This window comes from Ruegeria sp. CDSA033, from assembly GCF_059612305.1.
The window spans coordinates 114,339-171,851 of the sequence record NZ_JBXWQI010000007.1 but is presented as its reverse complement, the minus strand read 5'-3'; the positions used below and the strand labels follow the sequence as shown (position 1 = coordinate 171,851).

The 57,513-nt window shown below is 58.3% G+C and carries 54 protein-coding genes (2 of these 54 running past the window's edge); 20 read left to right on the top strand and 34 right to left on the bottom strand.

All coding sequences use genetic code 11. The annotated features are described in order from the left end of the window. Positions 1-570, top strand: the 3' portion of a protein-coding gene (locus AC2FLA_RS11810; protein WP_058273208.1) for a CDP-alcohol phosphatidyltransferase family protein. It extends 126 nt beyond the left edge of the window; only the last 570 of its 696 coding nucleotides appear in the window; its start codon lies off the left edge, out of view; it ends in the stop codon at positions 568-570. Between the two features lie 4 nt (positions 571-574). On the opposite strand, the gene AC2FLA_RS11805 is transcribed toward AC2FLA_RS11810, so the two are convergent. The 8 genes from AC2FLA_RS11805 to AC2FLA_RS11770 form a co-directional block, all read right to left on the bottom strand. Next, entirely contained in the window at positions 575-1,042 is a 468-nt protein-coding gene (locus AC2FLA_RS11805; RefSeq protein WP_282152586.1) for a hypothetical protein, read from the bottom strand. A gap of 76 nt (positions 1,043-1,118) precedes the next feature. Then, positions 1,119-1,574 carry a methylated-DNA--[protein]-cysteine S-methyltransferase gene (locus AC2FLA_RS11800; protein ID WP_496722387.1) on the bottom strand — a complete coding sequence of 152 codons (456 nt, stop codon included), beginning with the start codon at positions 1,572-1,574 and terminating at the stop codon, positions 1,119-1,121. 82 nt (positions 1,575-1,656) lie between these two features. Further along, a complete protein-coding gene (ileS, locus tag AC2FLA_RS11795) occupies positions 1,657-4,569 on the bottom strand; it encodes an isoleucine--tRNA ligase (RefSeq protein ID WP_496722385.1) in 2,913 nt (970 codons plus the stop codon). A 163-nt stretch (positions 4,570-4,732) separates the two neighbouring features. Beyond that, complete coding sequence (locus tag AC2FLA_RS11790; protein WP_496722383.1) at positions 4,733-7,432, bottom strand: DUF2339 domain-containing protein; 2,700 nt, start codon at positions 7,430-7,432, stop codon at positions 4,733-4,735. A 282-nt stretch (positions 7,433-7,714) separates the two neighbouring features. Continuing rightward, a complete protein-coding gene (locus AC2FLA_RS11785; RefSeq protein ID WP_496722382.1) occupies positions 7,715-8,425 on the bottom strand; it encodes a VIT1/CCC1 transporter family protein in 711 nt (236 codons plus the stop codon). A 54-nt stretch (positions 8,426-8,479) separates the two neighbouring features. Continuing rightward, positions 8,480-9,469, bottom strand: coding sequence for a YcjF family protein (locus AC2FLA_RS11780; protein WP_496722380.1), 990 nt, complete (start codon positions 9,467-9,469; stop codon positions 8,480-8,482). Continuing rightward, positions 9,462-9,917, bottom strand: a complete 456-nt coding sequence (locus AC2FLA_RS11775; protein WP_496722378.1) for a GNAT family N-acetyltransferase — start codon at positions 9,915-9,917, stop codon at positions 9,462-9,464. The genes AC2FLA_RS11780 and AC2FLA_RS11775 overlap by 8 nt, the downstream gene beginning before the upstream one ends. Continuing rightward, positions 9,914-11,329 (bottom strand): YcjX family GTP-binding protein, encoded by a 1,416-nt coding sequence (locus AC2FLA_RS11770; RefSeq protein WP_496722416.1) that lies wholly within the window; start codon positions 11,327-11,329, stop codon positions 9,914-9,916. Before AC2FLA_RS11770 ends, AC2FLA_RS11775 begins: the two co-directional genes overlap by 4 nt. A 107-nt stretch (positions 11,330-11,436) precedes the next feature. Between AC2FLA_RS11770 and truA the strand changes: the two genes are divergently transcribed. Then, positions 11,437-12,204: a tRNA pseudouridine(38-40) synthase TruA gene (gene truA / locus AC2FLA_RS11765; RefSeq protein WP_496722376.1), complete on the top strand. Its 768-nt coding sequence runs from the start codon at positions 11,437-11,439 to the stop codon at positions 12,202-12,204. Here truA and AC2FLA_RS11760 read toward each other — a convergent pair. Genes AC2FLA_RS11760 through AC2FLA_RS11745 form a run of 4 tightly spaced genes read right to left on the bottom strand, consistent with a single transcriptional unit; the run spans position 12,201 to position 15,911 of the window. Continuing rightward, on the bottom strand, positions 12,201-13,154 hold the full coding sequence (locus AC2FLA_RS11760; RefSeq protein ID WP_496706801.1) for a nickel/cobalt transporter: 954 nt from the start codon (positions 13,152-13,154) through the stop codon (positions 12,201-12,203). The two genes, truA and AC2FLA_RS11760, sit on opposite strands and share 4 nt — an antisense overlap. After that, entirely contained in the window at positions 13,139-13,855 is a 717-nt protein-coding gene (locus AC2FLA_RS11755) for a DUF1007 family protein (RefSeq protein WP_496722374.1), read from the bottom strand. The genes AC2FLA_RS11760 and AC2FLA_RS11755 overlap by 16 nt, the downstream gene beginning before the upstream one ends. 5 nt (positions 13,856-13,860) lie before the next feature. Continuing rightward, entirely contained in the window at positions 13,861-14,664 is an 804-nt protein-coding gene (locus AC2FLA_RS11750; RefSeq protein WP_496722372.1) for a thioesterase family protein, read from the bottom strand. Between the two features lie 11 nt (positions 14,665-14,675). Beyond that, a complete protein-coding gene (locus tag AC2FLA_RS11745; RefSeq protein WP_496722371.1) occupies positions 14,676-15,911 on the bottom strand; it encodes an acyl-CoA dehydrogenase family protein in 1,236 nt (411 codons plus the stop codon). A gap of 127 nt (positions 15,912-16,038) precedes the next feature. On the opposite strand from AC2FLA_RS11745, the gene AC2FLA_RS11740 reads away from it, so the two are divergent. Continuing rightward, entirely contained in the window at positions 16,039-16,974 is a 936-nt protein-coding gene (locus tag AC2FLA_RS11740; protein ID WP_496722369.1) for a 2-hydroxyacid dehydrogenase, read from the top strand. 7 nt (positions 16,975-16,981) lie between these two features. Here AC2FLA_RS11740 and AC2FLA_RS11735 read toward each other — a convergent pair whose 3' ends face one another. Then, the gene (locus tag AC2FLA_RS11735) at positions 16,982-17,338 is read right to left on the bottom strand and encodes a hypothetical protein (RefSeq protein ID WP_496699689.1); all 357 of its coding nucleotides are present in this window, start codon (positions 17,336-17,338) and stop codon (positions 16,982-16,984) included. Positions 17,339-17,513: 175 nt separating this feature from the next. Between AC2FLA_RS11735 and AC2FLA_RS11730 the strand changes: the two genes are divergently transcribed. The 3 genes from AC2FLA_RS11730 to AC2FLA_RS11720 all read left to right on the top strand — a co-directional run bounded on the left by AC2FLA_RS11730 (position 17,514) and on the right by AC2FLA_RS11720 (position 19,800). After that, positions 17,514-18,347 (top strand): bifunctional allantoicase/(S)-ureidoglycine aminohydrolase, encoded by an 834-nt coding sequence (locus AC2FLA_RS11730; RefSeq protein WP_496722367.1) that lies wholly within the window; start codon positions 17,514-17,516, stop codon positions 18,345-18,347. A gap of 88 nt (positions 18,348-18,435) precedes the next feature. Next, complete coding sequence (locus tag AC2FLA_RS11725; RefSeq protein ID WP_108860986.1) at positions 18,436-18,759, top strand: hypothetical protein; 324 nt, start codon at positions 18,436-18,438, stop codon at positions 18,757-18,759. 54 nt (positions 18,760-18,813) lie between these two features. Continuing rightward, a complete protein-coding gene (locus AC2FLA_RS11720; RefSeq protein ID WP_496722366.1) occupies positions 18,814-19,800 on the top strand; it encodes a type I glyceraldehyde-3-phosphate dehydrogenase in 987 nt (328 codons plus the stop codon). Between the two features lie 94 nt (positions 19,801-19,894). Here the strand turns inward: AC2FLA_RS11720 and AC2FLA_RS11715 are convergent, their stop codons facing one another. Both AC2FLA_RS11715 and puuE read right to left on the bottom strand, forming a co-directional pair. Then, positions 19,895-20,383, bottom strand: coding sequence for an ureidoglycolate lyase (locus tag AC2FLA_RS11715; protein ID WP_496722364.1), 489 nt, complete (start codon positions 20,381-20,383; stop codon positions 19,895-19,897). Beyond that, positions 20,380-21,798 carry an allantoinase PuuE gene (gene puuE / locus AC2FLA_RS11710; RefSeq protein WP_496722414.1) on the bottom strand — a complete coding sequence of 473 codons (1,419 nt, stop codon included), beginning with the start codon at positions 21,796-21,798 and terminating at the stop codon, positions 20,380-20,382. Before puuE ends, AC2FLA_RS11715 begins: the two co-directional genes overlap by 4 nt. Positions 21,799-21,959: 161 nt before the next feature. Here puuE and uraH point away from each other — a divergent pair, with 161 nt between their 5' ends. Next, positions 21,960-22,316: a hydroxyisourate hydrolase gene (gene uraH, locus AC2FLA_RS11705; protein ID WP_496722362.1), complete on the top strand. Its 357-nt coding sequence runs from the start codon at positions 21,960-21,962 to the stop codon at positions 22,314-22,316. A 33-nt stretch (positions 22,317-22,349) separates the two neighbouring features. On the opposite strand, the gene AC2FLA_RS11700 is transcribed toward uraH, so the two are convergent. Next, on the bottom strand, positions 22,350-23,273 hold the full coding sequence (locus AC2FLA_RS11700) for a LysR family transcriptional regulator (RefSeq protein WP_496722360.1): 924 nt from the start codon (positions 23,271-23,273) through the stop codon (positions 22,350-22,352). 96 nt (positions 23,274-23,369) lie between these two features. On the opposite strand from AC2FLA_RS11700, the gene AC2FLA_RS11695 reads away from it, so the two are divergent. From AC2FLA_RS11695 to AC2FLA_RS11685, 3 genes are all read left to right on the top strand, one after another. Next, complete coding sequence (locus AC2FLA_RS11695) at positions 23,370-24,593, top strand: urate hydroxylase PuuD (protein WP_113791601.1); 1,224 nt, start codon at positions 23,370-23,372, stop codon at positions 24,591-24,593. A gap of 215 nt (positions 24,594-24,808) precedes the next feature. Then, positions 24,809-26,557 carry an autotransporter assembly complex protein TamA gene (locus tag AC2FLA_RS11690; RefSeq protein ID WP_282120693.1) on the top strand — a complete coding sequence of 583 codons (1,749 nt, stop codon included), beginning with the start codon at positions 24,809-24,811 and terminating at the stop codon, positions 26,555-26,557. Between the two features lie 38 nt (positions 26,558-26,595). Further along, entirely contained in the window at positions 26,596-30,633 is a 4,038-nt protein-coding gene (locus AC2FLA_RS11685) for a translocation/assembly module TamB domain-containing protein (protein WP_496722358.1), read from the top strand. Positions 30,634-30,645: 12 nt separating this feature from the next. On the opposite strand, the gene AC2FLA_RS11680 is transcribed toward AC2FLA_RS11685, so the two are convergent. The 7 genes from AC2FLA_RS11680 to ychF all read right to left on the bottom strand — a co-directional run bounded on the left by AC2FLA_RS11680 (position 30,646) and on the right by ychF (position 39,220). Continuing rightward, positions 30,646-31,167 carry a thioesterase family protein gene (locus AC2FLA_RS11680; protein ID WP_496722357.1) on the bottom strand — a complete coding sequence of 174 codons (522 nt, stop codon included), beginning with the start codon at positions 31,165-31,167 and terminating at the stop codon, positions 30,646-30,648. After that, a complete protein-coding gene (locus AC2FLA_RS11675; protein WP_496722355.1) occupies positions 31,151-31,957 on the bottom strand; it encodes a cyclase family protein in 807 nt (268 codons plus the stop codon). The genes AC2FLA_RS11680 and AC2FLA_RS11675 overlap by 17 nt, the downstream gene beginning before the upstream one ends. 111 nt (positions 31,958-32,068) lie before the next feature. Beyond that, entirely contained in the window at positions 32,069-34,852 is a 2,784-nt protein-coding gene (gene fdhF, locus AC2FLA_RS11670; RefSeq protein ID WP_496722353.1) for a formate dehydrogenase subunit alpha, read from the bottom strand. A gap of 13 nt (positions 34,853-34,865) precedes the next feature. Further along, positions 34,866-36,569, bottom strand: a complete 1,704-nt coding sequence (locus AC2FLA_RS11665; protein WP_496722351.1) for an NAD(P)H-dependent oxidoreductase subunit E — start codon at positions 36,567-36,569, stop codon at positions 34,866-34,868. 85 nt (positions 36,570-36,654) lie between these two features. Further along, positions 36,655-37,536 carry a LysR family transcriptional regulator gene (locus AC2FLA_RS11660; protein ID WP_496722349.1) on the bottom strand — a complete coding sequence of 294 codons (882 nt, stop codon included), beginning with the start codon at positions 37,534-37,536 and terminating at the stop codon, positions 36,655-36,657. Between the two features lie 69 nt (positions 37,537-37,605). Then, positions 37,606-38,115, bottom strand: coding sequence for a GNAT family N-acetyltransferase (locus AC2FLA_RS11655; RefSeq protein WP_496722347.1), 510 nt, complete (start codon positions 38,113-38,115; stop codon positions 37,606-37,608). Between the two features lie 7 nt (positions 38,116-38,122). After that, positions 38,123-39,220, bottom strand: coding sequence for a redox-regulated ATPase YchF (gene ychF, locus AC2FLA_RS11650; RefSeq protein ID WP_496722345.1), 1,098 nt, complete (start codon positions 39,218-39,220; stop codon positions 38,123-38,125). 198 nt (positions 39,221-39,418) lie between these two features. Between ychF and AC2FLA_RS11645 the strand changes: the two genes are divergently transcribed. From AC2FLA_RS11645 to hmuQ, 8 genes are all read left to right on the top strand, one after another. Then, positions 39,419-39,904, top strand: a complete 486-nt coding sequence (locus AC2FLA_RS11645; protein WP_496722343.1) for an acyloxyacyl hydrolase — start codon at positions 39,419-39,421, stop codon at positions 39,902-39,904. Between the two features lie 79 nt (positions 39,905-39,983). Continuing rightward, positions 39,984-40,775 (top strand): tryptophan synthase subunit alpha, encoded by a 792-nt coding sequence (gene trpA / locus AC2FLA_RS11640; protein WP_496722341.1) that lies wholly within the window; start codon positions 39,984-39,986, stop codon positions 40,773-40,775. Positions 40,776-40,928: 153 nt separating this feature from the next. Beyond that, the gene (locus tag AC2FLA_RS11635; RefSeq protein ID WP_496722339.1) at positions 40,929-42,095 is read left to right on the top strand and encodes an alpha-hydroxy acid oxidase; all 1,167 of its coding nucleotides are present in this window, start codon (positions 40,929-40,931) and stop codon (positions 42,093-42,095) included. Between the two features lie 267 nt (positions 42,096-42,362). Beyond that, positions 42,363-43,019, top strand: a complete 657-nt coding sequence (locus tag AC2FLA_RS11630; RefSeq protein ID WP_058279479.1) for a 50S ribosomal protein L25/general stress protein Ctc — start codon at positions 42,363-42,365, stop codon at positions 43,017-43,019. Positions 43,020-43,275: 256 nt separating this feature from the next. Continuing rightward, a complete protein-coding gene (gene pth / locus AC2FLA_RS11625; RefSeq protein WP_496722337.1) occupies positions 43,276-43,956 on the top strand; it encodes an aminoacyl-tRNA hydrolase in 681 nt (226 codons plus the stop codon). Positions 43,957-44,038: 82 nt separating this feature from the next. Next, entirely contained in the window at positions 44,039-45,202 is a 1,164-nt protein-coding gene (locus AC2FLA_RS11620) for a serine hydrolase domain-containing protein (RefSeq protein ID WP_496722335.1), read from the top strand. Between the two features lie 9 nt (positions 45,203-45,211). After that, positions 45,212-45,589, top strand: coding sequence for a DUF2237 family protein (locus AC2FLA_RS11615; protein WP_109312566.1), 378 nt, complete (start codon positions 45,212-45,214; stop codon positions 45,587-45,589). A gap of 85 nt (positions 45,590-45,674) precedes the next feature. Continuing rightward, on the top strand, positions 45,675-45,995 hold the full coding sequence (gene hmuQ / locus AC2FLA_RS11610) for a heme-degrading protein HmuQ (protein ID WP_496722333.1): 321 nt from the start codon (positions 45,675-45,677) through the stop codon (positions 45,993-45,995). Between the two features lie 31 nt (positions 45,996-46,026). On the opposite strand, the gene AC2FLA_RS11605 is transcribed toward hmuQ, so the two are convergent. From AC2FLA_RS11605 to AC2FLA_RS11570, 8 genes are all read right to left on the bottom strand, one after another. Beyond that, on the bottom strand, positions 46,027-46,650 hold the full coding sequence (locus tag AC2FLA_RS11605; RefSeq protein ID WP_496722331.1) for a class I SAM-dependent methyltransferase: 624 nt from the start codon (positions 46,648-46,650) through the stop codon (positions 46,027-46,029). A gap of 50 nt (positions 46,651-46,700) precedes the next feature. Then, positions 46,701-47,948 carry a tryptophan synthase subunit beta gene (trpB, locus tag AC2FLA_RS11600; RefSeq protein WP_496722329.1) on the bottom strand — a complete coding sequence of 416 codons (1,248 nt, stop codon included), beginning with the start codon at positions 47,946-47,948 and terminating at the stop codon, positions 46,701-46,703. Between the two features lie 67 nt (positions 47,949-48,015). Continuing rightward, complete coding sequence (locus tag AC2FLA_RS11595; RefSeq protein ID WP_496722328.1) at positions 48,016-48,351, bottom strand: hypothetical protein; 336 nt, start codon at positions 48,349-48,351, stop codon at positions 48,016-48,018. A gap of 46 nt (positions 48,352-48,397) precedes the next feature. After that, positions 48,398-49,039: a phosphoribosylanthranilate isomerase gene (locus tag AC2FLA_RS11590; protein WP_496722326.1), complete on the bottom strand. Its 642-nt coding sequence runs from the start codon at positions 49,037-49,039 to the stop codon at positions 48,398-48,400. Between the two features lie 9 nt (positions 49,040-49,048). Beyond that, a complete protein-coding gene (locus tag AC2FLA_RS11585) occupies positions 49,049-49,399 on the bottom strand; it encodes a lipopolysaccharide assembly protein LapA domain-containing protein (RefSeq protein WP_496722412.1) in 351 nt (116 codons plus the stop codon). Positions 49,400-49,406: 7 nt separating this feature from the next. Then, a complete protein-coding gene (ihfB, locus tag AC2FLA_RS11580; RefSeq protein ID WP_037310872.1) occupies positions 49,407-49,691 on the bottom strand; it encodes an integration host factor subunit beta in 285 nt (94 codons plus the stop codon). A gap of 271 nt (positions 49,692-49,962) precedes the next feature. Then, positions 49,963-51,639 (bottom strand): 30S ribosomal protein S1, encoded by a 1,677-nt coding sequence (gene rpsA, locus AC2FLA_RS11575; RefSeq protein ID WP_113791620.1) that lies wholly within the window; start codon positions 51,637-51,639, stop codon positions 49,963-49,965. Between the two features lie 248 nt (positions 51,640-51,887). Continuing rightward, on the bottom strand, positions 51,888-52,163 hold the full coding sequence (locus AC2FLA_RS11570; RefSeq protein WP_496722324.1) for a DUF6525 family protein: 276 nt from the start codon (positions 52,161-52,163) through the stop codon (positions 51,888-51,890). 213 nt (positions 52,164-52,376) lie between these two features. On the opposite strand from AC2FLA_RS11570, the gene AC2FLA_RS11565 reads away from it, so the two are divergent. After that, positions 52,377-53,852, top strand: a complete 1,476-nt coding sequence (locus AC2FLA_RS11565; RefSeq protein WP_496722322.1) for a sulfatase family protein — start codon at positions 52,377-52,379, stop codon at positions 53,850-53,852. A 95-nt stretch (positions 53,853-53,947) separates the two neighbouring features. Here AC2FLA_RS11565 and AC2FLA_RS11560 read toward each other — a convergent pair whose 3' ends face one another. Together AC2FLA_RS11560 and AC2FLA_RS11555 are read right to left on the bottom strand one after the other, a co-directional pair. Next, positions 53,948-55,636 carry a tryptophan halogenase family protein gene (locus tag AC2FLA_RS11560; protein ID WP_496722320.1) on the bottom strand — a complete coding sequence of 563 codons (1,689 nt, stop codon included), beginning with the start codon at positions 55,634-55,636 and terminating at the stop codon, positions 53,948-53,950. A 306-nt stretch (positions 55,637-55,942) separates the two neighbouring features. Next, positions 55,943-56,467 (bottom strand): hypothetical protein, encoded by a 525-nt coding sequence (locus AC2FLA_RS11555; RefSeq protein WP_282170749.1) that lies wholly within the window; start codon positions 56,465-56,467, stop codon positions 55,943-55,945. A 218-nt stretch (positions 56,468-56,685) separates the two neighbouring features. Here AC2FLA_RS11555 and AC2FLA_RS11550 point away from each other — a divergent pair, with 218 nt between their 5' ends. Beyond that, positions 56,686-57,165 (top strand): YHS domain-containing (seleno)protein, encoded by a 480-nt coding sequence (locus AC2FLA_RS11550; RefSeq protein WP_058273166.1) that lies wholly within the window; start codon positions 56,686-56,688, stop codon positions 57,163-57,165. A 24-nt stretch (positions 57,166-57,189) separates the two neighbouring features. On the opposite strand, the gene cmk is transcribed toward AC2FLA_RS11550, so the two are convergent. Next, positions 57,190-57,513 carry the 3' portion of a (d)CMP kinase gene (cmk, locus tag AC2FLA_RS11545; RefSeq protein WP_496722318.1) on the bottom strand. 303 nt of this gene lie beyond the right edge of the window, so only the last 324 of its 627 coding nucleotides appear in the window; the start codon falls outside the window, past its right edge — the gene reads right to left on this strand; the stop codon is at positions 57,190-57,192.

Below are 57,513 nucleotides of genomic sequence, written 5' to 3'. Positions count from 1 at the left end.
TCGTTCATCGTGGACGGAATCGACGGCCCGCTTGCGCGCCACTACCATGTCAAAAAGAACGCACCGGAATTTGACGGTGTTCTTCTGGACCTGATCATCGACTATCTGACCTACGTGTTCATTCCGGCCTTTGCGCTGTTCAAATCGGGGCTGATGGACGGTTGGACCGGCTGGTTTGCGATCATCGTGATCACCTTTGCCAGCGCCATGTATTTCGCGGACACCCGGATGAAGACCAAGGACAACTCGTTCTCTGGGTTTCCGGGTTGCTGGAACATGTTCGTCATCGTGATCTTCGCGCTGGAGCCCAACTTCTGGGTGATCCTGCTGCTGGTTTCACTGTTGTCACTGGCGATGTTCCTACCGTTGAAGTTCATTCACCCGGTGCGGACGGAACGCTGGCGTAATGTATCACTGCCGATCGCGTTCGCCTGGACATTTTTCGCCGGTTGGGCAGCTTGGGTCGACTTCCACCCCGAAAGCTGGGCGCATTGGGGGTTGGTAATTACAAGCCTCTACCTGGTTTCAGCTGGCATTGCGCAGCAACTTGTCCCGCTGCGCAACAACTAGAACGTTACAGGATTTCCTCAACCTCGAACTCGGTGCCGTTATGGGTGAACACGTCACCCTCTTGCAGACCGGTCATTGTCAGGTAGATCGGGCTTTGGGTTGAGATGCCCATATATGTCTTACCGTCGACCTCAAAGCGGGTCGTTGAGACACAGACCACGAAACGGCGGTTGTTGAACTTGACAACAGCGCCCGGCTGAACCCGGTCCGTCAGGCTGAAATCCGTGTTCTCGATCACATCAATCTTGGCGTGATGCGCATGAACGGGTGCATCGAACGCCGCCGCCAGATCTGCATTCTCGCGTGAGGCGGCGATGTCATCTTTGTCATGCCCTTCGCGGTCGTCCAGCTGCGAGTCCTTGAGAAATGCGTCGTAATGCGCCTGCGCAGTTGCCAATTCCTGCTCTTCCAGCGACATCAGGCGGTCTATGATGGCCTTTTTGCGAGCGGCCGGGTCTGTATAGGCGGTCATGCAATACGGTCCTTCAAATTCAGTAACTGATATAGGTTGGGCCGCGAACTCTGGGATTGCAACTGGTTTTCGCAGCTCAGATCAGCAGGCCCGCCGCGCGTTCATGGCGCAGAAGGGCCACTTTGGTCTCGACCCCACCATCGCCCGAGAACCCGCCCAGACCATTGGCAGACAGTACCCGGTGGCAAGGTATAATCACCGGAATGGGGTTTGCGCCGCAGGCCTGACCCACCGGTTGCGGTGGTTGCCCAAGCTCTTTCGCGATGTCCCCATACGTTAGGGTTTCGCCCAGCGGAATGGCATACATCAGATCGCAGACATTGCGCTGAAAGTCTGACCCGGCAACACGATACGGCAGATCGAACCGTTCGAGACGCCCCTCGTTATACGCGGCCAACTGTGCGGCGGCCTCCTGCAACAGCGGTGTGTCCGGCCCGTCGTCCTGCCCATCCCACACAAGGCGTGTGATGGCGCCATCTGTTTCTTCAATGCCAAGGCGGCCAAACTGCGTATCAACGGAAATCATCGGCATGAACACAGCGTTTCAGATCGCCGGGGCCGGCGCAAGCGATGAAAGAAAAACCCCCGACGGGTGACGCCGGGGGTTCAATTGTTCAGCCCAGCGCTTCGTCGCACCGCCCACACACACCCGCGTGGGAATGCCGACCGACGTCCGGCAGGATTTTCCAGCATCGTTGGCATTTCTCGCCATCTGCTTTTTCGAAGACAACACCTACCCCTTCGATTTCGGGCACGCGGAATGCCTCGGCAGGGGCCGGGTCGCCCGAAACGGTCAGGCCAGACGTGATGCACATGTCGTCCACGTCAAAGGTTGCAAGCAGGTCGCGGGTGTCACTGTCTTCGACATGCACGATCGGCGCGGCCTCAAGGCTGGACCCGATGACCTTGTCCTGACGCTGGATTTCCAACGCAGCGGTCACGGCACGACGCACGCGACGGATTTTAGACATACCGGCCTCTAGTTCAGCGTTGCGCCAATCGGCGGGTGTATCCGGGAAATCCACCAGATGGACCGAGCTGTCATCGCCTGGGAAACGCTCCAACCAGACCTCTTCCATGGTGAAGACCAGAACCGGGGCCAGCCAGGTGGTGAGGCGGTGGAACAGGATATCCAGCACGGTACGGGCCGAGCGGCGGCGCAGGTTGTCGCCATCGCAGTACAGTGCATCCTTGCGGACGTCGAAGTAGAACGACGACAGATCGACCGTGGCAAAGGTGAACACAGCGCTGAACACGCCCTGGAAGTCGAAGGAGGCATAGCCCTTGCGGACCTGCTCATCCAGATCGGCCAGACGGCTGAGAACCCAGCGTTCTAGACGCGGCATATCTTCAGGCGCGACGCGATCCGCTTCGGTGAAGTCGGCCAGCGAGCCCAGCATAAACCGCATGGTGTTACGCAGGCGGCGATAGCTGTCGGCGGTGCCTTTCAGAATCTCCGGCCCGATCCGCTGGTCGGCGGTGTAGTCGGTCTGAGCCACCCACAGGCGCAGGATATCGGCGCCATATTGCTCGATCACCTTCTCCGGTACGATAGTGTTGCCCAGCGACTTGGACATCTTGTTGCCCTTGGCATCCAGCGTGAAGCCATGGGTCACAACATTGCGATAGGGCGCACGCCCCTTGGTGCCGCAAGCCTGCAGCATGGACGAATGGAACCATCCGCGGTGCTGGTCGGTTCCTTCCATATAGACATCGGCGATGCCGTCCTCGGTTCCGTCTTCACGGTCGCGCAGAACAAATGCGTGGGTCGAGCCTGAGTCGAACCACACATCCAACACGTCGAATACCTGCTCGTAATCATCCGGGTTGGCGATACCGTCGAGGGTCTTCTCTTTGAAGCCGTCGGTATACCAGACATCCGCGCCGTCTTTCTCGAACGCGGCTTTGATGCGGGCATTCAATTCTTCATTGCGCAGCAGGTAATCCGCGTCGGTGGGCAAGGCCCCCTTCTTGGTGAAGCAGGTCAGCGGCACACCCCAGGCGCGCTGGCGGGACAGAACCCAATCCGGGCGCGCTTCGATCATGGAATAAAGACGGTTACGACCGGTCTGCGGGGTCCATTTCACCAGCTCGTCGATCGAACGCAAAGCGCGTTCGCGGATGGTGTCGCCCATCTCACCCATGCCGTCATCCAGCTTGCGGTCGACCGAGGCGAACCACTGCGGCGTGTTGCGGTAGATGATCGGAGCCTTAGAGCGCCACGAATGCGGATAGCTGTGCTTGATCTTGCCACGCGCCAGCAGCCCTCCAACCTCGACCAGCTTGTCGATGACCGCCTTGTTCGCGTCACCCTCGCCACCCTTGCGGGACAGGATGTACTTGCCGCCAAAGAACGGCAGATCGGCGCGGAACGAGCCATCGTCCATCACGTTATAGGTGATGACCTGCTCTAGCATGCCCAGATCGCGGTAGAGCTCAAATTCTTCCATACCGTGCGACGGCGCACAGTGGACGAAACCGGTGCCTTCGGTATCGGTCACGAACTCAGCCGCGCGGAAGTCGCGGATGTCGTCCCATTCGCCATTGCCACCTTCGGCTCCAGCCAGCGGGTGGGCCAACTGGACGCCTGCCAATTCATCGGTGGTTACGTCACGCACGCGAGTCCACTGATCGTCGTTCAGGCGCGCGCGGCCTAGCACATCGGCGGCCAGATTGTCCGCCAGCAGGAACTTGTCCCCGACACTGGCCCAGCATTCGTCGGGTGCGCCGGTGACTTCGTACAGGCCGTAGGAGATATCCTTGCCAAACACGACCGCCTTGTTCGACGGCATGGTCCATGGCGTCGTGGTCCAGATCACGACAAAAGCGTCATCAAGATCGCCCGCATTTACGACTTTGAATTTCACCCAGATGGTGAAGCTTTCCTTGTCGTGGTACTCGACCTCGGCCTCGGCCAGAGCGGTTTTTTCGATGGGCGACCACATCACGGGTTTTGAGCCCTGATATAGCGTGCCGTTCATCAGGAACTTCATGAACTCGTCGGCAATCACAGCCTCGGCGTGATAGTCCATCGTGATGTAGGGATCGGGCCAGTTGCCGGTGATACCAAGGCGCTTGAATTCTTCGCGCTGGACGTCGATCCAGCCTTCGGCGAACTTGCGACATTCCTGACGGAAATCGACAATGTTCACTTCGTCCTTGTTCTTGCCCTTCTTGCGATATTGTTCTTCGATCTTCCATTCGATCGGCAGGCCGTGGCAGTCCCATCCCGGCACATAACGCGCGTCATGACCCATCATCTGATGGCTGCGTACTATCATGTCCTTGATGGTCTTGTTCAGCGCGTGGCCGATATGCAGGTGACCGTTGGCGTAGGGGGGGCCGTCATGCAGGGTAAAGGGCGTGCGGCCTTCTTTTTCGCGCAGGCGATCATACACGCCGATCTCTTCCCAGCGATCCAGCCATGCGGGTTCGCGCTTGGGCAGACCAGCGCGCATGGGGAAATCGGTTTTTGGCAGGTTCAGCGTGTCTTTGTAGTCAGGTGTTTGGGTCGTGTCGGCGCACATTTGGGGCGTCCTCAGGATGATCTTGTCGTGTGTGGATCGAAGCGGTCAGTGCGAATTCTCAAGCACCTTTGCCCGGCGTCTCGCGATATCAGAGCGCCGGGGATATAATTCGAATAATGATGGCCATCCGGTCATACATGCCGGGCTTATAGGACGCCCGCGCCTAATGGTCCAGAGGTTCCGCCCCATGCGGCGAATGGCGCAGCATGGCCCACCGGTTCAGCCACGCCAAACCGGCCAGCGCGAGGCCCAGCGCCAGCAGTGAGAACACCCGGATAAGCCCCCCTAAACCAGCGATATCGACCAGGAACACCTTGGCCACGGCAAGCCCAATAACGACCAACCCCGCCTTGCGCATCATGTTCGACCGGAGGGCGAGTGACTGATAAAACAGCCCCGCACCGATCAGCAGTAGGGCCATAGTGTAAGTATAAAGCTCGGGCTGGGTGACACCATTGCCTTCATACATACCGCTGGCCCCCTGCCAGACATGGCGAATGGTCAGGCCCAGCCAGATCGCACCCAATGCCGCCGCCAGACCGAAGCACCCCTGCTTCCATCGCGGATGCAGGGCTGGAAGCCAAGCAGCCGACAGGGCCAAAACAATGGCGGGCAACAGGTAAGCCACGGCGAGGGTATTCAATATTGGCACCCCAAGAACCGGATCAGCTTGGGCATTCAGCAATGGGTTCGCCTCAGTCAGCGCCTGCGCCAGGCGAACAACACCATGTGCCGCAAAGAACAACGCCAGCCCATAGCGCGCATAATTCAGTTTTCCGCCCAATTCGAACCGCCGCACCTGCGCGCAGGCCAGCAGCAGCCAGATCAAGGACAAAAGCCCCAGCCCCCAGTGGCTGTCATGGGCACCGCCGTTGCCAAACCCTTCGAGCCAGCGCAGCAACAGCAGGGACAACAAGATGCCCGCCGTCGCCCAGGCCGCGCTTTCCAGAAGCAGCGCAATGACCGGACGGTTCAATGCCCGTAGGATGGTCCAGGCCGCCAGAAATCCAACAGCAGCTGTGGCATAGACAAGCGCCATTTCTGCGACCGGTGCCGAGTTTGCCCAATCCAGACCTGGATTCAGTACAAGTCTGAGCGTGACAGTGAAGACGCCAGCCCAGATGAACCAACCCATAGGCGGAAGATCAAAGCGCCGATCCAGCACCGCCGCGGCCACGATCAGGGCCACAAATGCAATAGTCAGGGCGGCCGAGCTTAGGACAATCACGCAGGCAAAGGTCAGGCAGGATAACGCCGACAATGTCACCAAAGCCGCCCGCAGCCGGTTTTCGCCGTCGACGCGCGCGAAACGCCCGGCCAGAACAACCATCATCACCGCCAATGCAACCGCATGCAGCGCCCACGGATAGGCTCCGATAACTTCAGCGGGATGCCATCCAAGCTCCAGCGCGATTGCCAATACCGGTGCAAATACTGCGGCACCGCCCGCCCATACAGCCCGGTACTCGGTTGCGCGAAACGATCGCCAAGCTGAAAGGCCTGAGATCAATGCACCCAGTGCCACCAACAGGGTAACCGCCCACGGGAAATCCGCCTCGGCGGTTTCGGCATAGGTTTCAGCGAACCGGCGCGCGACAGAGCCGTTGTCCCACCCTTGGATCAGTACGAACCAAGTTAGACCAGCGGCTGGCAGTATGGTCAGGTCTTGAAGGGCCCGCGCCTGGCTTGCCCAGGTCGGCAAACCCAGCGTCAGGCCTGCCAACAGCATGACACCCAGCCAGAATTCGGCCGCCGAGTCCGGCCAGTGTATCGCCAGGACTACTGCGCTGACGCTCACCGCGCCAAAGGCAAGGCGTGTCGGAAACTCCGGCCACTGAAGGCCTTTTTGAATGGCAATGATCTCACTGATCATGCGCCCCTCGTGATCTGGCCAGATCCGCCGCACGGGGATCGCGATCGCGATAACCGCCAATGCGGTTACGCCGAGGAGATACCCCGGCTCGGTCGCCGGTGCCGAAAGCACCAAAAGCAGGCACGCGGAATAAGCCCCGACTAGCGTCAGAACGGATATCCACCCCCAGCGCCGCACAGTGTCGATCCCCAACCCAAGGACGGCGATCACAAAGAAATAGCCGTACAACCAGCCGGGATCGGTCGAGGTCCCGCCCACCACGAAGGGGGACGCAAACGCACCAATCAAACCGACGGCCGCCAGCAAAGGGCCGTGGAACCAGCCTAAAACAAGCCCCACAAGCGCAACAGCGATCATGGCAATCAAGGCCGCTTCGGGACCAATCAGATCGTACAACTGCCTTGCAGCCAGCAAGCCACCGAACAGCGTCACCAGCCCGGCCCCAGAAAAGACCGATGGCAGGTAAGCTGTGGCTGAAGACTCGTCATCGCCATACTTCCGGCGGATCACCTCACCCGCGCCGATCAGCGTAACCCCGAACATCAGGGCCGCAATGACGCGCATCGTTGGCGACAACAGCCCGCTTTCGACCCCGTATTGGACCAGAAAAACACCCGCCAGCGCCAAAGACAGGGCGGAAACTGCATAGAACCAGTTCTCGCGCAACCAAACGCTCAGTGCGGCGATTCGATCGTCCTTCGCCGTTTCGGGGAGGGGTATCTTTTGTGGCTCAGGTGCTGAGGTGCCCTCTTTCGTTTCGAGCTCTGGTGGGTCTGTTTTGATTGCCGGCCACGGAGAGCTCTTTTTGTCCCTCGCTTGCGTCGATTCAGGTACTGTTTCTGGCGCTGGCAGGTCGCCACCAAGTGTGCGAATCTGCTGTTCAAGTTGCTCCACCCGGCGGCGCAGTCGAACCTGGGATACCAACAGAACAAGGATGGCCACCGGGACGGCCAGAACGATCAATCCAACGAGTACGAGCAGCGATTCCAACAGAGGCCTCCGGGCAAATGTGCCGTCAACCTAGCCGGGTGTCGATTTGCGCAACAGTCCGAAAAACCGTGTTTTTGCGGGCTACGCAGTTCAGAACGCCTTATCCCCAACCAAGGGACAGTCCGGCAACCATCAACCAGATGATGACCAACACAGCGGCAATCGAACCAGATGAGAAACAGGCGTCGACAGTATGTAGCCATCGCAGGATCAGATCCGGGTCCATCAACGACTTTGAAATACTGACAATCTACACCGCGCGCCCAGCGGTACTTCTTATCACTAGGGATGGAACAACGAGCCAACGAAATACGCCATCAGTGCGGCCGCACCGCCGATCGCAAAAGTCTCTAGACCTGACCGCCACCACGGAGCCAGTGACCATCTGCTTTTTAAAGCTCCGATGACAAAAAAGACCGCCATGGTCATGATAACCGAGAGCTGAAAGGCCCGATCGAACGACAGCAGAAACGGCAGCAGCGGGACGATGCCGGCCACAAGAAACGCCAAAAACGTTGCCATCGCGGCTTTGAACGGGTTCGGATCGACGCTGCCCAACCCGTATTCACCCTCGATCATCAGATTGATCCAATTCTCGCGGTTGGCTGTGATGGCATCCGTCGCCTCATCCAAAACGCGCCCTGACAGGCCCTTTTGCGACAAGATAGCATGTACTTCATCCCGCTCGCCTTCGGGGTACAGTCTGATATGACGTTCTTCGATGGACCGGATGCGGCGGATATTGTCCAGCTCAGCCTTGGTGCCCGAGTAATTACCCGCCGCCATGGAAAACCCGTCCGCCAGTACATTGGCCAGTCCCAATGCAACGATAATAAACGGTGACAGGCCCGCCCCAGCTACACCCGCCACAATGGCAAAGGTAGTTACGGACCCATCGATCCCACCATAGACCACATCCCGCAAAACACCGCGACCCGGTGGCGCGTTGATGCGTTCTGCAATCTCTTGCTGGCTGTGTCCGTGATCGGTCATGGCTGGCTCTGACACTGTTATTCACGATAGCCAGCTACTGTACCTTGCGTCAGGTCAAGTTTTGGAAAACAGGCCAGCCAGAGCACGTTTGATGATGCTGCGGGTTGATGGCTTATGCCGATCCGAGAAGGGCAGCGGACGGCAGACCTCCATCGCGGCGACCCCGACCCGCGCACTTAGCGCGCCGTTGACAAGCCCCTCGCCAAACCGGCGCGACAGCTTGCTAAGGATAGATCCCCCAAGCACAGGTTCCAGCAGGTCGTCCCCGACGGCCACGGCCCCGGTGGCCACAAGGTGCACGAACACGGCCCGCGTCAGTCGCCAACTGCCCAAAAACCCTGCGCGCCCGCCGTAGATTTCAGCGATGCGCCGGATCATCCGCAATGAAGCGGCCAGCGCGGTTGCAACATCCGCAAGCGCCAAGGGCACCAACGCCGTCACCGTTGCAACCTGCCGCGCGGCAGCCTCGACTTCGCGACTGGCAGCGACATCCAGCGGGGCCAGCAACTCATCCTCGGCCAGGGTCAGCAGACCAGACGCGTCAAATTGTTCGTCGATCCGTTCGGACAGCCGATCGCGCCCCCAACGGGTTTCGTCTCGGCCTTTGTAAAACGAGATCAATCGGTTCGTGACTGCGCGCGCCTGCGCCAGATCATCTTCGGCCAAGGCGGTATCGGCGGCGCGGCGCATCCCGTCCACACGGGACAACCGCCCGATTGCGGCCAGCTCGCGCACAGCGATGATCAACGCGACCAGCACCAGTGCTGCAAACAAACCTGTAATCACCCATCCTATGATCGGCGCACGCAAAATCAGGGAATTCACAAAGTCCCAAGCCGCCACTGAAACAACAGCCCCAAGCGCGGCAAGCGCCAAACCCCAGAACCACCGCGACAGGGCCGAAGGTTTGCGCGCCGCCAAACGCGCCGCACCTTGCATCGCCTGACCCTGAGGTTGTGCGATATCCGGGACCGGTGGTGCTTGCGACACATCAGCCGCGGGTTCATCGCCCTCCAGATCAATCAGAACCGGCCCCTTAGCCATTGGTTGCTCCTTCACTGTTCCAGACATACTTTATGTCCGGAAGGTTCTCGTCATTGTCAGAGCCGCTGCTGCGCGCAACCTCGGCAAAGCCGTTGCGCTCATAGAACCGGCGCGCTGGATGGTTGGCCTGAAACGCAAACAATGACAATTCGGATCGGCACGATTTGGCATGTTCAAGCAATTGCTGACCGATCCCCCGCCCCCGTGCGCCAGGCGCCAGGTACAGTGAGTGGATTTCGGCACCGTTGAGCGCCAAAAACCCGATCACCCTGTCACCGGTATCGGCCACGGTCACCCAATCCAATTCAATCATACGGCCACAAAACGCGATGGTTTCCGCCTGCGAGTGCAGTTCCGGCATCCAATCGTTTTCACGGGCGAAGCCATGCAAAATCTCTCCGGTGGCACCGGCATCCGTGCTGCGGGCGCGGCGAAGAATGACATTCACAGCCGGTCTCCGATCAGGAACTGGGCTGCGCGGTCCAGCCGTATGTGTGGCGGGCCATCCCCGGGCCGCAGTGTCAGGTGTGCCGGCGCGAATGCCATGAACTCATAATCCTCGCCCAGCCAGCCTTCGGACCCGTTGCGCGCCGGGCCAAGCAAATGCGTCGGATCTTCGGGCAGATCACCGGGATAGAAAGCGGCCTGCTTGCCGCTGTCTAACAATGTACCTCGCACGCAGGGCAGCTCGGCCCCGTTATGGGTGCGGATTTCCTCGGTCGTTGCCCTTAACGAGGCCAGCGACAGCGCCGCCGTCTCGGCCCCGGCGAAGCTGGCACGATCGCGCGCCTCGCGGGTCAGGGCCTCCATGATATTGGTCAGGCGGTGGTGTTGAAGATGGTGCAAATGGTCCGCCTTGGTGGCCGCAAACAGGATGCGCTCGACCCGTTTGCCGAGCAACAACTGGCTAAGCCACGCATTTCGTCCGGGCCGAAACGCCGACAGGATATCGGCCATCGCGCGACGCATATCCTCGACCGCCTGTGGCCCGTTATGGATCGCGCCCAGCGCGTCCACCAAAACCACCTGACGGTCGATCCGGGAAAAATGATCGCGGAAAAACGGTTTCACAACCTGAGATTTATAGGCCTCGTATCGCCGGGCCATCTCGCGGTGCAGACTGCGTCGCGGGCCGTGACCCTCGACCGGCAAGGGTGCAAATGTCAGCGCCGGCGAGCCTGCCAGATCGCCCGGCAGCAAGAACCGCCCTGGCGTGCAGTCGTAAAACCCGGCATCGCGGGCAGCGTTCAGATAAGAGGCGAATTCTTTGGCCAGTGATTGGGCCTTTGGTTCGTCGTGGCTGTCAGAAGGGTCAACCGCCTTTGCCTGCGCCAGAAAGGTCGTCGCCTCATTGCGATTGGCGATGCGCTCCAGTGTTTCCTGCGACCAGACCTCATAGGTTTTGTCCAGCAACGCCAGATCCAGCAGCCATTCGCCGGGGTAATCCACGATATCCAGATGGATGGTGCGTGGTCCCTGCAACCCTGACAAAAGCCCCGCGGGACGGGCTTTGAACGACAAACGCAGCTCGGACACTGCGCGCGTACTTTCGGGCCAGTGTGGCTGAGGCCCGGTCAGCGCCGCCAGGTGATTTTCGTAGTCGAACCGGGGCACGGTGTCGTCTGGTTGCGGCTGCAGGTACGCCGCGTTGATCCGCCCTTCTTGCTGCGCCACAAGACCCGGCATCCGCCCCCGGTCCAGCAAGTTCGCGACCAGAGACGTGATGAATACTGTCTTTCCTGAACGCGCCAGCCCGGTGACACCCAGTCGGATCACCGGCTCAAACAAAGCCTCAGACACGCGGTCACCCACGGATTCGACGCCGCGCGTCAGACTGTCTGCCAGAGATGAGATGACCAAACCGTCGCCCCGCTTTTTTCGTTTTCCCCAAGATAGGTAGCGGCTGTCGGACATACCAGCGCTTTCCCACTCTTGCCCGTTGCGGCACGGCGCGTTACCAGCAGCCCATGCCTAGATACGCGCTGAAAGTCGAATACCAGGGGAAACCGTTTGCCGGATGGCAGCGGCAAAAGGAATTGCCGTCTGTTCAAGGGGCAATCGAACAGGCCTTGTCCCGTATTCAACCCGGCGATCACACTATTGCCGCAGCCGGGCGTACAGACGCGGGCGTGCACGCGCTGGGGCAGGTTGCGCATTGTGATCTGATCAAGGACTGGGACCCGTTCCGCCTGTCTGAGGCGCTGAACTATCACCTTAAACCGCAGCCTGTTGCCATCGTTAAGGCGGCTCGAGTAGACGATGACTGGCACGCGCGCTTTTCCGCGCTGGAACGGCAATACCTGTTTCGTATCCTGATGCGCCGCGCACCTGCTACGCATGACGCTGGGCAGGTCTGGCGGATCAACCATCAACTGGACGTGGACGCGATGCAGGCGGGCGCGGATATGCTGATCGGACGGCATGATTTCACAACCTTCCGATCCTCGATTTGTCAGGCTGCGAGCCCGGTCAAAACCCTGGATGAGCTGCGGGTCGAACAGGTTGAAGGCTTTTCCGGACCAGAGGTTCATTTTCACGTTCGCGCGCGGTCTTTCCTGCACAATCAAGTGCGCAGCTTTGTTGGAACGCTTGAACGTGTCGGTGCCGGAACATGGTCACCCGAAGATGTGCGGGATGCTTTGGAGGCCGCCGATCGCACCGCCTGTGGGCCGGTATGTCCGCCGCAAGGGCTGTATCTGGCGCGGGTCGGGTACCCGGAGCCCGTATTCGATTAAATCGCGCGCAACAGCAGACCGCTTGCAATCACGGCGATCAGCAGCCCCGCCACCAGTTCAATCGTCGGAGCCAAGACCGAGGCAAATCGCGTCGCCGAGGCTGAGGCCAGCAGCCCTCCGCGCAGTCCGAACGAAGTCCACCCGACCAAGGTCGTGACCGTCGCCGTGCCAAGCGCCATGGCGAAAGCACCGGCAATGCCAACCATTGCGATGCCCATCTGCCAGGTCAGGATCAGCACAAACAGCGCTCCGGTACAGGGACGTGCGGCAATCCCAGCGATCAGTAGCGCGGCTTCGCGCAGGCTGCCAACTTGGGCCACTTCGTCGGCGGTGGGACCGTGGCGATGCCCGCAATCTGCGCAGACGCCATGGTCATGGTCGTGATGTTTGTGGTCCTCGTCGTGCGGGTGGTGATGGTCGTGCTTGTGCTCATGATGATGGGCTTTTTCGCTGCGATGACGTCGCGCGAAACTGCGAATGGATCGAAAGATCAGCCACAATCCAATCGCCGCGATAGCACCATAGCTGATCGGAGCCATGACCCGTTCGGTGGTATCGACAAGGCTTGCCCGGGACATCTGGAACACCAGTACCCCGGCATAGACAAGAACAACCGCAGTGACTGCCTGCCCCAGGCTGGACAACAAGCTGATTGCAGACAAACGCAGGAACGCCACGTTGCGTCCCAACCCATAGCCACCAATCAAAACTTTGCCGTGGCCGGGGCCGATGGCGTGAAAAAAGCCGTAGGCAAAACAGACCGTCAGCAGCGTTGCTACAGCCTCGGGCTGTTCCGCGCGGGCTGCGCGTAGGGAACGCGCGATCTGATTTTGGAACTCGCGCTGCTCACCCGCAGCCCATGCGGCCAAGTGGTCAAAGCCACCACTGCCCCAGAACCACAGCAGCAAACCAATGGAGATGGCGACAGGAATAATCAGGTACTTGGACATGAAAGGCGGATCTCGGACGCAAAGTTTTCCCCAACCAGCGGGATATCGTTTTCTTCAAGGTCATAGTCGGCATCCAGGGTCTGAAGGAACGCCTGCATCTGCGCCAGTTGCCCGTCGATATCCGCGTCAACCCGGCTGATCTCGCAAGAGGTGGGTCCGGATACCGATACAGGGCGGGTCACTTCATAAGCCGTGTAATAGGATTCATCGTATGCTTTGGCGACGACCTCGGTTGCCGGCACTCCACCGCCTTCCACCGCGCGCAGGTGGGTTGTCACGATACGGCCATCCTCGGTGGTCGCTTTGGCCTCCATCGGCCCCGACAAATCGACCGGCGCGCCATCGGCGAACACCACGAGATCGCCATTATATCCTTCGACCCACTGGGCATCAAAGCCGGACAGAAACTTTTCTTCGCTCTCGGTCAGAATGCCATCAGAATCCTGATCCAGTTTCATGTCCTCCAACTGAAACAAAGAGAAAAGCTCGTCATACGCCCAAGTTACCCTGACATGGGTCAACTGGCCGCTATCATCCACAATAAATTCCAGCCCGGTGTCGATAAAGACATGCGGGTGGGCCAATGCCGGAACCGGCAGGCAACAGGAGACAAGGGTTATGAGCCATCGCATAGGCGAAAGATAGGGGCTTGGCCCGTGCCCGGCAACGTGTTTCGGCAGACCCGTGCGGGAACTGGCCAAACCAGTCACTTCGGCGGGAACAAAACCAGTGTCTGCAACGCTGTACCGACCGGGCCTTCGGTGTCGAACAGAACCGATTGCGACATCCCTATTCCTGAAGGTTGCCAATGAGATACGGACTGCGAGGCCAACCAGTCCGATTTAGGTTCACGATGAATCTGGACCGTCAGATCGGTGTTCATGAACCCCATCTCGGACGTCGGTGCATTCCACGAGATCCCGTTGCCACAATCCGCCAGCGGGCAAAGCGCCTGAATCGGCGATTGCGCCTCGCCCTCCAACAGCTTCGGGGTGAGCATCCAGATTGTCTTTGGACCGGCTTTCTGGTTGCCACCCTTGGGGTAGAGAATGTCCGAATGGTTTGCGAACCCCGGCAGGTCATGACGCGTTTCGCCAATCGGAAACGGGCCGGTCACCGCATCGTCGAGTTCGGGCGTCGGCAACGTGATGTTCGGAACCGACCCCAAATCGCGACGCACCATATGCATCGTGGTGGCCGTAGCGCATAGTGTATCGTCCAGATCGTGCACAGTGACGCGGGTTGTGGCCAGCGTCTTGGTGTGTCGCGTAGTCTCCGCCGCCACACGCAGACCTGTCAGCGGCAGAGGGCGCAGCAAGTCCACAGTCAGCCGTGTCAGCATCTTTTCCGGCCCAACCTCTGTTTCGGCTGCACGAACGATCAGCCCCGCGACCGGGCCCGCATGGCAATGATCCGCAGACCACGGCCCGCGCGCGGGATCATTGCCGACAAAAGCTCCGTCAGCCCGAACGTGGAAATAGGCTTGTTCCTTTAGATCCGGTTTCAACACCACCTAGAACCTCAGACTTTTTCCTGGGTATGCTTCTTCAATTCGGCCCGCGCCACCTGACGGCGGTGTACCGCATCAGGCCCATCGGCCAACCGCAATGTACGCACATGGGTCCAGGCCGTCGCCAGCGGCGTATCCTGACTGACCCCCTGCCCGCCGAACATCTGAACGGCCTCATCGATGACTTTGAGTGCGACACGCGGGGCCACGACCTTGATCTGGCTGATCCAGGGTGCTGCCGCACGGGCATCGCCCTGATCCATGTACCAAGCAGCCTTCAGGCACAGCAAACGCGCCATTTCAATCTCCATCCGGCATTCGGCAATGATATCGAAATTGGCCCCGAGTTGCGCCAGTTTCTTGCCGAAGGCTTCGCGCTGCAGCGACCGTTTGCACATCTGTTCCAGCGCCGATTCAGCCTGCCCAATTGCGCGCATACAATGGTGGATACGACCGGGCCCGAGACGGCCTTGCGCGATCTCGAACCCGCGGCCTTCGCCCAACAGGATGCTCTCAGCTGGCACCCGGACGTTGGTAAAGCGGATATGCATGTGGCCGTGCGGGGCATCATCGTGGCCGTAAACCTGCATTGGGCGCAGAACCTCGATCCCTGGCGCATCGGCAGGCACAACAATCATCGACTGCCGCTTGTGTTTGGGTTGCTCGTCGCCTGCTGTCTTGACCATGACGATATAGACCTTGCACCGTGGATCACCCGCCCCCGATGACCACCATTTTTCTCCGTTCAGAACAAAATCATCCCCATCCCGCACACAGGACATCGACACGTTCGTGGCATCCGATGACGCCACATCCGGCTCCGTCATCAAATACGCTGACCGGATATCGCCGTTCAGCAGGGGTTTCAGCCACTGCTCTTTCATCTGGTCCGTGCCGTAGCGCTCGAACACTTCCATATTGCCGGTGTCGGGGGCTGAGCAGTTGAATACTTCGGCCCCAAGGGGCGTTTTGCCCATCTCTTCGGCGAAGTAAGCATACTCGACCGTGGTCAAACCAAAGCCCTTGTCGCTGTCGGTCAGCCAGAAGTTCCATAATCCGGCAGCCTTGGCCTTGGTTTTCAGCCCTTCCAGGATTTCCGCCTGACGTTCGGTGTATTGCCAGCGGTCGCCCTTATCGATTTCGGCCTGGTATTCTTCTTCCAGCGGCATGATCTCATCCCGGATCATATCTGCCACACGTTGCAGCAGCGCGCGATTTTCTTCGCGCAGACCGAATGACATGTTCATGAGCTTTCCTCCTCAGGCCCAAAGAGCGGGCTTTACCTTTGAACAGAGAATGACTTAGCTGCCGATAGAATGTCTAGCTGTGTGACGGAACGTCAACTCAATCAAAATGAAATTGCGAGGGTGATTCATGGCGCTACTGATCGAAACCGGTCTAACCGACTGGATAAGCGATGATGACATCGCCAAAACGATCCGAAACATAAATCCCGGTGCGGATGTGCGCACCCGGGAAACGATTGGAGATGCAAGCGAAATCAGCATGGTCGCTGTTGTCGGCCTGAACAACGACCACCCCAAACGGCTGCCGAACCTGCAACTGGTCCAGAAACTGGGCGCGGGCGTTGAAACGATTGTTGGCAACCCGAGCCTGCCCGATCACGTCCGTATCGCACGACTCAAGCCCGATGCGCCGGCGCAAGGTATTGCCGAGTGGTTCGTCGCCTATGTCCTTCACCACCAACGGAACATGACCTTTCACGAAGCCGCCCAGCGCAAGGCAGAATGGGTACCCAAAGCGCCGGTATTCACGCCGGACACCATAGTGGGCGTTCTGGGCCTGGGCCATATCGGCGCCCGCAGCGCCAGAATGCTGCGCGCCATCGGTTTTCAGGTCATGGGATGGAGCCGATCCCCGAAAGAGATCGAGGGCGTGACCTGCCTGCATGGCGAGGATGCGCTGCCGACGTTGCTAGGCCAATGCGACCACGTTTGCGCCATTCTGCCGTCCACGCCGCAAACACTCGGCTTGTTCGATATGCAGATGCTGGCCGCCATGAAACCCGGCAGTCAGTTGTTGAACGCCGGGCGTGGCGATCTGATCGATGAAAGCGCTCTGGTCGACGCACTGGACCGCGGCGCGCCCGGCCACGCCGTTCTGGATGTGACAAGCAAAGAGCCTCTGCCCTCAGACAGCCCGTTGTGGTCCCATCCCGGGGTAACGATCACCCCACATGTCTCGGGCTGGCATTTGGGTGAAGCGCTGGCTGACGTGGCCGAGAACTTCCAGCGCCTGACCGAAGGAAAGCCCTTGTTGCATGAGGTCGACCGCACGCGCGGCTACTAGACCTAAATCAAGGAGTCAGAATCCAGTTCCCGCTGGCATCCCGGCAGTTGCGGGTTCTGACTTCACGTGATTGTTCGGCCCCGGCGGGCACGATGAAATGCTGGAGATGCACGCAATTGTCCCGGACCTCGCGCACTCGGACAGTGCCTTTTGATCCGGTGTCGTCGTTCGACCAGTTGCGTTCGGTTCCAACCTGAGGCGTTCCATCTGCCAACATCGCATTGGTCGTGGCGTTGACGACACTATAGTCTTCGGGGCTCAATCCCATTTCAGCGATGATTCTCGAAAGTGGCTTGGCCTGTGCCAGTGAAACTGCGCCGATCACAACGGCTGCTGCAAAAAAGGGTGAAATCCAGGCTTTCATGATCTTCTCGCCTTGCTGAAATAAGTTTGGTCACAAGACTATACCGCCGGGGAACGGGGGCCAAGCCCCGCTGGCCGACCTTCAAATAATACCGAACAAACCTATCGCGACTCGGGTGCTAGGACCGCCGCGCCAATCGCCTCATAGTGCCTCAAACACGAACCAGAGGCATGAAATGGCACAGCCCACCTATTACGCGCCCACAGGCGGACACCCCGGACAAGACCAACTGTTGACCGACCGCGCCATGTTTACCGACGCCTATGCGGTTATCCCCAAAGGCACCATGCGCGACATCGTAACCAGCAACCTGCCGTTCTGGGAAGGCACCCGGCTTTGGGTCCTGTCCCGCCCCCTCAGCGGATTTGCCGAGACGTTTTCGCAATACATCATGGAAGTTCAGCCCGGCGGCGGCAGCGAACACCCAGAAACAGTCGCCAAGGCGCAGGGTGTTCTCTTTGTGGTCGAAGGTGAGGTGACCCTGACGTTAGGTGGAACTGAGCATGTCCTCGATACCGGCGGTTATGCCTATATCCCGTCTGGATCGGATTGGACCCTGCACAACCGCGCCGAAAAAACCGCCCGATTTCACTGGGTTCGCAAAGCCTATGAAGCCGTTCCCGGCCTGCCCGCACCAGATCCGATCATCACCAACGAACGTGATGTATCCCCCATCGAGATGCCCGGTACCGAGGGGCGCTGGTCCACGACCCGCTTCACCGATCCGCAGGATCTGCGTCATGACATGCACGTCAACATCGTCAATTTCGAGCCCGGCGGTGTGATTCCCTTTGCCGAAACCCATGTCATGGAACACGGTTTGTACGTGCTGGAAGGCAAGGCGGTCTATCGGCTTAACCAGGATTGGGTTGAGGTAGAGGCCGGCGATTATATGTGGTTGCGCGCCTTCTGCCCGCAGGCCTGCTATGCGGGCGGACCTGGTCGCTTTCGCTATCTGCTTTACAAGGATGTGAACCGGCACATGCCGCTGATGTTGTCCAAACGCTAGGCTTTTAAACGCTTTTTTCGGTCAGGGGTTCACAGAAGCGCGTGAATCTGGTGAAATGACAGCGGATTTTAGCACTGGAGATTGTTCAATGGTACTGCGTGTAACGATGCTTGCACTGGCCGCTGCGATTGGTTTGACGGCATTTGATGCAACGCCTGTCGCCGCAAAGGAAGAAACCAAGCAGGTTTTTGTCATGAGCCGCACCTGGGCGGTGACACAGGTCTCGGACGCTCCGGTCGTGTACCGCGCGACGCGCGACAACAACAACCTGAACCCATTTGGCCCGCCGCCGCGCCTGCGCACCATTCAGGCCATAGCCGCCTTTCAGCAAGCGACCGGGTGCAGACCGATCGTGGCCAGCATGTATCAGAACATTTCGGGTCAGTTCTTTTCGCAGGTCAGCTGCAACTGACCACAGGTCACAACGGGCATTGAGCTATTGGCAGCGCACTGCCATAGCTTGCGCATGAGACTTGCAATCAACGGATTCGGCCGTATTGGCCGCACTATCCTGCGGCAGCTGCTGGCTTTGCCGCAGGACACGGATATTGAGCTGGTTCTGATCAACGACATCGCCCCGCTTGAGACCTGCGCCTACCTGTTCAAATATGACAGCACCTTTGGCCCCTACGCCGGAGCAGTAGAACAGGGCGACGCGGCCATCGTCGTCGATGGGCGCACAATCCCAATGACACACAGCCCCAATCTGGCACATGTCGATCTGTCCGGTGTCGACGTTCTTATGGATTGCACCGGCGTTGCCCGCACCTCGGATGTGGCCAGTCAGGGCCTGACCGCCGGGGCCCGCAAGGTGCTGATCTCTGGCCCCTCGCCCGCGACAGAAGTCACTATTGTTCTGGGGGCCAACGAAGATCAGTTGGGCAATGCTCGCATCGTGTCCAACGCGTCTTGCACAACCAACGGACTTGCGCCCTTGGTCAAAGTGCTGGACCAGATTGGCGGGATTGCGTCAGCCCATATGACAACAATTCACTGCTATACGAACAGCCAACCTATGGTGGACGCACCACGCGGCGATTTGGCCCGTTCGCGCGCGGGCGCGCTGTCTATGGTGCCGACCACGTCAAGCGCCACTCATCTGATAGACGAAGTCATGCCGCATTTGGCCGGCCGCATCTCGGGCGCTGCTGTTCGGGTCCCGACGGCCAGTGTATCCGCCATTGATCTGGTGGTAACGCTGGATCGCGGAATGTCGCCTGGGTTGTTCGAAACCGAACTGCGCGCAGCCGTCCAGACATCGCCCGTGCTGGGCTGGACCGATTCCCCTCTGGTCTCGTCAGACCTGCGTACACGGCCAGAGTCACTGGTTATAGCGGGACCCGAGACACGGATGGTTGGCGAACATCAGGTCCGTGTTTTCGGCTGGTATGACAATGAATGGGGGTTTTCGGCACGCATGCTGGATGTTGCCCGCCTTATGACAGATGGCTGAATTTGCGCGGGCGCAGCGGGCGGGCTTGCCCGCACGCTGCTTGGCCAAACGGGTCACAAGTATCTTTGATGCGCATTGACCGGGCGGGAGAGCCCTATCCGCCTATGATCTCAAACGGGGCGTCAAACCAAAACTCCTCCAGATTAGCCCCCCCACCAATCCGATCAATCACAGCGAATAAGCCGGGCCCGTGCAATGGGGTCAGCACCCCATGCCATGTACCGCGAAAATAGTTCACACCCTGTCCGGGCTTGGTCACAAATGCCTGCGGATGTCCGGGCCGCCCGCCCTCATCCGGGGCCACGACAACCAGAAAGGGCTGGTGTGTCATCGGTATGAATGCCTGACTGCCCTCGGGGTGACGCTCAACCATATCCAGTTGATAGGGCAAGGATCGCGGATTGGCGTTGAAAAGGCTGATACCGGCGCGCCCGTCTGTGAAATCCAGTCGCGCCAGATCATGGTAGCGACCACATTGCCCCTGATTGATGATCTTGTCCGGATCACCGGTCACTTCGATGACATCACCGAACGGGGCAAATGCCTTGGCCGTCAAAGGCGTAGTCCCGACTTGCGCGCTCATGAGGGTAAAATGTCCTGCAACCGGAATTCGGCGATCCGCTCGACCTGACGGCAAGCCTCTGCGAATTCGGTGTCCTTATCCTGATCAATCCGCCGTTGAAACGCCTGAAGGATAGACGTTTTGTCGTGATCACGCACGGCGATGATAAACGGAAAACCGAACTTCTCGGTGTATTTCTGGTTCAAGCCCGTGAACATCGCACGCTCATCATCTGTCAGAGCATCCAACCCTGCCGAAGCCTGCTCGGACGTGCTTTCTTGCGTCAGCCGTTTTGCCTGCGCCAATTTTCCGGCCAGATCCGGGTGCGCGGTCAGGACACCCATCCTTTCGTCCGCAGAGGCGGAGCGGAACATGCGGGTCAGTGCATTGTGCAGCCCACCTGCCGTGTCATGGGCCGGTCCCAATTCCAGTTCATACGCCCGTTCAGCGATCCAGGCGGAATGCTCGAAGATGCCGCCATACGTCGCGACAAACGCGTCCCGATCCATCTGAGCAGGCTTCGGATGCGGCACCGCCGGATGGTGTTCCGCCCAGTGTTCGGCGATCTGCAACCGTGTCGCAAACCAGACATCGGAAAAGCTGCGCGCGTAATCCAGGAAGCGTTTCAACGCCATCACCCGGCCTGGTCGTCCGATCAGGCGGCAGTGCAAACCGATCGACAGCATCTTGGGCGCGCCAGCTTCGCCCTCGGCATACAGCGCATCAAAGCTGTCTTTCAGGTAGGAATAGAACTGGTCGCCCGAGTTGAAGCCCTGTGGCGTGGCAAAGCGCATGTCGTTGCAATCCAGTGTATAGGGCACGATCAACTGATCCCGCCCACCAGTCTGCATCCAGTACGGCAAGTCGTCCGCATATGTGTCGGCCACATAGGAAAAGCCACCTTCTTCTGCCACCAGACGAGCGGTGTTTTCCGAACATCGCCCCGTGTACCAACCGCGCGGGCGTTCACCGACGACCTCGGTGTGAAGACGGATAGCTTCGGCGATTTGTGCGCGTTCTTCATCTGCGGGCATGTCTTTATGCTCGACCCATTTCAAGCCATGACTGGCAATCTCCCACCCGGCGGCCTTCATCGCTGCCGTCTGATCCGGCGAGCGGGCCAGGGCTGTTGCAACTCCATAGACTGTGATCGGCAAGTCCTGCATCAACCGGTGCAGTCGCCAGAAACCAGCGCGAGAGCCGTACTCATAGATCGACTCCATGTTCCAATGGCGCTGGTCCGGCCATTGGGCGGCCCCCACGATTTCAGACAAGAACGCCTCGGACGCGGCATCGCCGTGCAGCACGCAATTTTCACCGCCCTCTTCGTAGTTCAGTACGATCTGAACGGCCAGCTTCGCGCCGCCCGGCCATTTGGCATCTGGCGGGTTGGCACCATATCCGATCATGTCACGAGGATAGCGAGAGGGCTGCATGGCATCTTCCATTCTTGATCTTTTGAATAGCCTTACCCCAGAAACACACCGATGATTATCAAATCAATCCGAACGCTGTTTCCGGTTCTTTCGGCATTTCCACTGTTTCAAACTTTGCGTCAGACTGTGACAAAGCAAAAGACAAATCAAAGGAGAGACCCGTGGCTGGCTATCTGACGACCCATGTTCTGGACACTGCACGCGGCTGCCCGGCTGAAGGATTGAAAATCGCACTCTATCGGGTGTCGGGGAATTCCCATCGCAAAATTGCCGAGATGGAGACCAATTCGGACGGGCGCACTGACAGCCCAATCTTGCCACAAGACTCCTTCAAAACTGGTACTTACGAGCTGGTTTTCTTCGCAGGAGACTATCTGCGCGCATCGGGCCAGGCTGCTGAGGACCCTCTGTTTCTTGATCAGGTGCCGCTCCGGTTTGGCATGTCTGATGCCGAGGCACATTATCACGTGCCTCTGCTGCTGTCCCCTTACGGCTATTCAACCTACCGAGGCAGTTAAACCGCGGGATGGGGCTGCCGCTAAGCGGCAGCTTTATTTGTCGGCAGTTTCCGACACACGCACGACCTTGCCGATCCGTGCGATCATGAAATCCATGAACAAACGCGCCTTGGGGTCCTGATGGCGGCGATGTGTGTATAGGCAGGCCATTTGAACAGACACCGGCGGCGTTTCGACCGCAACGGGGACCAGACGCCCCGAACTGAGGTGTTCGACCACTTCAAAAACCGGTTTCATCGCGATCCCCTGCCCCGACAGCGCCCAGTCTGTCAGCACATCCCCATCGTCACATTCAAACCGGCCAGAGACTGCGAACCGCTTGGGACCGTCAGGTGTCTCTAGCTGCCACTGAAACTCGGTCGCGCCGGGAAACCTCAGGTTCAGGCATTCATGGCGCTGGGAAACCAAGTCCGCGCCCGTTGCCGGCATGCCCCTGCGTTCAACATAGGCCGGAGCGGCACAAAGCACACGCTGGCAGTCGGCGATCTTTCGAATACGCAGAGTACTATCTTCAGGCTGGCCGATGAAAAAGGCCAGGTCCAGACCTTCGGTCGTCAGATCAACGGATCTGTCCGTCAACCGCAGGCGCACATCGATCTCGGGATATTCCGCAAGAAAATCGGGCACATGCGGTGCCAAGACCCTGCGACCGACCCCTAGTGGAGCAGCCACAAACAACGATCCCCGCGGGGCCTCGGTCAGATGGACGACCTGCGCTTCGGCATCGTCCACCGCATCCAGAACGGCCACAGCACCGGGATAGAATGCCCGCCCCTGCTCTGTCGGGCTCAGGTTGCGCGTCGTTCTTTGAAACAGGCGCACGCCCAGATGATCTTCAAGCTGAGATATCCGCGCCGACGTCACCGCAGGCGAGATTCGCAGGTCTCGCCCAGCAGCGGACATGCTGCCAAGGTCATAAACCCTGACAAAGGTGCGGATGTTGTCTAGATAGGACATCTTTTCGTTTTTTTTGATACAGTTTGACAATATCAGGGAATACCGAAGAAAGTGCCCTTTGCCTAGTGTGACGGCAACCAATCGGAGAGCTTTCTCATGTACGACTTCGCCGTGTTCTGGGACTGGATGGCTTTTGCCGTGCGCTGGCTGCACGTCATCACTGCTATTGCCTGGATCGGATCCTCATTTTATTTCATCGCGCTGGACCTTGGCCTGAACCGCGACATCCCCGGCCCGGCGGATGGCGAGGAATGGCAAGTACATGGCGGCGGTTTCTACCACATCCAGAAATACCTGGTCGCGCCCGAACGGATGCCGGAACACCTGGTTTGGTTCAAATGGGAAAGCTATGCGACTTGGCTCAGCGGGGCTGGGTTGCTGATGATCGTGTACTGGGTGGGCGGAGAGCTTTATCTGATCGACGCACAAAAAGCCGATCTGGCGCTGTGGCAAGGCATTCTGATCTCGGCCGCCTCGCTGACAGTTGGTTGGCTGATCTATGACTTCTTGTGCAAATCAGGTCTGGGTGAACGTCCGACCCTTCTGATGGTACTGCTGTTTGTGCTGCTGGTTGTTATGGGCTGGGGGTATAACCAGGTGTTTACCGGTCGTGCGATGATGCTGCATCTGGGTGCATTCACGGCCACGATCATGACAGCCAACGTGTTTTTCATCATCATGCCGAACCAACGCATCGTGGTAGACGATCTGAAGAACGGCCGTACACCTGACCCAAAGTACGGCAAAATCGCCAAGCTGCGCTCGACGCATAACAACTACCTGACGTTGCCGGTGGTGTTTCTTATGTTGTCGAACCACTACCCGCTGGCCTTTGCGACAGAATACAACTGGATCATCGCGGCTCTGGTCTTCCTGATGGGCGTAACCATCCGACACTACTTCAACACGCGCCACGCTCGGGCAGGCGATCCAACCTGGACATGGCTGGTCACTGCGTTGCTGTTCATCGCAATCATGTGGTTGTCTACTGCCCCTATGTACAAACCTCTGGAAGAGGCCGAAGCACAGCCACTGACACCGTTTGAACAGAAATACGCTGCCGCTGACGGATTTGAAGAGGCCCATGACGTCGTTTTGGGACGCTGCTCGATGTGCCACGCACGCGAACCGGTGTGGGAAGGCATTCTGTGGGCCCCCAAGGGCGTGTTGCTGGAAACCGAGGGCGACATCGCCCGCAACGCCCAGCAAATCTATCTGCAGGCGGGGGTCAGCCATGCGATGCCCCCCGCAAATGTCACATACATGGAGCCCGAGGACCGCGAGGCCATCATCCGCTGGTTCCGCAACGCCGGTTCCTGATCCCGAGACCGATCAATCACACAGGCCGCAAAATTCAGGCGAGGCAGGATTTAGTCTTTTCCTGCAAGGAATCTGATGCTCTAACATGAATTTAATCAGCCGTTGCTTTGCACAAAACGGCAAATGTGATTTCGAGTTGGGGCAGTTGGAGCTATCAGATGCCGGGGAGCAGGCCGCGCGCCTTTTTGAAGAGATGCCTTCTCGGCGCGATTGCAATGACCCTGCCGACCGCATTGGCCGCGCTGGAAACCACCTTAACAGCTCCGGGTGCTTCAAAAGAGCTTGTCGAGCGGATGGAGGAAACCTCCTCGGTTACGACGGCCGAATCTCGCGGGCTGGACACGCCGCTTGAGATCTTGTCGGCGGCGCTTTCGGATTATCGCACTCTCGTCCAAATTCTTTATGACGAAGGGTATTTCAGCCCAGTCGTAAGCATCAAACTGGACGGAAAAGAAGCAGCTGAGATCAGCTCGCTCAGCGTACCAGCGCAGATCAATAGCGCGGTAATCACGGTCAACACCGGCCCAAAGTTCACCTTTGGCGAAGCCATCGTACAACCGATAACGCCCGAAACAGTTCTGCCCGAGGAGTTTGCGGTCGGCAAACTCGCGACCACCGGCGCGATCCAACAAGCCGCGTCAGCTGGCGTGCAGGGTTGGCGCAACGCGGGTCATGCCAAGGCCGAAGTCGAAGGCCAGAAAGTCATTGCCCGCCATGCCGAGGCCAAGCTGGATGCCGAGATCGACCTTACCCCCGGCCCGCGCCTGAGATTTGGCAAAATGATCATCAAGGGCGACACCGATGTGCGCCACCGGTCAATAGAAAAGATCGCCGGGTTTCCGGCAGGCGAAGTATATTCGCCCGAGAAAATCCAGAAGGTCGGCACACGGTTGCGGCGGACCGGGACCTTCAACGTTGTTTCGATTGAAGAGAGGGACACTCCGAACCCGGACGGCACATTGGATTTCGACGCGACGTTTGAAGATTTACCCAAGCGCCGACTGACCTTTGGCGCCGAGATCGCGTCGCGCGACGGGGTAGACGTGACCGCTACCTGGACGCATCGCAACGTATTCCGGCGTGCCGAACGCCTGCGGTTCGAGGCGGCAGTCCGTAATATCGGTGGTGCTGAGGATATCGACGGCCGGATCGGCTTGCGTCTGGATCAGCCCGACCGGCTTGGTCCCGATGACAACACTTTCTGGAACGCGCTTCTGGAACGGCGCAACACAGAAAACTACAATGTCACCGTTGCGTCGCTGGCCTACGGTGCCCGGCGCACGTTCTCTGATCGGCTATATGCCGAAGCCTCAGCCGGGTTTCAGTGGTCCAGTGCGGACGACGCCTACGGCGATGACCGCAGGTTCCGATATTTCATCCTTCCCTTACGGTCGGAATGGGACGAGCGCGACAGTAAGGTCAGCGCAACGCGCGGCTTTTATCTGGACGCGCAGATCACGCCCTTTGCTGGTCTGTCCGAAACCGAAAGCGGCATACGCATGTTTTTTGACGGGCGCGGCTATACCAGCCTCGGAACCGGTGGACGGCTGGTTCTGGCCGGTCGCGTACAACTGGGATCAGTGCTCGGGCCGTCGCCGGACGGTGTAACACCAGACTTCCTGTTCTTCTCGGGCGGTGCCGGAACCGTTCGGGGGCAACCTTACGAGAGTCTTGGCATCCCTGTCGGCACCGGTATCGCAGGCGGCAAATCTTTCCTTGGTCTTTCCGCCGAGGTGCGCGGCAAAGTCACCGAAGCCATATCTCTGGTCGGGTTTTATGACTACGGTACGGTGGACACATCCTCATTCATCGGCAGCGGCGCAGAATATCACGCAGGTGCCGGGCTTGGGGTTCGGTATGATCTGGGCGGATTTGGTCCGTTGCGGCTGGATCTGGCCGTTCCAGTGCAGGGTGACACCGGCGACGGATTGCAGTTTTACATTGGGATCGGACAAGCATTTTGATTGGACGTCGCGCATATCCGTTATTGATATCGGGGCTGATGCTGTCTGCCCCTCTGCCACTTGCCGCACAAGAGGAAGGCGGCAGCATGCTGGAAAACTTCCTGCAGGATACGCTCTCTGGCGACGACCAAAACGTGACCGTTAAGGGCCTGCAAGGCGCATTGAGCGCCCGCGCGACAATTGAAGAGATCACAGTTGCCGATGATGAAGGTGTTTGGCTGACCATCAAGGATGCCGAACTTGACTGGAACCGTCTGGCGCTGATCCGCGGCCGATTTTCGGTCAACTCTCTGACCGCGCAGGAAATCGATATTGCCCGTGCGCCGGGCACAACGACCAAGGAAGAACCGCCTGCTTCGGCGGAAACGCAACCGTTTCAACTGCCCGAACTGCCGGTTTCCATCGAAATCGGTGAAATTCGAGTGGATGACCTCTCCCTTGGTGAGCCGCTGATCGGTGTCGCCGCCGACCTCAGCGTCACGGGCAACCTGACGCTGGCAGATGGGGCGCTGGACACCAATCTGGATGTAATCCGATTGGATCGCGCAGGTGATGAGATCAAGCTGGCCGCTGGTTTCCAGAACTCAACAAGTGAGATCAACCTAGATTTACAAGTGAACGAAGCCTCTGGTGGTCTGATTTCAACCGCGCTGAACATCCCTGACAGCCCACCGATCGGCCTGACAGCCAAGGGCGCGGGCCCGCTGTCGGATTTCACCGCCGATATTGGGCTGAGCAGCGACAACCAGATGCGCGTCACTGGGCAGGTTCAGCTGCAGGCGGCCGAGGGCAGCGCAGCGGACGGTATTGCATTCACCGCTGATCTGAACGGCGATCTGACACCCTTTCTGGCGGAGGACGTCGATCCGTTCTTCGGACCAAAATCACGGCTTTATGTCGATGGCCAGACCAAGCCCGAAGGCGCGCTGGACATCTCGGATCTGGAACTCACCACGCAGGCGCTGGATCTGAAAGGTGAATTGCAACTGGCTGAAGGCGGCACTCTGCAACTGGCCGCTCTGCAAGGGCGCATCACCCCGCCAGATGGGGAAGCCGTCGTTCTGCCGGTGGCAGGAGGCGACACATCGCTCAAGGCGGCACAAATTTCGGCCCTGTTTGACCGCCAGAACGGCAACCTTTGGGATCTGAGCCTGACGGCCAACGAATTCGCGTCTCCGCAGGCAAAGCTGGGTGATGCCCGGATCACCGCGCAAGGCACCCTGGATCAGGGCGAGGTTCTGACTGTCGATGGCGACGTACAAATCGCGGTCGGCGGAATAGACATGGCCGATGACGCGCTGACCACGGCCTTGGGCGAACGCATCACACTTGATGGACAGTTCGACTATAGCAGCGATCAGTCCCTGAACTTGTCAGGGTTCGAGCTTGTGGGGTCTGATTACACATTAGCGCTGGACGCGCTGATCTCAGGTCTGACCAGCGGCTTGACGGTCGACGGGACGGCCAAGCTGGACGCAACAGACCTGTCGCGCTTTTCGGACCTTGCCAAGCTGGATCTTGGCGGGCAGGTCTCGGCCAGTGTGACCGGAAAAGGTTCACCGCTGGAACGCAGCTTTGACGGCAAAGTCATGGTTCAGGGCCGCGACTTGTCTACTGGCCGTGATGATATCGACCCCGTGATTGCCGGAGAGACCACAATCACTCTGGACGCCAGCCGCGGCACAGACGGCATAACTATCCGTGAGTTCGATCTGGACAGCGAGGCCGCCAAAGCGGTGGCCAGCGGTGTTGTGACCACCCCGGACGGCAACCTGACCATTGATGGGCAGGCCCGGGTCAACGCATCGGATTTGTCGGTCTTCTCTGGCTTGGCAAAACGCGACCTTGGCGGTTCACTACAGGCGACCGTGAACGGCACAGGCACGGTACAAACGCTGGAATTTGACGGCACAGCCAGCGTGACAGGTCAGAACATCAAGACCGGCATGGCCGATATTGACCCGCTACTGACCGGCAGAACCGAGATCGAATGGGACGGTGCCAGAACCGCAGACAGCATCGATATCCGCAGCGCCTCGGTGAATGGCCGCGCCCTCACTGCGCAAGTACAAGCGGTTGTAGACGATCCCACCGGAGATCTGTCGGCAGATGGCCAAGCGCAATTGAATGTGCCGGACCTGTCCCTGTTTTCCGGGTTGGCCGGGCGTGATCTTGCCGGTTCGGTCGCAGCAAACGTGCAAGGCAACGGTACCCTTTCCACCCGGGCATTCGATGTTCAGGGCAACCTCGATGCCAACAACATCCAAACCGGCATTGAGGCCGTGGACAAACTGATTCAGGGCCAGACGACCCTGTCCGTAGATGCCCAGAATGGGGAAGATGGCCTTAGCATTGAAACGTTCCGCCTGAACGGCACGGCCATCACCGCAACGGCTTCGGGTAAGCTGGACCGTCAAGCGGGCGGGTTGGATTTCTCGGTCAAACTGGACGATCTGGCGCGGGTGTTGAACACGATGTCCGGTCCACTGACGTTGGATGGAAACGTTGCCCCGACATCCAAGGGCGTGGAAGGTACGGTCAACCTGAATGGCCCCGACAGCTCATACGCCAAGCTAGCCGGGACGGTGGACAGCGATGGGTCGGCGGATCTGGATTTTGACGCCAAGTTCAACCAGATCGAGCGTTTTGTACCTGAGTTTCCGGGTACAGTGGCCGCCAAAGGCAGCGCCAAACGCAACAAGGGTGTCTGGACAATCGACGCCCAGGCCGACGGACCTGCGGAGATTAGCGGCAAAGTCTCTGGTACCTTCGACGAAAGCACCGGAGAAGCGGACATGAAAGCCGTTGGTGGCGTCAATCTTGGCATTGCCAATATCTTTATCACGCCCAACAAGATTGACGGCAGCGCTCGCTATGACCTGACCCTGTCGGGCAAACCCGCACTGGAATCCCTGTCCGGATCAATCACCACGTCAGGTACGTCGCTGGCAATCCCCGGCGCGGGACAGACGATCACCGGCATCAGCGGATCGGTCCAACTTGCGAATAGCCGCGCCACGATTTCCCTAAGTGGCGGACCACGGGCAGGCGGCAATTTTACCGTCAGCGGGCCTGTAGACCTTTCACCACCTTTCAATGCCAATATCACGACCGCCCTTAACAGCCTCGTACTGACCGATCAGTTGCTGTATGAAACCATGCTGAACGGGCAAATTGCGATGACCGGGGCGCTGGCGGGTAACAGCTCGATCGCTGGACAGATCACGTTTGGCGAAACCAATATCAACCTAGCGGCCGCATCAGGTGCCGTGGGGGCCGCCCCTATCCCAGACATCGTTCACGTGAATGAAAGCGGGTCAGGCTATGTGACCCGTGAACGCGCGGGCCTCGTCCAAAAGGAAGACGGCAATAAAAACAATTCTCGTATCGCCCTGGATGTCAGTCTATTGGCGCCCAAGGCCGTGTTTGTCCGCGGGCGTGGCGTCAACGCTGAGCTGGGTGGAAGAATAAACATCGGCGGCACCACGTCCTCGGTCATCCCATCGGGTCAGATCGAACTGATCCGTGGTAACTTTGACATTCTGGGGCGCAGGCTGGCCCTGACCAAGGGTATTGTGACGCTGCAAGGGGACCTGACGCCCTATATCGAGTTCGAATCCTCAACCAGCACCTCTGATGGTACGGCAACGATCGAGATCGCCGGACCACTGGATTCGCCCGAGGTCAACGTCTTTTCCGACCCGGAGCGCCCAGCCGAAGAAGCGCTGGCAATGCTGTTGTTTGGCAATCGCTTCTCAGAGTTGTCACCGTTCGTGATCGCTCAGATGGCGGCCTCGCTGGCACAACTCAGCGGCGCCGGCGGAGACGCAACCAAAGGTTTGCGTGAGTCGACAGGCGTCGACACCGTGGACATCGGCGTGTCCGATGGTGGCGCGGGCCGGCTCGGCGCCGGGGCGTATCTGAGCGACAACCTTTACACCGATTTCACCGTCAACACAGAAGGCGACACCGAGGTGAACCTGAACCTGGATGTTACCGACAGTTTCACCGTGAAAGGAACTGTAGATGGCCGGGGTGAGACCGGGGTCGGGGTCTTCTTTTCACGCGACTACTAAGCGGGCCTTAGGTCACTTTCTGCGGATGCCGATCGGGTGTCCGACTTCTGGGGCCGGATCTAGCGCCGCATGATCCTTTACCATGCGCTGTAAGCGTGTGACTGCCCAATCCGGATAGGGAACCGACCGGCCGGTCGTATGGCTGACATTCATGAACAACGCTTCCTGAGTGGCGCAGATAGCACCGTCTTTTTCAGACACCATCTGCGCAAAATAGTGGCCACGTTTGTGATCTGCGTCCAGCATCCGAAACCGGATGCTGAAGGCCTCACCTTCCAGTACTTCGCGTAGGAAATTCATGTGGGATTGCAAAATGTAAGGTCCCTGCCCCATCGCATTGACCTGCGCCTCACCCAACCCAAGGTGATCCACCATCAACAGCTCCAGCGCATTGTCGAAGGCAACGCCGTAGTAGCCCACGTTCATGTGACCGTTATAGTCGATCCACTCGGCGCGCGCCTTGAACCCGCGGAAGAAAAGCGGGGCATCATAGGGTCCGTCATGTCCGGCCAGCCCTTCAGGCGTCAGTTGCATCAAGTGCTCCTTCTTGGGTCTCAAAGATCGCAACCGCGCGGATGAATCCAGCTGAAGCCCCTTTGATCTTGAACGGGAAACAGGAAATCTCGAACCCAGTCGGCGGCAAGGTTTCAAGGTTCGTCAGTTTTTCCATGTGACAATAGCCAACCTCCATCGAGGCCCGGTGCCCTTCCCAGATAATCGATGCATCTTGGGTCTCCGCATACTCCTGAGCGGTCAATGGAAACGGTGCGTCCCAGCTCCAGGCGTCGGTTCCTGTCACGCGCACCCCGCGTTTAGTCAGATACAGCGTTGCCTCGCGCCCTATGCCGCATCCTTTGGCCAGATAGTCCGGATGCCCATAACGCGTGCCGGCCGAGGTATTCACGACTACGATATCCAACGGCTGCAATTCGTGACCAATCCGTTTCAACTCGGCTTCGACATCGGCGGCGGTCGCCACATAACCATCGTCGAAATGGCGAAAATCCAGTTTCACGCCGGGGTTCATGCACCATTCCAGCGGCACCTCGTCGATGGTGATCGCCCTCTCACCATTGTTCATGGTCGAATGGTGATGGTAAGGCGCGTCCAGATGGGTGCCATTGTGCGTGGCGATCTGAAGGCGTTCGATGGCCCAGCCCTCACCGCCGGGCAGGTCATCTTTCTGCAGGCCCGGAAAAAAGGACATGACTTGTTCGGCGGTCTGGTTATGGGCCAGATATTCGATTTCGGGTAACATGATCGACGGGTCCGACACGATGCCGGTTTCCAACGGAACGGATAAATCGACGAAGCGGCGTGCCATGTAAAACTCCTCCACCAAGAACGGTGACAGGGTTGGCCGCAGGTAAGCTGCTGTCAAGGAAAGAAAAAGGCGACCCAATTGGCCGCCTTTTTAATGGTGCAAGTGGCGGATTTACTCCGCCGCGATGGCTTCTTCGATCTTTTCGACGCGAATGGCCGAGAACTTGAACTCGGGGATCTTGCCGTACGGGTCGATGGCCGAGTTGGTCAGAATGTTCGCCGCCGCCTCGACATAGGCGAACGGAATGAACACCATATCTTCGGCGATCGCCCTGTCCGCCCGCGCCATGATTTCGATCGAGCCGCGCCGCGTGGTCAGGCGGATCATCTCGCCGGGTTCGATCCCCATCAGCTTGAGCGTGCGGGGGTTGAGCGAGCAGTTTGCCTCGGGCTCCACCGCATCCAAAACCTTGGCACGGCGTGTCATCGACCCGGTGTGCCAGTGTTCCAGCTGACGGCCGGTTGTGGCGATCATCGGGTATTCTTCATCTGGGGCTTCATCCGGCGGGATGACACTGGCCGGGGTGAACTTGGCCCGTCCGTCTGTCCGCGGGAAGCCGTCACCGAACACAATCGCCTGACCTGGGTCAGTTTCACTGAGCGACGGATAGGTGATCGTCTCGGTCTCGAGCCGCTCCCAGGTGATGTTGTCAAGCGACGCCATGGTCAGTTTCATCTCGGCAAAGACCTGCGATACATCCGTGTAATCCCAGTTCAGTCCGATGCGCTGCGCCAGCTCAACGGTGATTTTCCAGTCCTCACGCGCCTCACCCGGAGGAGCCACAGCCGGACGCACACGCTGTACCTGACGGTTGGTGTTCGACACGGTGCCGTTCTTTTCATACAGCGCCGAGGCGGGCAGGATGATGTCGGCATAGTTGGCCGTTTCGGTCAGGAAGATATCCTGTACGATCATCAGCTCCAACTTGGCCAAAGCTTCCCGTGCGTGACCAACATCAGGGTCGGACATAGCCGGGTTTTCGCCCTGAATATACATGCCCTTGATGTTGCCCGCATACGCCTGATCGATGATCTCGGTGACGGTCAGGCCCTTCTCGTTAGAGAAGTCGTCCGAGTTCCAGACATTGTTGAACTTGGCCCGAATGCCGTCATCCATAACCGACTGATAATCCGGCAGGAACATCGGGATCAGACCCGCATCCGAGGCACCCTGCACGTTGTTCTGCCCACGCAGCGGATGCAGACCCGCGCCGGGTTTACCAACATTGCCGGTCATCAATGCCAGAGAAATAAGGCAACGCGAGTTATCGGTGCCGTGAATGTGCTGGCTGACGCCCATACCCCAGAAGATCAGACCAGCCTTGGCCTGCGCGAAGGTACGCGCCACACGGCGCAACTGATCCGGCTCAATGCCACAAATGGGCGCCATTGCCTCGGGCGTGAAGGCGCGCAGATGCTCTTTTTCGGCTTCCCAGTTCTCGGTCCAGCGGTGGATGTACTGGCTGTCGTACAGCTCCTCTTCGACGATCACATTCATGATCGCATTGAGCATCGAGACATCGGCACCGGGGCGGAACTGTAGCATTTCGTCTGCGAACTTGCGCATGCCAACGCCGCGCGGGTCCATCACGATCAGCTTGCCACCGCGCTTGGTGAACTGCTTGAAGTAGGTTGCCGCCACGGGGTGGTTCTCAATCGGGTTCGCGCCGATGATGATAACCACATCCGAGTTCTCGACCTCGTTAAAGGTCGCGGTCACCGCGCCCGAGCCCACGTTCTCGATCAGCGCCGCCACGGATGAGGCATGGCACAGACGGGTGCAGTGGTCGACATTGTTGTGCTTGAAGCCCTGACGAATGAACTTCTGGAACAGATAAGCTTCTTCGTTGGTGCATTTGGCCGAACCAAAGCCAGCGACGTTGCGCGGATCTTCATCACGCAGCGCCTTCAGCTTGGTGGCCGCCAGATCCATTGCCTCTTCCCAAGTCGCCTCGCGGAAATGAGTGCCCAGATTGCCCGGATCGACATTCAGCCCCTTCTCAGGCGCATCCTCACGCCGGATCAGTGGCTTGGTCAGGCGGTGCGGGTGGTGGATGTAGTCGAACCCGAACCGACCTTTGACGCACAGGCGGCCTTCGTTTGCGGGGCCGTTGATGCCCTCGACATATTTGACCTTGCCGTCCTTGACCTTCAGCGAAACCTTACAGCCTACGCCGCAGAACGGGCAGACACTTTCAGTTTCGCTATCGTAATCCTTGCTGTCTCCCTGCTGCTGATCGTCCAATACAGTGGCTGGCATCAGCGCGCCGGTCGGGCAGGCCTGAACACATTCACCACAGGCGACACAGGTCGAATCCCCCATCGGGTCGTTCTGGTCAAACACCACCTGCGCAGTGTGTCCACGACCGGCCATACCGATCACGTCATTCACCTGCACGTCGCGGCATGCACGAACGCAGAGGTTGCAGTTGATGCAGGCGTCCAGATTGACGCGCATTGCAACGTGGCTGTCATCCAGCAGAGGGATCTTCTCGGCCTCTTTCGCCGGGAAGCGACTGTCGCTGACATCGTTCAGCTTGGCCATATCCCAGAAGTGGCTGGATTTATCGTGCGCCTCTTCGGGTTGGTCGGCCACCAGAAGTTCCATGACCATAGCGCGCGATTTCTCGGCCCGATCACTATCGGTTTTTACCACCATTCCGTCCGCAGCCGGACGGATGCACGAGGCGACCAGAGTGCGCTCGCCTTCCACCTCGACCATACAGGCGCGGCAATTGCCGTCGGGTTTATAGCCCGGTTGCGGCTTGTGGCAGAGGTGCGGAATGGTAAATCCCTGCCCCTTGGCGGCTTCCCAGATGGTCCAGCCCTCGGGCACGGTGACGTCATCGCCGTTCAGGTTGAAGGTGACGGTCTTGGTTGGGCTTGCATCAAGCATGGCTCTGTCTCCCTCAGATTTCGTCAGCGAAGTGTTTCATGACCAGACGGATCGGGTTCGGGGCCGCCTGCCCCAGACCGCAGATCGAGGCATCGCCCATGACCTGGCACAGATCTTCCAGAAGATCCTGATCCCACTTGTCAGCCTGCATCAGCTTCACAGCCTTTTCGCAGCCCGCCCGGCAAGGCGTGCACTGGCCACAGCTTTCATCTTCGAAGAACCGCAGCATGTTCAGCGCAGCATCGCGTGCGGTGTCCTGATCGGAGAGAACCACCACGGCGGCGGATCCGATAAAGGTGCCCAGCGGCTGCAGCGTGTCAAAGTCCAGCGGGACGTCATCAATGGATGCAGGCAGCAGACCCGAAGACGGCCCGCCCGGTTGATATGCCTTGAACACGTGGCCTTCAGTCATACCACCGGCGGCCTCGATCACATCGAGAATGGTAGAACCCGCCGGCAACAGGTAAACACCCGCCTTGGCTACGCGACCCGAGATTGAGTAGCTGCGCAGACCCTTGCGGCCATTCTTTTCTACGGAACTCAGAATCTGCGGACCTTCGCGGCAGATTTTGGAAACCCAATACAGCGTCTCCACATTGTGCACCAAGGTCGGTCGGTTAAAGACCCCAACCTGCGCCACGAACGGAGGACGGTGACGCGGCAGGCCCTTTTTCCCCTCGATCGACTCGATCATCGCGGATTCTTCACCGCAGATATAAGCACCAGCACCCCGGCGCAGGTCGATGTAACCCTTTTCGACGATCCCGGCCTCTTCCAACGCAGCGATCTCGCGGGCGAGGATTTCCAGCACCGCCGGGTATTCATCACGCATGTAGATGAAGCACGTCTCTGCCTCGACCGCCCAAGCGGCGATCAGCATACCCTCAAGGAAAACATGCGGCGCACGCTCTAGATAATAACGGTCTTTGAAGGTGCCGGGTTCGCCCTCGTCACCGTTCACTGCCAGATAGCGGGTGCCTTCGTTCATGCGAACAAAACCCCATTTCTTGCCGGACGGGAAGCCAGCACCACCCAAACCGCGCAGGCCTGAGGACAAAACGTCTTCTTGTACTTTCACCCAGTCGCCGCTCTCGCGCAGCTCTTTCAGCTTGGCATAGCCACCGTTTGCCTCATAAGCAGCAAAGGTTTCGTATTCGGGCAGATGAGCGTGAGTATCACCGGCGGCAATTGCGGCCTGCACCTTTTCAGGGGTCGCATGGTCGATGTGGTTGTGACCAATCTCAAGCACCGGGGCCGTATCGCATCGCCCCATGCAGGGCGCGCGCACCACACGCACTTCGGATGCGTCCAAGCCATCTTCCAGGGCCTTTTGCAACTGCTGGGCACCGGCCATTTCGCAGGAGAGAGAGTCACAGACACGGATCGTCAAAGCAGGCGGAGGCACCTCGCCTTCTTTCACCACGTCGAAATGGGCATAAAACGTCGCGGTCTCGTAGATCTCGGCCTGACCGATCCGCATCTCAACCGCCAGCGCGGCGATATGGTCGGCGCTGATATGGCCGTGTTCGTCCTGAATCAAATGCAGGAATTCGATCAGCAGATCGCGACGTCGCGGGCGGTCGCCCAGCAGGCGCGCGATCTCGGCCTGCGCCTCATCCGTGAACTGACGGCCCTTGGGCGTGTGCCGCCCTTTGCCTTTACCTGACTTCCAGACGCCCTTGGGTGCGCCTGATGGCTTGGTATCTAATGGTGCCATGATGCCCTCCGATTAAGGCTCCGTGTCTCATCAGAATAGCATATCGTCAAATCGCTTATCGCTATCGCACGATAACGACACCTTATCACCGTAAAGACGTCACCACAGCGCGCAAAGCCTCAACCGTTGGCAATTCCGGGTCTCGGCTTAGGGTGGCCAGACAAATCGGTTTACTTACAACAGGATCGACCAGAGGCAGCACTTTCGTACCCTTAAGATCGCCCAGCGCCCGAACCAAAACGCGGGGGACAACGGTGGCTGCCAGCCCTTCACGCGCCATGACCATTGAGGCGGTAAAGCCACTGGTTTCAGCGACCACTTGGGGGTGGAGGCCCTGCTCAGCAAAGATACGGTCCAGAATGCGACGGTTCTGCATCTGCGGCTCAAGCAGGCTGAGTGGAAACTCGGCGACCTGTGTCCACGGGATCGGTCCGGTTTCATCGGTCATATGTGACGGGATCAACAGCACGTAAGTCTCTTCGTACAACGGCTGCACCTGCCGCAGATCGGTGCCAATGCTGTCGCCATAGGTGATCCCCGCATCCAGACTACCCTCGTCCAACCGGTGCTGAATGGACGAGGCTGACATGGTTTCGATCCGTGTGACAACGCGCGGATGCGCCTGATGCAGCCGCTTGATCAGCCGTCCGGTGAAGGCAATCGCGGTTGGGATTACGCCCAGTTTGAGTGTCCCGGTAATCTCACCCTTCGAGGCCAGAACCTGCTGTTCCAGCGCCTTTGTCTCATCCAGAATGCGCCGCGCGCGCTGGACGATCATCTCGCCTTCTTCAGTCAGGCCCTGAAACCTGTTGGCGCGGCGTACGATTGAGACACCCAGCCGGTCCTCGAGATTCCGAATGCGCATGGAAAACGCTGGCTGAGAAATTCCGCATTCCTCTGCCGCTTTGGCAAAATGGCGATGCCGGGCCAAGGCGCTAAGCAATTGCAGGTCGCGGATTTCGATCATTTTTCGGTATCCCAAGGTGAGGCCAGAAACCCAGATTAGCGCCTTTTACGTTGGGGGAAAGCGATGTGTTCAGGTCAAAGACAAGGCATAGACATTGTTGAGATAGCCCTGATCCGCAATCTGGAACTGGGTTTCGCCAATCTGTACAAAACCATTGGCCAGATAGAAGGCGATGGCCGGATCGTTTTCTGCATTGGTGGTCAACCAGACGGAACCGGCCCGTTGCTCTCGGCAATGCGTCAGTGCTGCCGTAAGCAGGCGCGTGCCGATCCCTTTGCCGTGATGACGCGGCTGAACATAGAATGTCGAAATTTCCATACCCGACCACCCCGCGACGGGGGCATCACAGACCGGAGAGACGCGAATGAACCCGTCGATCCCCTGTGAATTATTCGACACCAGAATGAACTCTTCCGGATCGCTGATCAGGGCAGCGATAAGCGCTGGCGTGAACTCGGTCAGCGCGTAATCCGCGAAAAAACCGCTAACCCCGCGTTTGAGATAGGTGCCAATCCAGACTTCAATCGAGATCGCAGCGATGCTCGACGCATCTGAATGGTCCGCTTCACGCAGGGTCAATCGGCGCTCAGGTATTGAACAAAAAGTGCATCACATCGCCGTCTTTGACGATATAGCCCTTACCCTCGGCCCGCATCTTGCCCGCCTCTTTCGCGCCCTGTTCGCCATTGGCAGCGATATAGTCGTCATAGGCGATCGTCTCAGCGCGAATGAAACCTTTTTCAAAATCGCCATGGATCACACCAGCGGCCTGTGGCGCCGCGGTGCCAGTGCGTATGGTCCAGGCGCGGGCCTCTTTCGGGCCGACTGTGAAATAGGTTTCCAGCTTGAGCAGATCGTAACCCGCGCGGATCAGACGGTCGAGGCCGGGCTCTTCCAGACCCATTTCCTCCAGGAACATCTGCGCCTCGTCTTCTTCCAGCAGGCTGATCTCTTCTTCGATCTTGGCGCTGATGATGACGTGGGAATTGCCCTGAGCGGCGGCCATTTCAGCCACGCGCGCGGAATATTCGTTACCCTCGGCGGCTTCTTCCTCGGACACGTTGCAGACATAGAGAACCGGTTTCGTGGTCAGCAGCTGCAGCATCGTCCATGCCTTGGCGTCTTCGTCAGAGACTTCGACCAGACGCGCGGGTTTGCCGTTTTCCAGCATAGCCTGCGCTTCGGCCAGCAAACGTTCCTGCTGCTGCGCCTCTTTGTCATTGCCTTTCAGCTTGCGCACCAGATTGGCGCGGCGCTTTTCGATGCTTTCCAGATCGGCCAGCATCAACTCGGTCTCGATGGTATCGGCATCGGCCACAGGATCGACGCGGCCGTCCACGTGGGTCACATCGCCATCTTCGAAACAGCGCAGCACGTGGGCAATAGCGTCGGTTTCACGGATATTCGCCAGAAACTGGTTGCCCAGCCCCTCACCTTTCGAGGCTCCCTTTACCAGACCGGCAATATCCACAAAAGTCATGCGCGTCGGAATGATTTGTTTAGAGCTTGCGATGGTGGCCAGCTTGTCCAGCCGGTCGTCGGGAACGGCCACATCGCCCACATTGGGTTCGATCGTGCAGAACGGGAAATTCGCCGCCTGCGCAGCTGCGGTTTTGGTCAGCGCATTGAAGAGGGTTGACTTACCCACATTCGGCAGACCCACGATTCCCATTTTAAAGCCCATGACGGCCTCCTGCATAGCATTCGAGCGCAGCTTCTATGCAGGTCGGGCACAATGCGCAAGCCAACGGGCGCATTAGGTACGCAAGGGCGTTTTGACAACACAATTGATTGTCACGGCTTTGTGCGCTTGCGCACATTGAAACGAGAGCACTAGAATCACCAATTAGCAATTTAGAAAAATTGAATAGTGAATGCTGACATGAGATCTTTCGTTCTTGCCCTTGGGGTCCTTTTCGCCGCGACCTCCGCACACGCGCAATCAGTTGTCTTCGGTGCCGGATATGCAGATTTTTCCGAAAGTGACGCAAAAGACCAGGGCGCCTTTTCGGTCGAATACCATCACCGCCCTTTCTACGAGGCGACGCGCCTGTCCGCGACATGGGGCGGTGCGCTGACGGTGGACGAAGCCGGTGACGTCCATGTGGGTGCTGGCCTGATCGGTACATATACCTTCGCTGAACGCTGGTTCGTAGAGGGCAGCGTCATGCCCGGCTATTTCTCTGAATCAGAGGAACTGAACGACCTGGGCGGCAGTTTCCAGATCCGCAGCCTGTTGGGCGTCGGTTATACGCTGAACAGCGGCAACAAAGTCTCGGTGGCGATTACGCATAAATCCAATGCAAGCACGCAACAAGAAAACCCGGGCGTCAATTCTGTGCTGCTGCGATACCACCTTGCGTTCTAGGGGCTGCGCTGCGAACCGGGATTGATTTCTTTTCAAAGTTTCTGCACATCAGGTCTGAACCTGATTGCAAGGACAGCTTATGACCCGTATCGACGCCAAGTTCGCCGCTCTGAAAGAACAGGGAAAGAAGGCGTTCGTCGCCTATATCATGGCCGGTGACCCGGATTTCGAAACCTCGCTTGAAATCGTAAAGGGCCTGCCCGGCGCAGGTGTCGATGTCATCGAACTGGGTCTGCCCTTTACCGATCCGATGGCAGACGGCCCGACGATCCAAGCCGCCGGTCAACGCGCACTGGACAACGGCATGACATTGCAGCGGACTTTGGATCTGGCCCGAGCGTTTCGCGAGACCGATGACACCACTCCGATTGTGCTGATGGGCTACTACAATCCGATCTACAGCCGCGGTGTCGACAAATTTCTTGCCGATGCCAAAGAGGTCGGAATTGACGGTCTGATCGTTGTCGACCTGCCGCCGGAAGAAGACGAAGAACTATGCCTGCCTGCACAAGCTGCAGGTCTGAACTTTATCCGTCTGGCAACGCCAACCACCGATGACAAGCGCTTGCCCCGCGTTCTGCAGAACACATCGGGCTTTGTGTATTACGTATCGATCACCGGCATTACCGGTGCAGCCGAAGCCCAAGCCACAAATGTTGGCCCCGAGGTCGCCCGCATCAAGTCCGCAACCGATTTACCAGTGATCGTCGGGTTCGGGATCAATACACCTGAAAAATCACAGGCAATCGCAACTGTTGCTGATGGTGCTGTGGTTGGCTCTGCTATCGTCAGCCAGATCGCTGCGGGCAAGCCCACCGGCGAAGTTTTGGATTTCGTGAAATCTCTGGCTGACGGCGCGCACTCGGTCTGAGTGAGGCCTGATCAGTTTTCGACGCGGTCGGCCCTGTCCGACCGCGTTTTTTGCTGCCCGGGGAAACGCGGCGTTTCCTCGCAACGTCCCAGCGTTGCGAGGGCCTCAAATGGTTGGTAACAAACATCACCAATACTGCGAAGGCCGAACCTCATGCCCGTCATTACCAATATCGACGATCTAAAACGCATCTACGAACGCCGCGTGCCGCGCATGTTTTTCGACTATGCTGAAAGCGGCAGCTGGACCGAACAGACCTTCCGCGAGAACAGCTCGGATTTCGAAGATATCAGGCTGCGCCAGCGGGTCGCCGTGGACATGGACGGGCGCTCGACCGCATCGCAGATGATCGGACAGGATGTTGCGATGCCGGTGGCTCTGGCCCCCGTTGGCCTGACAGGCATGCAGCACGCGGACGGTGAGATGAAGGCCGCAAAGGCTGCCGAGGAATTCGGCGTACCCTTCACCCTGTCGACCATGTCGATCAATTCGATCGAGGATGTCGAAGGGCATACAAGCAAACCCTTTTGGTTTCAGCTTTATGCCATGAAGGATCAGGATTACGTCAGTCGCCTGATCCAGCGCGCCAAGGATGCCAAATGTTCGGCATTGGTGATCACGCTGGATCTGCAAATTCTGGGGCAGCGCCACAAAGATTTGAAAAATGGCTTGTCCGCGCCGCCGAAACTGACCGCCAAGACAATCGCAAACCTCATGACCAAATGGGCTTGGGGGATCGAGATGCTGGGCGCACATCGGCGCGAATTTGGCAATATCGTTGGCCATGCCGAGGGCGTCTCTGACGCCTCATCGCTGGGCGCGTGGACGGCCGAGCAATTCGACCCCAGCCTCGATTGGAAAAAGGTCGAAAAGCTGATGGAGCAGTGGGGCGGCAAGGTGATCCTGAAGGGCATTCTGGATGCCGAGGACGCCAGGATGGCAGCTAAACTGGGCGCAGATGCCATCGTTGTTTCAAACCACGGCGGGCGACAGTTGGATGGAGCGCTCAGTTCGATCCGCGTTTTGCCTGAAATCATGGACGCCGTTGGTGATGACGTCGAAGTCCATCTGGACAGCGGCATCCGGTCCGGGCAGGACGTTCTCAAAGCGCTGGCACTTGGGGCCAAGGGTACTTACATCGGTCGCGCTTTTGTCTATGGGCTGGGTGCGATGGGCCAACAAGGTGTCACGGCTGCGCTGGATATTATCCACAAAGAGCTGGACACCACGATGGCCCTGTGCGGCGAGCGGGATGTGAGCAGTCTGGGTCGTCACAACCTGCTGATCCCCGAGGGTTTCGGCGGCCGATGGCAAGCCTGAACTCGCAAAACCTTTCAGCAAGCCATGTTAAACGGGGCTCCACGCCCACCGCAGCAAACTGCGAATCCCCCGGGATTTTTTTTGCCAGTCGAAGCAGGGGATCCGCTCTTCATCTGGCCCCAAATATCCCGGAGCGCGAGGCAGAGCCTCGCAAAGTATGAAGACCGCTAAAAACCGCTTTCCAAACCTGACAATTCAAGCTAAGGACGCGGCTTCACGCGGGCATACAGCCTTGGAGGATGCCCGCCCTAACATTGGAGAATTATCATGGCTGGAGAGATTCCTGATCTCGTAGCTCTGGAACGGACGGGGACAGGCAAGGGCGCCGCTCGTCAGGCACGCCGCGACGGCATGGTTCCGGGCATCGTATTTGGTGGCGACAAAGAACCGCTGCCGATTCAGATCCCGTTCAACGAACTGTTCAAGCGCCTGAAAGCTGGCCGGTTCAAGTCGACCCTGTGGAACCTGAAGGTTGAAGGCCAGGAAGACGTCCGCGTCATCTGCCGCGACGTTCAGCGTGACGTCGTCAAAGACCTGCCGACCCACCTGGACCTGATGCGCCTGCGTCGCACCACCAAGATCGCGCTGTTCATCCCGGTTGAGTTCATCAACGAGGAAGAAGCACCCGGCATCAAAAAGGGCGGCGTTTTGACGGTTGTCCGTCCGGAAGTCGAACTGCTGTGCACTGCAGGTGATATTCCTGAGAAGATCACTGTTGACGTGACCGGCATGAACATTAACGACGTTGCCACCATTTCGTCGGTCGACCTGCCCGAAGGCACCAAGCCGACCATCGATCGTGACTTCGTGATCGCGAACATCTCGGCACCCACCGGTCTGGTAACGGATGATGACGAAGAGGGTGAAGAGGGCGAAGTGGCCGTAGACGAAGTTGAAGTCGTCGGTCAGGAAGCCGAAGAATAAGTTCAGGTTTCAGTACCTTGAATTTGAAACGGGGTTCCTTTGGAGCCCCGTTTTTTTGTCGAATGCGGATCTTCGCACTAGCTTGCCGCCAGCACCAGCATTCGCTCTGGCGGATTGAAATCACGGCCCCTACTGGCCAGGCGCGCCTCACCTTCAGCTGCTGGTGACAGGCATTGGCAGACGAAGTCTCACTGGAATTCCGATCCAATTCGGGGCATGAGGAAGCAAGTCGTACAATGACGCGCGGAGCAGAACCATGAAACTATTTGTCGGACTGGGCAATCCGGGGCAGAAATATGCCCGGAACCGGCACAATATCGGCTTTATGGCACTGGACAGGATTGCCGGCGATCACGGTTTCGGCCCGTGGAAATCAAAGTTTCAGGCAGAAATCGCCGAAGGGCGGTTGGGCTCGGAAAAGGTGCTGCTGATCAAGCCACAAACCTTCATGAACCGCTCGGGTCAATCCGTGGGTGAGGCTATGCGCTTTTACAAGCTGGACTCAACCGATGTGACTGTTTTTCACGACGAGCTGGATCTTGCGCCCGGTAAGGTGCGTGCGAAAGCAGGTGGAGGTCACGCCGGGCATAACGGTCTGCGGTCGATCCATGACCATATCAGCCCGGCCTATGATCGAGTTCGTCTGGGCATTGGGCATCCGGGCCGTAAGGAATTGGTCTCGCCTTATGTCCTGAGTGACTTTGCCAAGGCAGATTCGGATTGGCTGGAAGACGTCTTGCGGGGGGTTTCCGACGGTGCTGGTCATTTGGCAGATGGCGATGGTGGCAAATTCATGAACGCGGTCGCATTGCGCACCGCACCGCCACGGTCATCAAAAACCGCTGCGGCCTCCTCGAAATCGGTCGCTGCAGCTACGCCTGAACCCGAGGCGGACACCAGGTCCGCCATGCAAAAACTGATGGACAAGTTCAAGTAAGGCCAACGATGTTGCCGCTACGTCTCAATTGCGAACTGCGCCAGTCCGCGCTCCAATGCACACCAAAAGCGGGAGGTAACATATGCGAACCCTGATGAAATGGGTGCTGCGCATCGTTTTGATGTTGGTGCTGGCAGCGGTGGTCGTTGGCGTTTGGAAGCGTGAAGAGATTCAGCGCCTGATGGCCGTGAACTCTCTGTTTTCCGAAGAAAAGATCATTCACAACTTCTCTCACATGGATGACGCCTTCCTGACTGTCGACCTGCCAAGGGGGGAAGGTGCGACATTCGAACTGCCCTACGGCCCCGGTTTTGACCTGCCCGAGGGCACGGACAAATGGGTCGAAGACCGGGCTGTAACCTCTTTGCTGGTGATGCAGGACGGGCAGATCAGGTTCGAAGAATACTATTTGGGGACCGCCCCCGAGGATCGCCGGATATCCTGGTCGGTCGCCAAAAGCTATCTGTCCGCCCTGTTCGGCATCCTGATGGCCGAAGGCGCCATCGACTCGCTGGACGATCCGGTGGTCAAATACGCCCCGAAACTGCAGGGCACCGCTTATGACGGCGCAACGATCCGCAATGTTCTGAACATGGCCAGCGGTGTGACCTTCGACGAGGACTATCTGGACTACAACTCCGACATCAACCGAATGGGTCGCGTCGTCGCCCTGGGTGGAGAGCTGGATGACTTTGCCGCCTCGCTGAACGAAACCTTCGTCGAGCCCGGCGAGACATGGCAATATGTCTCGATCGACACACACGTTATCGGCATGGTTGTTCGCGGTGCGACGGATCGGTCTGTGGCTGACTTGCTGACCGAAAAGATCATTGAACCTCTGGGCCTTGAACGCGACGGCTACTATGTCACCGACGGTGCTGGCGTGGCTTTCGTCTTGGGCGGGTTGAACTTCACTACTCGCGACTTTGCCCGGTTTGGACAGATGATCCTGCAAAACGGCGAGCATAATGGCCAGCAGATCGTGCCCGCCGAATGGATTGCGGAATCCGTTTTTCCGAGCGCCCCGACCGAAGCCGGAGAGATCGGGTATGGCTACCAGTGGTGGATCCCCGTCGGCGCGCATGAAGGTGAGTTTCTGGCCCGTGGCGTTTATGGTCAGTACATCTATTTTGACCAACCGCGCGGTGTAGTTATCGTCTCAACCGGGGCTGATCGCAGTTTCCGTGACGATGGCGTCAACGAAGCAAACATAGAAATGTTCCGCACCATCGCCCAAAGCCTGTAAGGTGTGCCCATGCAAAAACTGGACAGCATAAACGTTCTGGGGGGCGTCCTTGCCCCCTGCTCCCGCGATCCACAGACCGGGTTTTTTCGGGACGGAGCCTGTAACACCTGCGCCGAAGATCAGGGCAGTCACACGGTCTGCGCGGTCATGACGGCCGAGTTTCTGGCCTATTCCAAATATGTCGGCAATGACCTGAGCACACCGCGCCCCGAGTTCGATTTTCCCGGTCTCAAGCCCGGTGACAACTGGTGCCTGTGTGCCGGGCGGTTCCTGCAGGCCCATGACGAGGGCTGCGCGCCCAAGGTTGATCTGGAGGCCACGCATCAGCGGGCGCTGGACATCGTCCCTATTGGAATTTTACGCGAAAATGCCGTCGAACCTGATTGACCTCAGGGGCAAAAAGACATCAAAGAAACCCGCCAACCGACACTTTGTTTAGCAAGCGCGAAACCGTCAAAGAACGAGGTAGGCTATGAGCTTTATCGCCATGAACCGCTTCAAAGTCCGTTTGGGCAGCGAAGCCGATTTCGAATCCGTTTGGAAAGACCGCGAAAGCCGGTTGAAAGAACTGCAAGGATTTCAGGAGTTCCGCCTTCTGAAAGGCCCCGAAGGCGACGGGTATCGGCTGTATTCCAGCCACGTGATTTGGGACAATCGCAGCGATTTCGAGGCCTGGACCAAATCCGAACAATTCCGCGATGCGCACAAAAACGCTGGCAACGGCAAGACGCAGTCGGCTCTGATGGGACCACCTCAGTTCGAGGGGTTCGAAACGGTTTTGCATCAGAACTGATCAATCCATGTCGCCAACACCGGATTGATGTTTACACGGCGCGCGACAGATAGCCGCGCGATGTGCGCGAGGGCGGACCAGTTGGAAAACTGTGCTCCGCCTCCAACACCCACCCCGCCTCCTTAAGCATCTTGGCCACCTGTTGCGGTCTGTACGACCGGTGACGCCATTGAAGCCAAATAATCGCGTTGCACCAGTGTGGTTTACTGACGACCAACCACAGCTTTGCCGCTGGCGCGGCCTGCCTGCGCATGTGGCGCAGGGCATCGGTAGGGTTATCGCAATGTTCAAGGACATGGGCTGCCAGAACGCAATCAAAAGGCTGGGCTGGTGGAAAATCCTCCAACCGGGATCGCGCGGTATGGGTTGTAACGCCCCTTAGGGCCAGCGCACCCTCGGCCTGTTTCAGCATTTTCCCGGACGGCTCGAGCAGTGTGACCTTACCTTCGGGCTGAATGACCGCCCGTGCCTCGGCAAAAGCACCTGTCCCGCACCCCACATCCAGCCCGTTCCGGCCTAGATCATCCGCTGAACCGATCGATAGAAACCCCAGATAGGCATCAAAATAGCCCAGCAGACGCATCTTATCCGCCCAGCCGGGGGCTGCGGCATCGTACTTTTGATCGAGTCTTTCGGAACTGGACGCGTTCTGCATGCCATGCAGCGTGACATGAAACACCCGGGGCGCAAAGCCCCGGGCGCGCGTTATCCGGCCGAACGGCCTTCGGTGTCGGACATATCAAAGTTCAGGTATTTGGCGACCGTCTGAACGTCCTTGTCGCCGCGACCACACATATTCATGCAGATCAGGTGATCCTTGGGCAGTTCCGGCGCGATCTTCATGACATGCGCCAACGCGTGGCTGGGCTCCAACGCGGGGATGATACCTTCGGTTGCACAGCACAGCTGGAACGCTTCCAGCGCCTCTTTATCGGTGATCGAGACATAGTTCGCGCGACCGATATCATTCAGCCAGGAATGCTCGGGTCCAATGCCAGGGTAATCCAGACCGGCCGAGATCGAATAGCCTTCGAGGATCTGGCCGTCATCGTCCTGCAGCAGGTAGGTGCGGTTACCGTGCAACACACCCGGACGACCGCCGGTCAGCGAGGCACAGTGTTCCATCTTTTCGTTCACGCCCTTGCCGCCCGCCTCAACACCGATGATGTTGACGCTCTTGTCGTCAAGGAACGGATAAAACAGGCCCATCGCATTCGACCCACCGCCGATGGCGGCGATAAGCGTGTCGGGCAAACGGCCTTCGGCCTTTTGCATCTGTTCCTTGGCTTCCTTGCCGATGATCGACTGGAAATCACGCACCATCGCCGGATACGGGTGCGGGCCCGCCACGGTGCCGATGCAGTAGAAGGTGTCACGGACGTTGGTCACCCAGTCACGCAGCGCGTCGTTCATCGCGTCTTTCAGCGTGCCACGGCCCGAGGTCACAGGAATCACTTCGGCGCCAAGCAGACGCATACGGAACACGTTGGGCGCCTGACGCTGAACGTCATGTGCGCCCATGTAAACGATGCATTTCAGGCCGAATTTGGCGCAGACGGTTGCTGTCGCCACGCCGTGCTGCCCTGCCCCGGTTTCCGCGATGATCCGGGTTTTACCCATGCGCCGCGCCAGAATGATCTGGCCCAACACATTGTTGATCTTATGCGCGCCCGTGTGGTTCAGTTCGTCGCGTTTCAGATAGATTTTCGCGCCACCCAGATGCTCGGTCAGGCGTTCCGCGTAATACAGCGGCGAGGGGCGACCCACATAGTTCGCCCACAGATCGTCCATCTCGGCCCAGAAGGTCGGATCATCCTTGGCCTTCTCATATTCCTCTTCCAGCGACAGGATCAGCGGCATCAGCGTTTCACTGACGAACCGCCCGCCGAAGATGCCAAACCGGCCCTGTTCGTCGGGACCGGACTTGAAGGAATTGAATAGATCGTTGGCCATGGGTGTCTCCCTCGTCGTACCCGTTGTTCATAGGAGGTAGCGGATGGTTTTGCCATGGCAAAACGTATCATTTCGCGGGTCGATAGCGATGCTTCCATATCCGCAGGGCCTGTTCTTCGGTCGGCACCGCGATGCATGAGAAATGGTGGAACTCATGCGTGATGGACAACCGGTCCGACGCCGCAAGAACGCGCCTGTGAGGTCCCGAATGGGCAAATGTCAGCATGGCCTCGGCGTCTTGCCAAACACTGAGTGAAAAGTAGAGCCCACCGTGAGGGAACATCTGCGCATGCTCGCATAATGGATCCCCTCGCGCCTGCTTCAACGCTTGCCCGGCCCGCCAAAAGAACTCTGGCGCGTTGTACCAATGTTGCAGGGAAACCCCACCAATCGCTGCAATCATCTTTGTTCCTCCCCAGCGTTATATACGGGGGAGGTCAGCATGCAGATCAATGAGCGGCGGATACGAATTCAGAAATCTTAATGGTATCTTTAACTCCGGGCGCGCTTTCGACGCCCGAAGACACATCGACCTGTTTTGCGCCGGTCATGCGGATCGCTTCGGCGACGTTGTCCGGCGTAAGACCTCCGGCCAGCATCCATGGCTTTTGCCAGTATTTCCGGCCGGCCAACAGCCGCCAATCAAAGGCAAGCCCATTGCCGCCCGGCAGTTCGGATGTACGCGGAGGTTTCGCGTCGATCAGCAACTGATCTGCAACCTCGGAATACAGGTCAATTGCGCTCAGATCCTCGGCCTCGGCAATGCCGATTGCTTTCATCACCGGCAAGCCAAACCTGTCGCGAACCTCAGAAACACGCTGCGGTGTTTCTTTGCCGTGCAGTTGCAACATGTCCAAGGGCACGCTTGCGACGACGCGGTCCAGCTCCTCGTCCGTCGCATTCACGGTTAGGGCAACCTTGGCCACGCCTGCCGGCACCAGCTGTGCCAGTGACGCGGCTGCATCAATGGCCAGATGCCGTGGCGACTTTGGAAAGAAGACAAACCCGACATACCGCGCGCCAGCATCAGCCGCAGCGCGCACGTGATCAGGTGCGGTCAGCCCGCAGATTTTAACAGCTACGTTCGTCATAAAGGTGCCTTAGCTGGCTTCGTCCAGCAGAGCCAGAACGTCGTCCTTGCCCTCATTCTGCTTTTTCTTGAGCTTTTTGACCTCACGCTCAAGCTTGCGCACTTCGCCTGTTTTGGTCGAGGCATCGCGGCGATGCTTATGTTCGCGCAGCCATTCCCAAAGGAAGCCGATGATCAGACCGGCTACAACGCCGCCCAGCACCACAAGGAACAAAGGCAGGGTCGTGGCGAGGTTGAAACCCAGCAGCTCGGCCAGAGCATCCGGCATTAGTTTCAGTTCAACCATCGGGCGATTGGCCAGCGAGATCGACACAAGAACGATCCCGAGGATCGCCAGGAAAGCATATCGAAGGTAACGCATCATGGTGTCAGGCTTTACCGTTCAATCGGTCCCTTAGCAACTTACCAGTTTTGAAGAATGGAACACATTTTTCTTCGACCTGCACGGTCTCACCCGTACGAGGATTGCGGCCAACACGCGCGTCCCGTTGTTTGACCGAGAACGCGCCGAAGCCGCGCAGTTCAACACGGTCGCCACGCGCCATGGCATCTGTCACTTCTTCGAACACGGTATTCACAATCCGCTCGACATCACGCTGATAGAGATGCGGGTTTTCGTCGGCGATTTTCTGAATCAGTTCTGAACGGATCATGAGTGTTACCCTCCCAGGCGACCGGTTAACCATGTCTATACTTCTGGACAGTATAGGAAAAAACCGTGATCGGGGGAATGTAAACTCTGTGTGCAAAGCATTCATTTTACAGAAAAGTCGTGCGATTTTTTGCTTGTTCGCGCAATTTCCGCTCCTAAAGCGTGAACGACTGCCAAAATAAGCCCAAAATTCGGAACATATTGATTCGCAACAAAAACGGCCCCGCGCGTCTGCACGGGGCCGCAATTTTGTCTAGAATTCCAGCCTGAGCTTAGTCGCCGGATTTCAGCGCTGCACCCAGGATGTCGCCCAGCGATGCGCCCGAGTCGGAAGAACCGTACTGTTCCACGGCCTCTTTCTCTTCGGCGATCTCACGTGCCTTGATCGACAGACCCAGACGACGAGTCTTGCTGTCGACATTGGTGACGCGGACGTCGATCTTGTCGTTGACCGAGAAACGCTCGGGGCGCTGCTCTGCGCGGTCGCGCGACAGGTCGGAACGACGGATGAAGGACTTCATGCCTTCGTACTCGACCTCGATGCCGCCATCTTCGATCGCGGTGACTTCGACAGTGATGATCGAACCACGCTTCACGCCGCCCACGGCTTCGGCGAACTTGTCACCGCCAAGGGCTTTGATCGACAGCGAGATACGCTCTTTCTCGACATCCACTTCCGAAACGACAGCCTGTACGACGTCGTTCTTGTGGTAGTTCTGGATGGCCTCTTCGCCACGTTCGTCCCACGAAAGGTCGGACAGGTGAACCATGCCGTCGATGTCGCCTTCGAGGCCAATGAACAGACCGAATTCGGTGATGTTCTTGACTTCGCCTTCGACTTCGGTGCCCTCGGGATGTGTTTCTGCAAACACTTCCCACGGGTTGCGCATGGTCTGCTTCAGGCCCAGAGACACACGACGCTTGGCGCCGTCGATTTCCAGAACCATGACGTCGACTTCCTGGCTGGTCGAAACGATCTTGCCGGGGTGAACGTTTTTCTTGGTCCAGGACATCTCGGACACGTGCACCAGACCTTCGACACCGGCTTCCAGCTCGACGAACGCGCCGTAGTCGGTGATGTTGGTAACGCGACCCTGATGAACCGAGCTCAGCGGATACTTTGCAGCAACCAGATCCCACGGATCTTCCTGCAGCTGCTTCATGCCAAGGCTGATGCGGTGGGTCTCTTTGTTGATCTTGATGACCTGAACGTTGATGGTTTCACCGATCGTCAGGATCTCGGACGGGTGGTTCACACGGCGCCATGCCATGTCGGTGACGTGCAGCAGGCCGTCAACGCCGCCCAGGTCAACAAACGCACCGTATTCGGTGATGTTCTTGACCACGCCTTCGACGGTTTGACCTTCGGTCAGGTTGCCAATGACTTCGGCACGCTGTTCGGCACGCGATTCTTCCAGGATAGCGCGACGCGAAACAACGATGTTCCCACGGCGGCGGTCCATTTTCAGAATCTGGAACGGCTGCTTCAGGCCCATCAGCGGGCCAGCGTCGCGTACGGGGCGGACGTCAACCTGCGAGCCGGGCAGGAACGCAACTGCGCCACCCAGATCGACGGTGAAGCCACCTTTGACGCGGCCAAAGATTGCACCTTCGACGCGCTGGTCGTCGGCATATGCTTTTTCCAGACGGTCCCATGCCTCTTCACGGCGGGCCATCTCGCGCGAGATGACGGCTTCGCCACGGGCGTTCTCTGCGGCGCGCAGGTAAACTTCAACCTCGTCACCAACAGCGATTTCAGGAGCTTCGCCGGGATTCGCGAATTCTTTCAGATCAACGCGGCCTTCCATTTTGTAGCCAACGTCGATGATGGCTTGGCCGGCTTCGATCGCCAGTACCTTGCCTTTGACAACAGAACCCTCTTCGGGCGTGTCCATTTCGAAGCTTTCGTTCAGGAGGGCTTCGAATTCCTCCATGGTTGTATCAGCCATCTGGCAGTGTTTTCCTTTACATACGTTTTTACTGGCCGAGCGGTTGTCTCCGCCGGTCTTGTTTCATGATGTCATCGGACGTGATCCGGTGCGCCCCTGAGCAAACAAACACAAAGGGCCGAGGTGACCCGGCCCTGCTCAGTAACGTCATCCGGACGTTGACCGCCCTTGTGTTGACAGCGCGCGTATATGCGGAATTCCCGACATGTGCAAGAGGAAAGCCTTGATATACAGGGCATCGGACGCCGTCACACCCGACGCGCCACGTCCCAGACGCACCCGTCCCGTTGCAGCATGGATTGCTCAATCGCATTCAAACGCAAATAGGCATCATCGGGATCATGCGCGCCGCCTACCTTATGCCAAATGCGCAGAGCCGAGGCCGGGCTCCACGGCAGACAAGCCGAGGCAAGCCACCATCGCAATTCGGCAGGCAAAGCGTCATAGGCCTGCATTGGCGATCCCGTCCGCCGGCGGCGTTTGATCCGGCTGCGCAGGTTTCGGTTCTTTCTGCGGTCAGTCATTGTGCGCTCCGTTCATCGGCGCGCACGAACCTAGACTGTCAACTGTCAGTGGGTCGTCATGCTCGCTCGGTCTTTTTGCTATGTTATTACATTATTACAGCCCATTTGCAACCGCTCTCGTTAGGCGCATTGCCCGCTTCCTGCGAAGAATGTCGTGTTTCGAACAGCAAAGTCTGCACCAATTGCGAAGCTTTGAAAAAGTCGGAGGATCTCATGCGTCAAGACCTGAACTTTCTCGTCATCATTTCAGACGAACACCGCAAGGACGCGCTGGGATGCGCTGGCCATCCGATTGTCAAAACGCCCAATCTGGATGCACTGGCCGCGCGCGGCACGATGTTTCAGTCCGCCTACACACCCTCACCCATGTGCGTACCCACACGGGCGGCGCTTGCGACCGGAGACTGGGTTCACACGACAGGAAACTGGGACAGCGCAACCCCCTATGACGGGCACCCGCGCAGCTGGATGCGGCAGGTGCGTGACGCAGGGCGCGAAGTCGTCTCTATTGGAAAACTGCATTTCAGGTCCAACGAAGACGACAATGGCTTCTCGAAGGAAGTCTTGCCGATGCACGTGGTCGGAGGTGTCGGCTGGGCCGTTGGGCTTTTGCGCGAAAACCCACCAGACTATGATTCGGCATCCGAGCTGGCGAGCGATGTGGGCGTCGGGCCCAGCACCTATACCGATTACGATCTGGACATTACCGCAGCAGCCGAGGCCTGGCTGGCCGATCCCACACGCCAGGACAAACCCTGGGCTGCATTCATGTCGCTGGTCAGTCCACACTATCCCCTGACCTGTCCCAAGGAATGGTACGACCTTTACGATCCAGCTCATATGGATTTGCCGGTCGGGTATGGCAAAGGGCTGCCGGATCATGAAGAGCTGCGCAACATCGCCGCGTTCTTCAACTATGACGACTATTTTGACGAGCAGAAAATGCGCGAAGCCAAGGCGGCTTATTATGGCCTGACCTCATTGATGGATGATTGCGTGGGGCGCATCCTGAAAGCCTTGTCCGACAGTGGTCAGGCCGAAAATACGGTCGTGATCTATGTATCCGACCACGGTGACATGATGGGGGATCAGGGGTTTTGGACCAAACAGGTGATGTATGAGGCCAGCGCAGGAATTCCGATGATCGCGGCGGGCCCGGGAATCCCGTCGGGGCGACGTGTCACCACATGCACCAATCTGACCGATATCGCTGCAACTGCCCGGGACGTCTGCGGCGTCGAAGCCGACGACGGCAACGCGGGTCAACCCGGCTTGTCTCTGATTGGGTTGGCCAATGCGCCGGACGACCCCGACCGGACCGGTTTCAGCGAATACCACGATGGTGGGTCAAGAACCGGCAGTTTCATGGTGCGATGGGGCGAATGGAAATACGTTTACTATGTCGGTCAGCCCCCGCAATTGTTCGACCTGTCAACCGATCCGCAAGAACAGACCAACTGCGCGCTGGATCGGGTAAATGACCCGCAGGTTCAGACCGCGCTGGTCGAAGGGGAACGCCGTCTGCGCGAAATCTGCGACCCCGAAGAGGTCAACGCCCGCGCCTTTGCCGACCAGCGCCAGAAAATCGAAGACCTGGGCGGAGAAGAAGCCTGCCGCACGGCCTTTGTCTTCAATCACACGCCCACCCCGTCCGAGCAGGAAAAGCTACGTGAAGGCCCCGCGCTTTAGCGCAGGCATTTTGCATTTCTCCAGTGGGTCCTTGGCCCGCGCAGCGCAGTTCAATGCTGCCATCACCGCAAAGCTGCGCGGAGCGTTAGGACCGTCTAGAACAGTTGCAGATCTTTCCGACCACTTTGGATTTCGGCAAGGTTCGGCATGTTCTGGATCGCCACGGGTGTAAGTTGTTCACCCGGCATTGCGACGGTCGGTTGCATCGCTGCCGCCTTACCGAAGGCTGGGGGTTGCTCCAGCTCTCCTCGGATATCGCGCAGCAGTGTTTTGTGATCCGGCATCGCCTTGAGGATCTGCGCAAGATCCACTTTCGCGCCCTTCCACCACTGGAACCAGATCGGTTTCTTCAACGGTCGCAGACGATCACGAATGCCGGTTCCATAGCCGGTGTCATAGACCTGCTTGCCCAAAAGAACCGTCTGATAAACGCGGAAATTAAACAGTGTGGCGAATTCGATATCGTGTTCCATGGGCAGGCGGTGCTGCCACAATTCCAGGTTTTCGGCCAAACGATCCGGTATCTTCATCTCTGTGCGCGCATCGATCCAATATTGATCATCCGTGCGGTTGCCCAGGCGATAGTGCAGACAGATGAAATCCAGGACCTCATCATACATTTTGTTCATTTGCCGGTTGTATCTTGCCCGCAGCGATGGTTCGATGTCGCGTGTAGGCAGGTGTTCTGCGAACCAGCGCACCGCATGATCAACCATGTGGATTGCGGTACTTTCCAACGGTTCGATGAACCCGCCAGACAAACCGATTGCCAGACAGTTCTTGACCCAGGCATTGCGCACGCGCCCGATGCGCATCGGGATCACGCGCGGTGTCAAACCTTTGCCGCTGTCGCCTAGCCATTCGAGATATTCATCTGCCGCCTGATCATCCGTGCGATGCGCCGATGAATACACATAGCCTGTGCCCACACGGTTGTAGAGCGGCACCCGCCATGTCCAACCGGCGCCCAGCGCGGTAGACCGGGTGACGCTTTCGATTTTCTCTGGATCGGGATGTTCAATCTGCAACGCCATGGCGCGGTCGTTGGGCAGGTAATCCGAGTAATCCATAAACGGCTCACCCAGTGCTTTGTTGATGATCAAACCGCGGAACCCGGTGCAATCTATGACCATCTCGATGTCGTGGCGGCCCTTACGCTCTAACATCAGATGGCTGACATTGCCCTGTTCATCCAGTTCAACCGCCTGCACCTCATCCTGAATGTGCTCCACCCCGCGCTTGGTGCAGACCTTGGTCAGCATGCCCGCAAATTTCACAGCGTCCAGATGATATGCATAGCCAAACCGTTGTTCGAACTCGGGCTGACCCAGCGGTCGCCCGCCCTTGCACAGGCGGGCCAGATCATCATGCGGCGAGATGGATTGCGTAAAGTCCCGATCGCCATTGCCAAAGCGCAAGAAGTATTCGGCGGCTTCCAATCCTTCCAACAACTGACCGTGGGCAAAGGGGTTCACGTAATCGATGCGATTTCCCTTTGCGTCCTTGTTCCAATTGCAGAACTTCACGCCCAGCTTGAACGACGCATTGGTCTCGCGGAAAAAATCCCGCTCGGAAATGCCCGCCTGACGCAGCGTGACCGGCATGCGTGGCACCGTGGCCTCACCGACGCCAACGGTGGCGATATTGGGGCTTTCGATCAGGCAGATGCGCGGGCGATCCTTGGGGGCCGAGGTGCGTGAAAACACCATGTCCAGTATCAGCGCGGTCATCCAACCCGCCGTGCCACCACCCACGATAGTGATCTTACGCAAACGATTATTCATATTGTTTTGTCCCTGTTGGCTTGAGGGATTTTTTGGCTGCTTCCCCTTTTTGTTTTTGAGGATTGTTTGGCAGCCTTCCCTTCTGGCATGGGCAAAGCATAGCAGGTTTCCTGCGTCCAGCTAGGGTCTAGCGCGCCCTGACCTGAATGTACTTTCCTTCTTTCGGCAAAGCGACGCTCGGTCACGGCACCCTGCCCCGGGCAGTACAAATAACCGCGATGCGTTAAAGGCAAACCGGGCCGCCGATGGACCGCAGCTTCTGCGCGGCAACTTGAAATCAGAGCAAACGCAATTCCCGGGCGCGTGTCAGATTTCCTCGCCTTTTTTCAGAAGCTCTTCGATCAGATCGCGCTGCAAATCCTGGCTGTCGCCCCCTCCGAATTCCGCCGCGCCACCGGTGTACAAGGTGCCATAGGTCTTGGCGATATTCACTGTCTGGGCCAGCCCCGAGATCAGCTGGTTCTTGTCCAGCCGGGATAGCGGATGGATGTACGCAGCCCACAAGATACCATTCGCGAGCGCGTAACGCGCGTCCAGCGTACTGTCAAAATTCGCCTGCATCACGCGTTCAAGGTCAGCGGGCGACAAATCTTCGGCGCTGCCAATCGCGACCATGGCCCGCATCCGGTCTGCATTGATATCCGTAACGACCAGCACCGTTACGTCCCCAACTTTCAGCTCAAACCCCGGTCCAAACGGTTTCGCGTCAGGATCGAGCGCAAAAATGATCTTTCCCAACCGCTCATACGTCATCGGGGGTTCCGGCTCAGCCGTCTCTTGAGCCAATGCACCACCGGCAAGGAAAATCATCAATAGGGCTAGTCGGATCATGGCATCGCTCCTTCAGGCTATAGGCCGACAATAGGGTCGGGGCGCAGACCTGACCAAACAAAGCTTGGTGAACAGTATTTCGAAGGCACCCACAGCTTTGAACGATCTGCAAGATACTCGGGGCTATCTGCGATAGCTCGTTCAGAACCTAGTTCCTAGCTTTGGTTCAGCGGCTGGCAGACCTGCTGGCCGGATACTGAACCGGAAAGGAAATACAAATGAAGTCTCTCGTTCTTACCACCCTGATCGCCACATTGCCCCTGATCGCAGCCCCGGCCTTTGCTGCGGATGAGATCAACGTATCAAACGGTATTTCTGCCGCCGGTGCGCCGCTTGCCGCGCATGGGGTCGATCTGGTGACTCTCGTTAACGACGGCAACCCGGTCGATGGATTTGCCACCCACTCGGCCACTTATGACGGCGCATCTTATTACTTCACCAGCGCCGCCAACCGCGAAGCGTTCGAGGCTAACCCGGCGGCCTACCTACCACAACATGGCGGGTTTTGTTCGTTCGGCGTTTCTGTCGGCAAAAAATTCGACGGTGATCCGGATCAATACCTGGTGGCTGACGGAAAGCTGTATCTGTTCCTGAACGCAGATACCCGCGCGGCGTTTCTTGAAGATGTCTCTGCCACATCCGAAACCGCTGACAATCAGTGGTCCAAGATCAAAAGCATCGCGGTCGGAGAGCTGTAACCTAACAACCAAAGGTCCGCGAAGTTACGATTTTGCGGGCCTTGCCTTCTCGATGACCTCCACAGCCTGTGCCAAGGCGGCTTCGATGCTCAGGTCTGACGTGTCCAGCAAGACTGCATCCTCTGCTGGCTTCATCGGCGCGGTGCTGCGGTCTGTATCGCGTGCGTCGCGCTCTTTTACGTCCGACAACACCTGTTCACGCGTGATGTCGCTGCCCTTCGCGCTGAGCTCAAGGAACCGACGCTCGGCCCGAACTTCGGGACTGGCGGTGACGAACAGTTTCACCTCGGCCTCGGGACAAATCACAGTACCGATGTCGCGACCATCCAGCACAGCGCCCCCGCTGCG

Excerpts from the sequence above, each read along its gene's own strand:
- AC2FLA_RS11805 (WP_282152586.1), bottom strand. The coding sequence starts at position 1,042 with ATGACCGCCTATACAGACCCGGCCGCTCGCAAAAAGGCCATCATAGAC.
- AC2FLA_RS11690 (WP_282120693.1), top strand. The coding sequence starts at position 24,809 with ATGACCCTGCCGACCGCATTGGCCGCGCTGGAAACCACCTTAACAGCT.
- AC2FLA_RS11590 (WP_496722326.1), bottom strand. The coding sequence starts at position 49,039 with ATGACGAACGTAGCTGTTAAAATCTGCGGGCTGACCGCACCTGATCAC.
- AC2FLA_RS11715 (WP_496722364.1), bottom strand. The coding sequence starts at position 20,383 with ATGAGCGCGCAAGTCGGGACTACGCCTTTGACGGCCAAGGCATTTGCC.
- AC2FLA_RS11780 (WP_496722380.1), bottom strand. The coding sequence starts at position 9,469 with ATGGCTAAGGGGCCGGTTCTGATTGATCTGGAGGGCGATGAACCCGCG.
- AC2FLA_RS11680 (WP_496722357.1), bottom strand. The coding sequence starts at position 31,167 with ATGCAACTGACGCCTGAAGGGCTGGCCGGACATGACGGACCCTATGAT.
- trpB (WP_496722329.1), bottom strand. The coding sequence starts at position 47,948 with ATGGCCAACGATCTATTCAATTCCTTCAAGTCCGGTCCCGACGAACAG.
- AC2FLA_RS11695 (WP_113791601.1), top strand. The coding sequence starts at position 23,370 with ATGTACGACTTCGCCGTGTTCTGGGACTGGATGGCTTTTGCCGTGCGC.
- AC2FLA_RS11605 (WP_496722331.1), bottom strand. The coding sequence starts at position 46,650 with ATGCAGAACGCGTCCAGTTCCGAAAGACTCGATCAAAAGTACGATGCC.
- AC2FLA_RS11760 (WP_496706801.1), bottom strand. The coding sequence starts at position 13,154 with ATGTCCAAGTACCTGATTATTCCTGTCGCCATCTCCATTGGTTTGCTG.
- AC2FLA_RS11645 (WP_496722343.1), top strand. The coding sequence starts at position 39,419 with ATGAGATCTTTCGTTCTTGCCCTTGGGGTCCTTTTCGCCGCGACCTCC.
- AC2FLA_RS11800 (WP_496722387.1), bottom strand. The coding sequence starts at position 1,574 with ATGCCGATGATTTCCGTTGATACGCAGTTTGGCCGCCTTGGCATTGAA.
- AC2FLA_RS11730 (WP_496722367.1), top strand. The coding sequence starts at position 17,514 with ATGGCACAGCCCACCTATTACGCGCCCACAGGCGGACACCCCGGACAA.
- AC2FLA_RS11700 (WP_496722360.1), bottom strand. The coding sequence starts at position 23,273 with ATGTCCTATCTAGACAACATCCGCACCTTTGTCAGGGTTTATGACCTT.
- ychF (WP_496722345.1), bottom strand. The coding sequence starts at position 39,220 with ATGGGCTTTAAAATGGGAATCGTGGGTCTGCCGAATGTGGGTAAGTCA.
- AC2FLA_RS11550 (WP_058273166.1), top strand. The coding sequence starts at position 56,686 with ATGAAGTCTCTCGTTCTTACCACCCTGATCGCCACATTGCCCCTGATC.
- AC2FLA_RS11735 (WP_496699689.1), bottom strand. The coding sequence starts at position 17,338 with ATGAAAGCCTGGATTTCACCCTTTTTTGCAGCAGCCGTTGTGATCGGC.
- ileS (WP_496722385.1), bottom strand. The coding sequence starts at position 4,569 with ATGTGCGCCGACACGACCCAAACACCTGACTACAAAGACACGCTGAAC.
- AC2FLA_RS11620 (WP_496722335.1), top strand. The coding sequence starts at position 44,039 with ATGCGAACCCTGATGAAATGGGTGCTGCGCATCGTTTTGATGTTGGTG.
- AC2FLA_RS11585 (WP_496722412.1), bottom strand. The coding sequence starts at position 49,399 with ATGCGTTACCTTCGATATGCTTTCCTGGCGATCCTCGGGATCGTTCTT.
- AC2FLA_RS11630 (WP_058279479.1), top strand. The coding sequence starts at position 42,363 with ATGGCTGGAGAGATTCCTGATCTCGTAGCTCTGGAACGGACGGGGACA.
- AC2FLA_RS11685 (WP_496722358.1), top strand. The coding sequence starts at position 26,596 with ATGCTGTCTGCCCCTCTGCCACTTGCCGCACAAGAGGAAGGCGGCAGC.
- AC2FLA_RS11740 (WP_496722369.1), top strand. The coding sequence starts at position 16,039 with ATGGCGCTACTGATCGAAACCGGTCTAACCGACTGGATAAGCGATGAT.
- AC2FLA_RS11635 (WP_496722339.1), top strand. The coding sequence starts at position 40,929 with ATGCCCGTCATTACCAATATCGACGATCTAAAACGCATCTACGAACGC.
- hmuQ (WP_496722333.1), top strand. The coding sequence starts at position 45,675 with ATGAGCTTTATCGCCATGAACCGCTTCAAAGTCCGTTTGGGCAGCGAA.
- AC2FLA_RS11560 (WP_496722320.1), bottom strand. The coding sequence starts at position 55,636 with ATGAATAATCGTTTGCGTAAGATCACTATCGTGGGTGGTGGCACGGCG.
- AC2FLA_RS11570 (WP_496722324.1), bottom strand. The coding sequence starts at position 52,163 with ATGACTGACCGCAGAAAGAACCGAAACCTGCGCAGCCGGATCAAACGC.
- pth (WP_496722337.1), top strand. The coding sequence starts at position 43,276 with ATGAAACTATTTGTCGGACTGGGCAATCCGGGGCAGAAATATGCCCGG.
- AC2FLA_RS11725 (WP_108860986.1), top strand. The coding sequence starts at position 18,436 with ATGGTACTGCGTGTAACGATGCTTGCACTGGCCGCTGCGATTGGTTTG.
- AC2FLA_RS11565 (WP_496722322.1), top strand. The coding sequence starts at position 52,377 with ATGCGTCAAGACCTGAACTTTCTCGTCATCATTTCAGACGAACACCGC.
- AC2FLA_RS11745 (WP_496722371.1), bottom strand. The coding sequence starts at position 15,911 with ATGAACATGTCATTCGGTCTGCGCGAAGAAAATCGCGCGCTGCTGCAA.
- AC2FLA_RS11665 (WP_496722351.1), bottom strand. The coding sequence starts at position 36,569 with ATGGCACCATTAGATACCAAGCCATCAGGCGCACCCAAGGGCGTCTGG.
- AC2FLA_RS11720 (WP_496722366.1), top strand. The coding sequence starts at position 18,814 with ATGAGACTTGCAATCAACGGATTCGGCCGTATTGGCCGCACTATCCTG.
- trpA (WP_496722341.1), top strand. The coding sequence starts at position 39,984 with ATGACCCGTATCGACGCCAAGTTCGCCGCTCTGAAAGAACAGGGAAAG.
- fdhF (WP_496722353.1), bottom strand. The coding sequence starts at position 34,852 with ATGCTTGATGCAAGCCCAACCAAGACCGTCACCTTCAACCTGAACGGC.
- rpsA (WP_113791620.1), bottom strand. The coding sequence starts at position 51,639 with ATGGCTGATACAACCATGGAGGAATTCGAAGCCCTCCTGAACGAAAGC.
- AC2FLA_RS11785 (WP_496722382.1), bottom strand. The coding sequence starts at position 8,425 with ATGACCGATCACGGACACAGCCAGCAAGAGATTGCAGAACGCATCAAC.
- puuE (WP_496722414.1), bottom strand. The coding sequence starts at position 21,798 with ATGCAGCCCTCTCGCTATCCTCGTGACATGATCGGATATGGTGCCAAC.
- AC2FLA_RS11595 (WP_496722328.1), bottom strand. The coding sequence starts at position 48,351 with ATGATTGCAGCGATTGGTGGGGTTTCCCTGCAACATTGGTACAACGCG.
- AC2FLA_RS11615 (WP_109312566.1), top strand. The coding sequence starts at position 45,212 with ATGCAAAAACTGGACAGCATAAACGTTCTGGGGGGCGTCCTTGCCCCC.
- AC2FLA_RS11675 (WP_496722355.1), bottom strand. The coding sequence starts at position 31,957 with ATGGCACGCCGCTTCGTCGATTTATCCGTTCCGTTGGAAACCGGCATC.
- AC2FLA_RS11660 (WP_496722349.1), bottom strand. The coding sequence starts at position 37,536 with ATGATCGAAATCCGCGACCTGCAATTGCTTAGCGCCTTGGCCCGGCAT.
- AC2FLA_RS11555 (WP_282170749.1), bottom strand. The coding sequence starts at position 56,467 with ATGATCCGACTAGCCCTATTGATGATTTTCCTTGCCGGTGGTGCATTG.
- truA (WP_496722376.1), top strand. The coding sequence starts at position 11,437 with ATGCCTAGATACGCGCTGAAAGTCGAATACCAGGGGAAACCGTTTGCC.
- ihfB (WP_037310872.1), bottom strand. The coding sequence starts at position 49,691 with ATGATCCGTTCAGAACTGATTCAGAAAATCGCCGACGAAAACCCGCAT.